We start from the raw sequence: 56299 nt of genomic DNA, 5'->3' as shown, positions 1-56299 counted from the left end.
CGCGGCGGAGGACAACGGCATCACGCCGATCGAATACCTCCTCGTCGGCCTGGCGAGCTGCCTGACGGCGGGCGTGGCGTCCGTCGCGCAGAACCGCGGCATCCAGCTGCGCTCGGTCGAGGCGACCGTCGAGGGCGCGCACGACATCCGCGGCATCCTCGGTGTCGACGGCGACGTCCGCAACGGGTTCAATGACATCAAGGTGACGTTCACCATCGACGCGGACGCGTCGCAGCAGGACATCGAGGCGCTGGTGGCCCAGTCCCAGAAGCGCTCCGCCGTGTTCGACGCCCTGACGAACCCGACCGACGTCACCGTCGAAGTCGCCTGAGGGGCCGAGCCATCGAACGCGTCACGACGGTCGTCATCGGCGCGGGGCACGCGGGCCTCGCCGCGAGCCACTTCCTCGGCGACCGGTCGATCGACCACGTCGTCCTGGAACGCGGCGAGGTCGCGAACTCCTGGCGGCGCGAACGCTGGGACTCGCTGCGCCTGCTCACCCCCAACTGGCAGAGCCGCCTGCCGGGCCACCGTTACGATGGCCCGGACCCCGACGGCTACATGACCATGGGGGAGGTCATCGAGTTCATCGAGCGCTTCGCCAAGGTCTCCGACGCTCCCGTCCGTACCGGCGTCGACGTCACGTCGGTGCGGCGTGCCGGCGACGGATACCACGTGACGACGAGCGGCGGCGAGATCCGCTGCCGGACGGTGGTCATCGCGAGCGGCGCGTGCAACCGGCCGACGGTGCCGCCGTTCAGCGACGCGGTGCCGGCGTCCGTCGAGCAGCTGACGCCGTTCGACTACCGCGGCCCTGACGGGCTGCCCGACGGCGGCGTGCTGGTCGTGGGAGCGTCGGCGACCGGCGTGCAGCTGGCGGCCGAGCTGAGGCGGTCGGGCCGGCCGGTGATCCTCTCCGCGGGGGAGCAGGTGCGGTTGCCGCGCACGTACCGCGGACGCGACGTGCTGTGGTGGATGGACGCCTCGGGGCTGTGGGACCAGCGGTACGACGAGGTGGACGACCTCACGCGGGCCCGGCGGCTGCCCTCGCCGCAGCTCGTCGGCACCCCCGAGCGGACGACGCTCGACCTCAACGCGCTCATGTCGATGGGCGTCGAGCCGGTGGGCCGCTGGGCGGCCGTACGCGACGGGCGCGCGCTGTTCTCCGGCGGCCTGCGCAACGTGTTCTCGCTCGCGGACCTGAAGATGAACCGCCTGCTGGACACCTTCGACGAGTGGGCGCGGACGCACGGCCGTGACGCCGAGGTCGCCCCGCCCGAACGCTTCGCGCCGACGCGCGTGCCCGAGTCGACGCGGCTGCGGCTCGACCTGCGCGGTGGAGAGATCGCCGCGATCGTGTGGGCAACCGGGTTCCGGCCCGACTACGGCTGGCTCGACGTGCCCGTGGTCGACGAGAAGGGCCGGCTGCGCCACGAGGGCGGCGTGGTCGACAGCCCGGGCCTGTACGCGCTCGGGCTGCCGGTGCTGCGGCGCCGCAAGTCCACCTTCATCTACGGCATCGAGGACGACGCGCGCGAGGTCGTCGACCACCTCGCGCGCCACCTGGCCGTACGCCCGTGAGGCATCCGTGCCTGAGCTGAGCCCCACGCGGCACGCGGACACCTTCACCCGGGACCGGATCCTCGCGGTCGAGCCCTGGCCGGATCTCCGCCTGCCGGGCCCGTGGGGCGGCGACTTCAACGCGGCCACACTGTTCGTCGACGGGCCTGCGGCGGCGCATCCGGACCGGACCGCGCTGATCACGGACGCGGGCGAATGGACGTACGCGGAGTTCGCCGCCCGGGTGAACCGTTCCGCCCGGATCCTCGCCGAGGACCTCGCGCTACGGCCCGGACAGCGCGTGCTGCTCCGTGGCCGCAACGGTCCGTGGTTCGCGGTCTGGCTCCACGGCGTCCTGAAGGCCGGCGGGGTGGTCGTGCCGGTGTCCGCGCGGCTGCGCTCCGCCGAGATCGCACAGATCGTGGACATCTGCGAGGCGTCGTTCATCCTGTGCGACGCGGCGGACGCGGACATCACCGCCGCCGTTCCGATCCTCACCTACCCGGATGATCTGCACCGCCGGGCCTCCCGGCGACCGGACGCCTTCAACACCGTCGCGACGGCCGCCGACGACGTGGCCCTCCTCGCCTTCTCCTCGGGGACCACCGGCGTCCCCAAGGCGACCATGCACTTCCACCGCGACCTCGCGTACCTGACCCACCCGGCGCGGCGGGACCTGATGGGCGTGCGTCCCGGAACGCTCATCGCCTCGAACCGGCCGATGACGTTCCCCTACGCTCTCGTGGGCCTGTGCATGATGCCGCTGAGGTACGGCGCGACCGCCCTCGCCCGTCACTTCGACGACGTCGCCGAGTTCTTCGCCGCGGTGGAGGACCGCGACGCCCGGATCGTGCTGTCCGACCCCGGTTCCTACCGCGCCGCCGAAGCGCCTCCCGGCGGGGAGCGTGCCTATTACAGCTGCGCCGAGGCGCTCTCGCCGACCGTCGCCCGGCGCTGGCGCGAGCGTACGGGCAGTGTGCTGCGCAACGCGCTCGGCGTGACCGAGCATCTGTGGCTCGTCACCGGGGCCGCGCCGCTGGGCGACCGGCCGGGCTCGGTCGGGGTGCCGCTGCCGCGATACGACGCGGCGGTGTTCGACATCGCCGGCGACCCGTGCGGGCCCGGCACCCCCGGCCGGCTGGGCGTGCGCGGGCCGACCGGCGTCCGCCTGATCGACCCCGAGCAGCAGCGGGCGGCCGTGCACCGTGGGTACACGCTCACCGGCGACTGGGCGCACCTGGACGCCGACGGGTACGTCTGGCTGTACGGCCGCACCGACGACATGGTGAAGGTGAAGGGCATCCTCGTCGCCCCGGCGGAGATCGAGAACGTGCTCCTCGCACATCCCGCCATCGGCGCGGCCGCGGCGCTCGGCCTGCGGGACGCCGAGCGCGGCGATCGGATGCACGCGTACGTCACCCTCAGGCCGGGCGCGGACGCCGACTCGGTGATCCGGGAGGTCCGTTCGGCACTGGACGCGCGGCTCGCCGACTACCGGCGGCCCGAGCGGCTCGAGGTGCTCCCGGAGATGCCGTACGGGCCGACCGGCAAGATCGACCGCAGGGCCCTCCGAGAGCGGTCAGGTCGTCCGCTCGTAGGCGAGGAGCACGACACCTAGGTCGAAGGCCTTCGTCTCGCGCAGGCGCCAGTGCTTGAGCTCACCGTCGTCGGGGAACAGCCGTTTGCCGCTCCCCGCCACGACCGGATTGATCAACAGCCTCAGCTCGTCCAGCAGTTCATGCTCGATCAGACTGTTGACGAGCTCACCGCTGCCGTAGATCAGGATGTCCTTGCCCGGCTGCTCTTTCAGCTTGGCGACCTCGGCGACGTCGCTGATCACCTCGGCGTTCCAGGCCGGCTCGGTCAGCGTGGTGGAGACGACGTACTTGGGATAGGCGTTCATCCGTTCGGCGAATCCGCGCTCATCGGTGATGTTCGGCCATGCCTGCGCGAAGCCCTCGTACGTCTCGCGGCCCAGCAGCAGGGCGTCGCAGGCCTTCAGCTGCGCGAGCGCGTACTCCTCGACGCTGTCGTCGGGGGTGGGCAGGGACCACTTGTACGGGGCCTCCACCACGCCGTCGAGGGAGATGATGATCGATGCGATGGTCTTTCTCATGGCCGTAACGCTAGGCGGGCGGGCCGGTCGGGCCCCAGGTCCTCATCCGCCACGAAGCGGTCCTCAGACGACAGCGCTCCAGCGGCGCATCGCCTTGCGCAGCGCGCGCGCATCGGCGTAAGCCAGCCGCGCGGCGACCGACTGCATGGTGTGCCGCTTGTCCCGCAGGAGAAGTTCGGCCAGCTCACGCCGGACCGCGTCCACCTCTTCCCGCCAGCCCGTCCCCTCCTCCTCCAGCCGGCGCTGGAGCGTGCGCGGGCTCACCATGAGCCTGCGGCCGACCACGTGCTGGGAGAGCTCCCCCTCGGCCATGGCGTCGGCGATCGCGGACCGGACCTGGTCCAGCCATCCCGGAGCCGGGCGGGCGGCGGCCGCCATGAGCTCGGCGTTGCGGCGCAGGATCCCTCCCAGGCGCAGGTCCGCACCGGGCAGCGGCCGCTCGGCGTCTTCGACGCGGAAGCTGATCTCGTTGTCCCGCGCACCGAAGTCCACCCGGTCCGTGCCGAACAGCTCGACGAGATCGCGGTGGCGGCGCGGCGCGGGGTTGGCGAACTCCACACGTACCGGTGTGACGGCGCGGCCGGTGGCGGTGCGGACGTACCAGAGGTGGCGGGACAGGACGAACTCGTGGTTGGCCGCCGCGGCCGCGGTCTGGTTGATCGCACCCTGCCAGCGGAGCGTCAGCGTCCGGCCGTCCTCGATCACCTCGGCCCGCGTGCCCGGGTCGGAGATCACCTTGCGGTGTTCGACGCCGTTGCGGAACGCCTCCGCGACGGTCCGGCTGTTCACGATCACGTAGTCCCAGACGCCGAGGGCGCCCAGCGGGGCCGCCTGCGCGAGCCGCGCGCCGGTCCCGGGCCTGGTGTCGGCTTCGAGCAGGCGTTCCCAGAGCCGGGCCAATGTGTCGGTCGGCAGCCGCAGCAGATCGTCGCCCGGCAGGTCACCGGGGAGCCCGTGGACCAGCGCGAGTTCGGGCCGGGACAGGCCACAGCTCAGCGCCGCGTCCAGGACTAGACGCACCAGATGGGCGCCTACCGTTGCCTCCGCCATAGTGCCCGTAGCATAGACAGCCGCTCGCGCGTGCCGCGACGCCGCGAGTCCATGTCATCCACGTCAGGGGCGTTCGCGAATGTTGCGGGTCCAGCCGGCGAGCGTGGCCCGCCAGACCTCCGGCTCCTCCGGGCGTCCGGGCACGCCCGGCCGTCGTTGCCAGGGCAGCGGGCCGTCGTCCGGGCGGTACTCCACCCCCAGCGCCGCCAGGCGGGGCAGGTGCGCGTCCAGCCTCCGCCGGAAGTCGGCCGGGTCCCGTTCCGGCGTGCTCCACACCGTCTCGGCGAACGCGGCGAGCCGCGGGAACGCCATGTAGTCCAGGTGCCGCGGCGAGTCGATCAGCTCGGTCCACAGGCAGCACTGTGAGCCGACGACGTGCTCGGCCGCCTCGTCGCCGACGAGCGCGGCCGGGACGGGATCGAAGGAGTAGACGTCGTCGAGGGTGAGCACCGTGCCGAACGGCACCGGCTCGTCCTCGCCTGGCGCCTGCCGGTAGTCCAGGTAGACCGCGGTGTTCGGGCAGGTGACCACGGTGTGTCCGGCCTTGGCGGCGACCACGGCACCCTGGTCCACGCGCCAGGACGCGATCACGGCGCCGTCGGGCGCTCCGCCCTCCAGGATCTCGTCCCAGCCGACCAGCCGCCGGCCGCGCGTCGCGAGGTGGTCGGCGAACCGGCGGACGATCCAGCTCTGCAGCTCCTCCTCGTCGCGCAGTCCGAGCTCGGCGATCCGGCGCTGGGCGGCCGGGCTCGCCCGCCACTGGTCCTTGCGGCACTCGTCGCCGCCGACGCAGACGTACGGGCCGGGGAACAGCTCGACGACCTCGTCCAGCACGTTCTGGAAGAACGTGATCGTGTGCTCCTCGGCGTTCAGCACGTTCTGGCCGATGCCCCACGTCGTGCCGACCTCCAGAGGGGTGTCGAGGTTGCCGAGCTCGGGATGGGCGGCGATCGCCGCCTGCATGTGTCCCGGCAGGTCGATCTCCGGCACCACCGTGATGTGCCGCCGCGCGGCGTAGGCGACGATCTCGCGGATGTCGTCCTGGGTGTAGTAGCCACCGTGAGGGCGGCCGTCCATGGCGCCGTTCCAGCCGAGCTGGCTCTCCCGGCGCCACGCGCCGACCTCGGTCAGCCGCGGGTAGCGTCTGATCTCCAGCCGCCAGCCCTGGTCGTCGGTCAGGTGCAGGTGCAGGACGTTGAGCTTGTGCACGGCCATCAGATCGATGAACCGCAGCAGGTCCGCCTTGGTGAGGAAGTGCCGGGCGACGTCGAGGAGGCAGCCGCGCCAGGCGAAGCGCGGCCGGTCCTCGACGAGTACGGCGGGCAGCGGCAGAGCCGGTCCGGCGGCGGCCTTGCGGAACGCCTCCGGAGGGAGCAGTTGGCGGAGGGTCTGCGCGCCGTGGAAGGCGCCGGCCGCGTCGGCCGCCTCGACGCGTACTCCGCCGGGCCCGGCGGACAGCCGGTAGGCCTCCGGTGGCATGCTCCCCGCGGCGAAGGTGATCCCCGGGCCCGGTCCCGGCAGCAGTTCGCCGCCGGTGACCGGGCTCAGCTCACCCCTCAGCCAGGCGGCCACCGCGCCGAACTCCGGATCGGCGGTGAGGGTGGTGTGCCGGTCCAGGACGAACCGGCCCGGACGGATGTCGAACCGGACGGGCTTCGGGACGATCATTGATCTCCTCGTCGGTCGTGGTCAGGCCGGGTTGAGGTGCGGCCGGCCGGGCTCGATGACGAACGAGCCGGAGGTGTACGCGGCGGCGTCCGGCCGGCTGACGTAGGGCAGCGAGCGGAAGTCGACCCTCATCTCCTTCTTCGACAGCACGGTGCGGACGTAGCCGCGGCGGCCGTTGAAGAACGTCACGTGCGGGTTCTCGTCGAGCAGCACCTGGGTGTTGGGGTACTCGTCCATGCCGTCGCCCGCGGAGGTCACCGACGTCGTGACCAGCTCCACGGCGACCGACTTGGAATCGGGTGCCTGGAAGTCGCGCTTGATCTCGCCCGCCCAGTGGGAGTGCACGTCGCCGGTGAGCACGACCGCGTTGCGCCCGTGGTCGTCGATCGCCGCGGTCACTCGGTCACGGCTGGCGACGTACCCGTCCCAGCCCTCGTTGGAGTACCCGCGGGCCGGGCCGTTCGTCCAGTCCATCTCCATGAAGAAGACCCCCTGGGCGAGCACGTCCCAGGTCGCCCGCGAGTGACGGAGGCGATTCGTCAGCCAGGCCTCCTGCTCGTCGCCCAGGATCGTCCGGTTCGGCGCCAGCCGGTCCGTGCAGTCGTCACCGACGATGCCCGAGCGGCCCCCGTTGCAGGCGTAGAGGTCGCGGTACTGACGGGTGTCGAGCAGGTGGATGCCGGCCACCGAGCCCCAGCGGACGCTGCGGTAGAGATGGAGCGCGGATCCGACCGGCCGCTGCGCGCGGCGGAGCGGCATGTTCTCGTAGAAGGCCTGGAACGCCGCCGCCCGGCGCGGCGGGAACGGCGGGTCGGGCTGCTCGGGCACGTCGCCCGCCCAGGCGTTCTCGACGTCGTGGTCGTCGAAGATGACGACCCATGGCGCGGCGGCGTGCGCGGCCTGCAGGTCCGGGTCGGCCTTGTGCTGGGTGTGCCGCAGCCGGTACCCGGCCAGGTCGAAGCACTCGCCGCCGGCCTGTTCGCGCACCGGCGAGCCGTAGCGCCCGTACTCGTAGATGTAGTCGCCCAGGAAGGCGATCAGGTCCGGGTGGTCCTCGGCCATCCGCCGGTACGCCGTGAACCAGCCGAGCTGGTAGTCGGCGCACGAGGTGAAGGACAGGTTGAGGTCGCGGCTGCCGGTGCCGGGCGCCGGAGCGGTCAGGGTCCGCCCGGCCGGGGAGATCTGGCCGGCCGCCCGGAAACGGTAGAAGTACTCGGCGCCGGGTCGCAGACCGTCGAGTTCGACGTGCACGCTGTGCGCGGCCTCGGGGCGGGCCACCTGGACGCCCCGCCGGACGACCTTGGTGAAACCCTCGTCGTGGGCCACCTGCCATTCGACCGGGATCGGCCGGTCCGGCATGCCGCCGCGCCCGTCCGGTGAGAGGGGATCGACGGCGAGGCGCGTCCACAGGACGACGCCCTGGGGCGCCGGCTCGCCGGAGGCGACGCCGAGCCGGAACACGTCGGTCAGCGGGGCACGGCGCGCCGCCGCGCGCACGGGTGAGACACCCAGTGCGGCGGAGACGCCCAGGCTCGTGCCCCCGGCGATGAGGGAACGCCGGGTGATCATGTGTCTCCTTGGCTACTTGACCAGCGCGTTGCCGTCGGCGACGGCCCGGTCGGCGGCCTGCTGAGGGGTCAGCTTGCCGAGGTACATGTCGTTGAACGTCTGGTTGAGGCGGCTCTCGAACGCGGTGAATCCGGTGGTGATGGGCAGGTTGAAGGTGGTGCCCCTGGACTCATCGAGGAAGGGCGAGACGTCCAGGCCCTTCTTCTTCCAGTAGTCGACGTAGCCCTGGGAGAGACCGTTCAGCGCCGGGAAGACGTAGCCGTCGTCGGACATGATCTTCTGCGCCTCGGGGCCGGACAGGAAGCGGACGAGCTTCATGGCCGCCGCCTTGTGCGGTGTCTTGGCGTAGACGGCCTCGGACAGCCCGTTGATGTTCACCGCGCGTCCGGCCGGGCCCGCCGGCATCGGCGCGATGCCGATGGGGAAGCCGGCGCCGGGAGCCACGAACGGCAGAAGCGCGTTGTTGGCCGGGAACATCGCCACCTGACCGCGCTTGAACATCTCGTTGATCTTGTCGCTGGGCGGGTTGGTCTGCGCGGCCGGCGGGGCCACGTGGTACTTGTTCACCAGGTCGACGCCGAACTGCAGGGCCGATACGGAGGCGGCGTCGTTGAAGGCGTACTTCCCGAACGGCCGGTCCACGATCCTGCCCCCGTTGGAGGCCACCCAGTTCATCCACTGCGTCTGGTAGTGGTTCCAGGACGCGAAGCCGTACTGCTTGACCGTGCCGGCGTCGAACCCGGCCTCATCCGGGTGCCGGCCCTTGTCGTCGACGGTCAGCTTCCGCGCGAGCTGCACGAGAGTGCCCGAGCCGTCGGGCGCCCAGGTGAGCTTGTCCGGCATGGTGACGCCGGCCTTCTTGAACAGGTCCTTGTTGTAGAGCAGCCCGACGATGCCGAAGTCCTTCGGCACGCCGTACAGCTTTCCCTTGTAGGTGTAGGACCGCACGACGTTCGGCTGGTACTGGGCGGTGTCGAGCTTGAGGGAGCTCAGGTCCGCCAGCACGCCCTTGGTCACGAACTCGGGGAACTCCGTGGTCTGCATCCAGAAGACGTCCGGTGCCGTGCCCGCGACCGCGTCCGCGGTCATCTTGGTCCAGTACTGGTCGTAGGGGAGCAGCTCGATCTTGACGTGGATGTTCGGGTCGGTCTTCTCGAAGGCCGCCATCACCTTCTGGTAGCCGACCTTCTGCTGGTCGTCCCAGAGCCGGTACGTGAGCGTGACGTCGCCTCCGGAGTCTCCCGAACCGCCTCCGCAGGCGGCCAGGGTCCAGAGCAGCGCGGCGCCGAGCAGAGCCGCGATCGAACGGAATCGGGGGGAGGACATGGGGCGCTGACCTCTCTACTTCAGTCTTACTTCAGACCGGTGAGGACCACCGAGCGGACGATGTATCTCTGGAAGGCGACGAAGATCGCCACCATGGGCAGCAGCGCGATCAGGCCGGCGGCCGTCATCAGGTTCGGGTCGACGCCGATGGCGCCCTTCAGCCCGGCGATCCCCACCGTGACGACCTTCGTGTCGTCGCCGCTGGTGATGATCAGCGGCCACATGAAGTTGTTCCACGTCGAGATGACCGTGATGATCGCGAGAGTGCCCATGGCGGGCCGGGACAGCGGCAGGACGATGCGCACCAGGATGGTGAGCGGTCCCGCGCCGTCGATGCGCGCCGCGTCCTCCAGCCCGGCGGGCAGGGCACGGAAGAACTGCCGCATGAGAAAGATCCCGTACGGCGTGCCCAGGAGGTACGGCGCGAGCAGTCCCCACCATGTGTTGATCAGGTGCAGCTCACGCATGATGAGAAAGAGCGGAATCATGGTGACCGCGCTGGGCACCATCATCGTGGCGACGTACAGCCAGAACAGCACGTCCCGCCCGCGGAACCGGAGCCGGGCGAACGCGTACGCCGCGAAGGTCGTGAAGACGAGCTGTCCCACGGTCAGCGCCGCGGTCATCAGCACCGAGTGGGCGAGGTAGCCGGCGAAGCCGGAGCGCAGCACGTGGCCGAGGTTGGCGAGCGTGGGCGGCAGTGCGGGCAACCACGGCTGGGTGGAGCTGAGCTGCCGCTGGGTCTTCAGCGCGGTCAGCACGACCAGCAGATACGGGAAGACGGAGACGAAGGCGCCGATGACCAGCGTGGCGTGGAGCGCGGTGCGCTTGACCATGGTCTCTCCTCAGCTCAGGTCGTAGGTGGTGCGCTTGGCGAAGAACCGGACCTGAGCGAGCGTCACCGCGAGGATGAGCAGGAACAGCAGCACGGCGAGCGTTGAGGCGTAGCCGAAGTCGAACTGCCGGAAGGCCGTGTCGTAGATCCGGAAGTTGAGCACCTCCGTGCTGTGGCTCGGCCCGCCGTCGGTCATCGCGAAGACCGTGTCGAACACCTGGAACGCCCCGACCAGATTCGTCACGGTGACGAAGAACGTCGTGGGGTTCAGCAGGGGCAGGGTGATCCGGAAGAACCGCTGGATCGGGTTCGCGCCGTCGGTGGCCGCCGCGTCGTACAGCTCCTGGGGGATGCCCTGCAGGCCGGCCAGGAAGAACAGCATGGTGTAGCCCGTGTACTGCCAGACGTTCACGAGCGCGACGGACGGCAGCGCCCACGACGGATCGGTCAGCCAGTTCGGACCGTTCACGCCGACGACGCCGAGCAGCCGGTTCAGCGCGCCGTCACGCGGGTCGAAGATCCAGGTCCACACCAGGCCCATCACGATCGGCGTCGCCATCCACGGCACCACGAACAGCGCGCGGTAGAACCGGACGCCGCGGACCCGCTCGTTCAGCAGCAGTCCGAGGAGCAGGCCCAGCACGGTCTGCAGCGGGATGCACAGCAGGACGAACAGGACCGTCAGCCACACCGAGTGCCACGTGCCGCCGTCGCCCGCGAGCCGCCGGTAGTTCGCGAGGCCGACGAAGGTCGGTTCGGAGAGCAGTTCCCAGTGGAACAGGCTCAGGCCGAACACGATCAGGAGGGGGAGCAGGAGGAAGGCGAACACGCCGAAGAGGCTCGGCGCGACGAACAGGTAGGCGTACCGGTCCCCACGCCGCCGGCGCCGGCCGGTCACGACCGGAGACTCGGCCGTCAGGTGGGGCGTGGATCCGGCCCGGCCGGGCAGCGGCCTCGCGCTGTGCGTCACGACGGGTCCGTCCTCGTCGGGACCATGAGCCGCCGGGTCGTCTCCAGGCCCCAGGCGTCCAGCGCGGCGATCGGGTCGCTGGACCCGCGCAGCCCGCCGCCGGACTCGATGTGCGCCGCCCACTCCTCGCGTGCCTCGACCTCGGGCCGGGCCATGATGCAGTCGGGGTCGTTGACCCACCATCGGGCGTGCAGGAACTCCCGCGCCGCTCCGGTCAACCGTGCCCCGAGCTGCGACGGCTGGCTCAGGTCACCCGTCTTCGGACGCACCCGCGGGGCGGTGTCCGGGCTGACGCGCATGATGTCGGCCAGGCCGATGCTCGGCAGCATCGGCGCGCCGCACGCGTGGATCGTGGCGTCCGGGCCCGCGGCCGTACGGATGATCTCCAGGCCCCGGCGATAGGCGGTGATCGGATCGACGTCCTCGTGCCGCCGGCCGGGGAGCGCGCCCGCGTACAGGTAGTCGAGCTTGAAGTGGCCGAACCCCAGCGCGGCGAGGTTGCGGAAGACCTCGGCCAGGTGAGCGGCGGCGTGCGGATGGGTGACGTCGAGCACCGCCAGGTCCTGGTCCCACATGGTCCCCGCGTGCGCGTCGCCGACGAGCCAGCCGGGATGGTCGCGGAAGGTACGGCTGTTCCGCCCGACGAGGAACGGCGCGACCCAGATGCCCGCCCGCCGGCCCGCCTCGCGGATGCCGCCCACGGCCCGCTCCAGCGACCCGAACTCCGGGCGGAGCTCCAGCCAGTCGCCGATCCCGGCCTCATAACCGTCGTCGATGAGGAACATGTCGGCGTCGACGCCGTGCCGCTCGGCGAGGGCGAGGTTCTCGAGGATGTCCGCGTCGGTGACCTTGTCCCAGTAGCCGTACCAGGAACACCACATGGGCGGCACGGCCGGGAACTCCGTCGGCGCGTGGCCCGACGCGATCGTCCGCGCCCATTCGCGGAGCGCCGTGCCGAGGTCGCCGTCGGCGTCCCGCCGCGTCACCGGGCCGTCCGCGGAGACCACCAGCCGGTCGCCGCGCTCACGGACCCGGATGGAGGGCACCTGGGTAGGGCCGGGACCGGAGAAGACCGAGACCGGGCCGCCGTCTCCGGGGTCCACCGCCAGCAGGCCCTCGCCCTGGAACGTTCCGGCCGGGACCGGGGTCTCCGGGCGGTAGCAGATGACCTGCACGTTGGCGTCGGCGGGCCTCGGCGGGGTCTCGCCGAGCCGGTAGGCGCCGGTCGGGCTCCACGACTGCCAGCCGAACTCGAACACCCGTGTTCGGGGGGTGAGACGTGTGATCTCACCGACCTCGGTGAACGGCATGCTTTCACCCCCAGGGGCGCGACTTATTAAGGAGAGCATCATTAGTAGCACCGCCAGCGAGAGGAGGCAATGCCTGACATGTGGGACTCTGTCGGCGTACGCTAGGCTTACCGGATGGATCGCCGCCTAGTGGATCTGCGGGTTAAGAAGGGGACCTTCTGATGTCGACCATGCCGCCGAGGGGTGGTGATCTGTCCAGACTGCGACAGCTCAACGCGCTGTCCGTGGTCCAGTCCCTGCGCGGTGCCGAGCCGCTGACCTTGTCGGCGCTGGCGCAACGCACCGGCCTGTCACGTCCCTCCACCAAGGAGGTCGTCGACGAGCTCACGCAACTGGGATGGGTGGAGGAGGTCCCCCCGGCGCCCGGCACGATGGGCCGGCCGGCGCGGCGTTACCGGTTCCGGGCGTACGTCGGTCACCTGGTGGGCGTCGACATAGGAGCGCACAACGTCCGCGCGGCGCTCGCGGACCTCGACGGCAACGTCCTGGCCGAGACGCGTCGTCCCGCACGGCCCGACGCGCCGCTCGATGAGCGGTTGACCGCGATCGAACGCGCGGTGGTGAGCTGCCTGGACCTGGGCGGCATGACCATGGCCGACCTGTGGACGGTGGCCGTCGGCACCACCGGGCTCGTCACCCCCGAGGGCCGCGTCATGCTCTCCGCGGGGATCACCGCGTGGAAGGATCTCGACCTGGCCGGCCTGCTGGGCGAGATGTTCCCCTGCGGGGTGCTGATCGAGAACGACAGCCGCCTGGCGGCGTTGGCCGAGACGAGGCGTGGCGTGGCGCGCGGGGCCAGGGACGTGGTGTTCCTGCACGTCGGACGACGTATGGGCACCGGATTGATCATCGATGGCAAGCTGCATCGGGGTTTCGGCGCGGCGGCCGGTGAGATCGTCATGTTGCCGGAGACCCGCTGGACCACCGCGCCGGAGGACCTGAACAACGCCGCGATCGTGCCGGAGGGCACCCCGGTGGAAGACGCCGCCGGCTACACGCTCGCGGCGGCCAGGAACGGCGACCCGGCCGCGCTGGAGGCGGTCGATCGGTACGTCGAGAAGCTGGCCGTCGGCACGGCCGCGGCCGTCCTCATGCTCGATCCGGAGATCGTGGTCCTGGGCGGTGGTTTCTCCCGCTCGGCCGACGTGCTGCTGCCGCCGCTGCGCGACCGCCTGGAGAAGGTCTGCCTGCGCATGCCCCGCCTGCGCGGATCCACGCTGGGGGACGAGTGCGTGGTGCTGGGCGCCATCGACTACGCCATCGACCACCTCGACCGGCTGTTCTTCCCGGCCGACGGAGCCGCGCTCCGCCCGCCGTCACGCCCGGAACCCCGGGCGACGACTCCGGCCGGACACTCGTCGCGATAGCCGGATCCCGGCGGCGAAATGCCGTGCTCAGAACGCATGGAGCCCTGGCCCGTCATGCGGCTTGGTTGGACAGTCGCCTCAAAGTCGGCCAAATTGGGACAGTAGCCTGTAAACCAGAGTTCCCCTTGGGGCGTCGGAACACTCCTGCGAGCCCTGAGATCCGTCAGGAGGACCACGTGCCGGGCTGGCCGAGTATCGACAGGGCCGAGGACGAGCGGCTCGCGCAGTCGCTGTGGGCGGGAGAGATGACCGCCCTGCCAGAGATCTACGACGCCTACGCGCCACGGCTCTTCGACTACTGTCACGTTCTCCTGCGTGACGAGGAGGCCGCCGGGCTCGCCTTGCACGACGCGCTGATCACCGTACAGGAGCGCATCGGGGACCTGCCGGACGTGCGGCTCTTCCGCGGCTGGCTGTACGCCGTGACCCGCCGCGAATGCCTGCGCCGGCGGGCGCAGGACGACCTGCCGGCCCACCGGCGGCCGGCGGCCGAGGCGGACGGCTTCGGCGGCGACGACGCGATCCGCCGACTGGTGCACACGGCGCTGCTCGTACTGGACGGATCCCAGCGCGAGGCGCTCGACCTCTCGCTCCGCCACGAACTCGACTCCCACGAGCTCGCCGAGATCCTGTCCGTACTGCCGCACGAGGCGTCCGTACGCGTCGCGCAGGCGCGTCAGGACCTGGACCACGCGTTCACCGCGGTGGTCGTGGCGGCGACCGGCCGGAAGGAGTGCCCGAGCGTCGCCGAGATGGCCGGCTCGATCGACGAACCGCTCGACGCCGAGGCGTACGGCAGTATCGCCCGGCACATCGCGAACTGCCGGACCTGCAGCGCGCACGGCAACCGCAAGGTCGCAACCGCGCGGCTGTTGGATGAGATGCCGACGGCCGCCCTCCCGGCCGCCTTGCGCGCCCACGTGCTGAACACCGCCGTCGCCCCGGAGTCCGCGAACCTCCGCCACACGATCGCGCTGCGCGCCGAGCCACCGGCCGACGGTGAACCCGGTCCCGAGCCGCAGCGACGCAGGCGCTCGACGCCAGGGCTCGTGCCCGCCATCGTCGCCTGCTGCCTCCTCATCGTCGGCGGGATCCTCCTGGTGCGACCGGGCTCCGGACAGAGTGATGTCGACGGCGAGCAGGCCATCGGCGCGTCGGAGAGCCCTGGAAGCGCCGCCCCCGGCGGGGCGTCGCCCTCCGACTCCGCGATTCCCAGCCCCAGCCGTACGAGCGGTGACGGCGGCGGTGGGAGCAAGGACAACAGCACGGCCGTCGCCAGGCCGAGCAGGACCCCGGCACCCACGCCGCCCCGGCGTTCGCCGACGCCGCCTCCGCCACCCCCGCAGCGGCCGGGCACGCTGTCGGTGTCGGGCTGCCGGATGAACGACGGCGACCGCTGCTCGGCCACGGTGACCGCGCACGGCGGCCCGGCCGAGTGGAGGGTGACGGGCACCAGCGCGAACGTCAGCGCCGGCGGCAGCGGCACACTCACGGCCGGACAGACCGCGTACGTCACGGTCACCCGCCGCGTCATCATCTGCCTCGGCGGCGGCAGCGGCTCGGTGTCCTTCAACTCAGGCGCACACGCACCGGTCACCTGGGACTGCTGAAGCCCAGGCGGCGCCCTTCGGAGCGTCCAACCGGACCTGGCCCGGTCGGCCTCTTGCAGCCACAGCTCAGCCGCGCCGACGGACGATCTCCCGCATCCCTACACAGGGGCGCGGCGGACGGGATGGACAGGTGCCGGATCGCAGGACGCCGATCGCACCGGTTCCGCCTGTGACGAGCACTCTCATTTCAAAATCGCAATCCGGCAACCGTCGTTCGGCGGCGAATCTCGAGAGTTCCGTTCATGGTGCAATCCGGATTACGGGCTGAAGCGTCCAACCTTCAGTGCGGCGGGGGAGGGTGAGCATGGCAGATCTACCGCCTCGGCCTAAGCCCAGCTCTGTGGACGACTTGGATTATCGTCGCCCGCCCAGATGGATATGGGGCGTGTTCGCGAGCTGGCTGGTGTTGGTGGGCGGTTGGATGCCGATCTCCGTGCTTGTCGTTGCGCACCGCAAGGGTCTGCCGGGCGCGAGTCTGCTTCTGTGGCTGGCGGGTATTTCGCTGCCACTTAGCAGCTTGGCCGCGACAGTGGCGTTCGGATTCGTCCTCGGCCGGTGGGTTCCTATGATCAGTTCACGGGTCAAGATCGGTTGTGCCGCCCCGGCCGGCTGCCTTTCGTGGGTGCTCTGGTTCGCGATCGCCTATGCCATACCCATTGCCGGTGTCAGTGCCAGTGATGACGTTTCCACGGATGACAGCGGAGCGTTCGGCGTGATTGTCCTCGGGCCGCCTGTGCTGCTTCTCATCATTGTTCTGCTCAGGCTGGGCGTCGAAAGAGGAGCCGCGCGGCGCGCGCATGCGACCGACCACGCCGAATGAACGAATCGCCGGCAGCTCTGGTCATGGCGCGGTGGGAGGGTCCGGCCGGCGGGTTCGGATGCGAACGGCACGGTCGGTGGCCACGTTCGCTTCGATCAGTGGCCAGGGCGGCGCGACCGCAGCCCGGTAGTGCGCGTGCAGCGCCCGGCCGACCGTCGTGCGGATTTCGTCATCGCCGTCGGCCAGGCCGCGGGCCCAGACCGAGCGGCCCTGCTGGCTCTGCAGCCGGGCGAGCTGGTCGGCTGAGGCGAAACAGTGCGGCATCGCGTGGTACTGGGCGTTTAAGCCATGCCTGAAAGGGTCTGTGGAGCGGCCGTACTTTGGCGCATGTTTGTCGAACACGCAGCGTCGGCCGCAGAGGGCCGGCCGAACAGGAGAGCGTGATCAGGACGGCGTGACGCGCTGTGGTCAGAGAAGAGATCAGGCACATGAGATCGAGTACCAGGAAAGCCGTAGTCGGCTTGGCGGCCGCGGCGGCACTCACCGCTTCCACCGTGGTGGCAACGTCCAGTCCAGCCGGCGCCGCGTCGTGGAATGGGTGCAAGGCAGGTTATTCGTGCTACTGGGGTAACACAGGCACCGGAGGCGTTCCGTGGCTCGCCCCATCGCCCGGGTGGCACACGCTCTATTTCCACGTCTACTACCTGTGGAACCGAGGAGGTTCACAGGTCTGGTTCTACAACTCAAAAAAGGCAGACCCAAATAAGTGGGACGGCCCTTACAAGATCGGTTACCAGGGCAGCGTCTCCGATTACCTGGCTGAGCAGGTTTACATCGGGAACCGCTGACCAAGCCCAACGAGGCGAGGCCCGTTCAGGGGAGAGATCCGGGGCGGCGAAGGCCGACCCCGGAACGGATCTTCCCCCAGATCGTTCAGTCGTGGAGTGCTCCACCTTCACCACCGTGGCCTGGCCGCTCCCCACGCGGGGTGGGACGACGACGGGATGACCGGGCCGGGCGATGCCGCGCGCGCCCAAGGGTGAACGATTGCGTGTCTGGTCCTGTTCGGTGGGGCGGTGGCTGACGGCCGCTGCGCTGGTAGATGCTGAGGTCATGGGCTGCACGGAACGGCCCGCATTACCTCCCCGGTAATCGCCGGTGGGCGGGGGGATGGATAGCGTGCGGGCACTATGGTTACCGCAACCGCCACCCGGCCCGTCGGGGATCTGCTGCGTGACTGGCGTCGCCGGCGCAGGCTCAGTCAGCTCGAACTGTCCAACGAGGCGGGGATCTCCACCCGTCACCTCAGTTTCCTCGAGACCGGGCGCGCCCGGCCGAGCCGGGACATGGTGCTGCGGCTCACCGAGCGACTCGACGTGCCCCTGCGCGATCGGAACGGGCTGCTCATGGCGGCCGGGTTCGCGCCCGTCTACCGGGAGCGGTCGATCGACTCGCCCGAGATGCGGCCGGCGCGGCAGGCGCTCAACCGGGTGCTCGACGGGCACGAGCCGTACCCCGCCCTCGTCGTCGACCGGCTCTGGAACCTCGTCATGGCGAACGAGGCGGCCATGCTCTTCCTGGAGGGCTTGCCCGAGGACCTGGTGCGCCCGCCGATCAACATCCACCGTCTCGCGCTGCATCCGCGGGGGCTCGCCGCGCGTGCGGTCAACCTGCCGGAGGTGCGGGCGCATCTCGTCGCGCGGATGGCCCGGCAGGTCGCGCTGACCGGTGACCCGCAGCTCACGGCCCTGCACGAGGAGACCCGGGCGTACGGCGGCGACGATGACGGCCCGCACGAGCCCTCGCACGACATCGCGCTGCCCACCCGGCTGCGGTACGACGACCAGGTGCTCGCCTTCTTCAGCACCGTCACGACCTTCGGCACCGCCGAGGACGTCACCCTCGCCGAGCTGGCCATCGAGGCGTTCTTCCCCGCCGACGACGAGACCGCCGCCTTCCTGCGACGACGTGCCGAGGCACGGCACGGCTGAGAATCGACCAGCGGATCCGCGCGGGTGATCCGGCGTTCGAGGTGCACCGCAGGGAACGGCACGGCGATGGATACCGGGAAGGCGTTCGGTTCATCCTGGGCGAGCGCGAGGCGCTTCTCTCCGTGGCATGAGCGGTCCTATCGGTCGATGCGGTCGTAGTGGATGTGGTCGGCGGGGACGCCGAGCTCGTCCAGGGCCGTGACCGTGCGCTGGATCATCTCCGGCGGTCCCGCGACGTAGGCGTCGTGACGCGACCAGTCGGGGAACCGGTCGAGGACGCCCGGCACCATGCCGTGCATGCCGTCGTACGACGGGTCCTCGGACACGACCGGGACGACCCGCAACCACGGCGTCCGTTCCTCCAGGGCCCGCAGGTCCGGCAGGTCGTACAGGTCGGTCTCGGTGCGCGCGCCGAGGAGCAGGTGGATGTCGCGGCGCAGGTCCTTCTCGACCGCCTCCTCGACCAGGGCCTTGAGCGGTGCGAGGCCGGTGCCGCCGGCGACGCAGAGGATGGGGCGGTCGGAGTCGGGGTCGAGGGTCATCGTGCCGGCCGCGTGGCCGAGCAGCAGCGTGTCGCCGATCCTGGTGTGCCGGACGAGCGCCCCGCCGACCCATCCCGCGGGCAGCGCGCGTACGTGGAAGCGCAGCAGGCCGTCCGGGCGCGGGGCGTTGGCGACGGAGTACGGCCGCCACGTCCACGGCCAGCGCGCGGTCTGCACGGTGACGTACTGGCCCGCGCGGTAGGGGAGCGGCGAGCCGGGGCGTACGGTCAGCGCCGCGATGTCGGGCCGGCGCAGCTCGTGCTCGACGACCTCGGCGGTCCACCACGGCGGCAGCGGCGACTCCTCGGCGGCCTCGGCCATCATGTGGGCCGCGGTGGCGTAGGCGTGCCGCCATGAGCACTCCATCTCGGCGGTCCACGCGTCACCGCCGAACTTACGCAGCGTGGCCAGCAGCGCCCGCCCCATCGCGTCGTAGTGCTCGCGCGTCACCCCGAACTTGTGGTGGTCGCGGCCCAGCCGGGACAGGAGCGTCGAGAGAGTGCCCGGGCTGTCGATGCTCCAGACGATCTCCCGGATGGCGTGGAAGAAACGATCGCGCTGCCGGTTCATGGCCGGTGGGAAGAGGGCGCGCAGGTGCGGATTGTCGGCGAATAGGCGGCCGTAGAAATAGCCCGAAATATCCTCCTCTCTCCCCTCGAATAGGGCAAAACTCTCCTTGATGATCCGGGGATTCACCGATTTCATCAATCCCCCCACTGTCGGTTCGATGACCTCGATCACTTTTCCCCCGCAGGAAGTTTCGCATCTCACCAGGGAGAACATCAACCACCTACGGCGGCAGAGTCCGGGCATATACGTACTGTAATCGGTAATCGACTATTTATGCTCGGAGAGTGATTGCCGGGCGGTGACAAATACCAACCGGTATAAGATCGTTTTACGGGCGGCGCTGATATCCTCCACTTCAAGAGTGTTATAAGAAATTCCAACGAGTTCGAAGGATCATTGACTCGGGGGCGGGGTTCCGTCATCCCGTGCCGAGGCGTCGCCGGGCGGTGGCGTCCGGTCCGGGGGCGGTCCGCAGGTGCCCCGGCGACCGCGCCCGGAAGGCGGCTTATCGGGGGCTTGGTGGGGATGGGCCCGAAAAGCGCGACTATGCGCAATGATGATCACAAGCGATCGAGGCGCCCGTAGGCGCGGCGTCAAGGAGGGGGCTCTGGCATGGCAGGGGCGACGTACGGTGCGGGTCCCCCGCTCATCGGAATCACGGCCGGCATCGAGGCCGCCCGCTGGGCCGACTGGGTACGGGAGGCGGTGCTGGTCCCGGTGGCGTACCAGCGGGCGGTGGAGCGAGCGCGTGCGGTCCCCGTCCTCGTGCCGCCCTCGGTGCGCGCCACGATCCCGGTCCTCATCGAGCGGCTCGACGGCCTCATCTTCTCCGGCGGCGGCGACCTCGAGCCCTCCCGGTACGGCGAGGAGCCGCACGAGCAGACCGGCCCGCCGCAGCCGCACCGCGACCGCTTCGAGCTCGCGCTCCTGCGCGCGGCGATCGACGCCGACCTGCCCTTCCTCGCCATCGGCCGGGGCATGCAGGCGCTCAACGTCGTACGCGAGGGCAGCCTGATCCAGCACTTGCCCGACGTCGTCGGCGGGCACGCGCACGAGCCCTCGCCGGGCCGGTTCGGCCGGCACCCGGTCCAGATCAGCGCGACCAGCATGCTCGGCAAGACCCTCGGTGACCACGCCGAGGTGATGAGCGGCCACCACCAGGCGGTGCGGCGGCTGGGCAAGGGCCTGTCGACGGTCGCGTGGGCCGACGACCAGATCATCGAGGCGATCGAGCTCCAGGGGCACCGCTTCGGCATCGGCGTGCAGTGGCACCCGGAGGAGGCCGACGACCCACGCCTCATCGAGGCGCTCGTCGCCGAGACCCGAGGCTGAGACGCACGGCCCCGGGCGTACGCAACGCCTGGGATATGGTCGGCGCGAGCCGAGTCTGGAGGTCGAGCGCATGCCGCTGCATCCGCAGTCAGTCGCGTTCCTGGAGGTCATGCGGACCGGCGCGGCACCGGCGGAGCCCGACCTCGCCGCGATGCGCGCCGCCACCCGGATGAGCCCGCACCGGGGCGCCGGGCCGGAGCTGAAGGCGGTCGAGGACGCGGCCGTCGGCGCGATCCCGATCCGCACCTACCGCCCCGCGGACGGCGTGCTGCCCGCGCTCGTCTACTTCCACGGCGGCGGCTGGTCGATCGGCGACCTGAACTCCGCCGACCCGATGTGCCGCCGGCTCGCCGCCGAGGCGGGCTGCGTCGTCGTCAGCGTCGACTACCGCCTGGCGCCCGAGCACCCGTTCCCGGCCGCGGTCGAGGACGCCTTCGCGGTGACGACCGACGTCGTACGGCGCGCCGGGCACTACGGGGTCGCGCCGGACCTGGTGGCCGTGGGCGGCGACAGCGCCGGCGGCAACCTCGCGGCCGTCGCCGCGCGCCTCGCCCGCGACGAGGGCATCGCGCTCGCCCACCAGCTGCTGATGTGCCCCAACACCGACTCCGGGCTCGACTCGCCCAGCTTCACCGAGTTCGGTGAGGGCTACGGCCTGAGCGCGGCCTCGATGGCCTGGTTCTTCGGGCACTACCTCGGCAGCGCCGACCGCTGCGACCCGCGGATCGCGCCGCTGCGCGCCCCCGACCTGTCCGGGCTGCCGCCGGCGACGATCCTCACGGCCGAGTACGACATCCTCCGCGACGAGGGAGAGGCGTACGCGCACGCCCTCGCCGCCGCCGGCGTGCCGGTCGAGCTGCGCCGTTTCGACGGCATGATCCACAACTTCAGCACGATGCCGGAGGTGTTCGACGACGCCCACACCGCCCGTGTGTGGGCGGCCGGCCGTCTCCGGCGGTCTTTCGGTCAGGAGGAGCGATGAGTTACGCGTCGTACGAGCGGCTGAAGATCGACTGGGCCGCCGACGGTGTCCTGCGAGTGACGCTGAGCGCGCCCGGACGGCTCAACGCCGTCGACGCGACCGGCCACCGCGAACTCGCCGAGATCTGGCGCGACGCGGACGCCGACGACGACGTGCGCGCCATCGTCGTCCGGGGTGAGGGCACGGCGTTCTCGGCCGGCGGCGACCTCGACATGATCGAGGAGATGATGGCCGACTACGACGTGCGCTCCCGCGTCCTGCGCGAGGCGCGCGACATCGTCTACAACGTCATCAACTGCGCCAAGCCGGTCGTGAGCGCGATCCAGGGTCCGGCGGTCGGCGCGGGACTCGCCGTCGCCCTGCTCGCCGACATCTCGGTCGCCGGCCGCACCGCGAAGATCATCGACGGCCACACCCGCCTCGGCGTCGCCGCCGGTGACCACGCCGCGATCGTCTGGCCGCTGCTGTGCGGGCTGGCCAAGGCCAAGTACCACCTGCTGCTGTGCGAGCCGCTGACGGGCGAGGAGGCCGAACGGATCGGCCTGGTCAGCGTGTGCGTCGACGACGACGAGGTGCACGAGAGGGCGCTGGAGATCGCCGGCCGCCTCGCCGGGGGAGCGGCACAGGCCATCGGGTTCACCAAGCTGGCGCTCAACAACTGGCTCCGCACGGCCGGCCCCGCCTTCGACGCGTCGCTCGCGATGGAGTTCTTCGGCTTCGGCGGCCCGGACCTGCGCGAGGGCGTCCGCGCCCTCCGCGAGAAGCGGCCGCCGCGGTTCTGAGCGGCGGTCAGGTGAACCGCTCCTGGAGGGCGGCCAGGCCGGTCGCGAAGATGCCGCGGGCGAAGGTCTTGGTCAGCCACGCCTCGTCCTGGGCGTCGGCGTCGTAGCGGGCGAACCACTCGGCGAACGCGAGCCCGGTGTCCGTGACCGGCGCCACCCGCAGCGTCGCGCGGTAGGACCGTACCGGGAACGGGCCCTCGAACAGGTCGTACGTCGAGGAGCGCTCGCCGTCGTCCAGCGCGACCAGGCGCTCGCGGAACACCTCGCCGCCCGGTCCCGTCAGCCGGCGCACCGAGCCGACCTGGTCGCCGGCGCCGTGCTCCAGCTCGGCGGTCACGATGCCCGGATGCCACTCGGCGATGTTGCCGAAGTCGCGCAGGTACTCCCACACCCGATCGGCGGAGACCGGCAGGACCGTGCTGGCGTACGGCTTGGGCATCGCAATCGCTCCTGGTGTTGTGTTCTCCTGGATGAGGTTCCCCTCGATGCGGGGGAGCACGCGCGGACCAGGAGGGCGGATGCTGCTCGGAGACCTCGCTCACCGCGGCGGCGCGCTGTGGCCGTCGCGCACCGCCTTCGCCTGGACGGGAGGCCGCCGCACGTACGGTGAGCTGGCCCGGCGCGTCGAACGGCTGGCCGGGGTGTTCGCCGCCGCGGGCGTGCGGGCGGGAGGCCGCGTCGCGCTGCTGACCGTCAACGCGCCGGAGGCCCTGGAGACCGCATTCGCCGCGTCGCTGCTCGGCGCGTGCGTGGTGCCGCTCAATACCCGCCTGGCGCCGGCCGAGATCCGCTTCCAGGTCGAGGACGCCGGCGCCGTGCATGCGGTGGTGCATCCCGCGCTCGAACCGCTCGCCCGCGCGTCCGGGCTGCTCGGCCTGGCCCACTGGGTGATCGGCGAGGAGCTGGAGACCCGGCTCGACACCGCCACCGGCCCTCACACGGCGCGGCCGGACGACGACAGCCCGGTGATCAGCCTCTACACCTCCGGGACGACCGGACGGCCGAAGGGCTGCCTGCTCACGAACCGCGGCTGGGTGGCGGCGACGGCCAACGCCGTCCAGGGGCTGGGCGTCACCGCCGGCGACCGGCTGCTCGCGACGCTGCCGCTGTTCCACGTCGCCGGGTACGGCGCGGCGCTCGCGCACCTGGCGATGGGCGGCACCGTGGTGTTCCCGTCCGGCGCCGGCCTGGACGAGACGTGGTCGCTGGTCGGCGAGCACGGCGTCACCGTGGCGATCTTCCCGGCCGGCACGCGCCGGGCGTTCCGGCACCCCGCCGCCCGGCCCGTCCGCCTGGTGTACGGCATGGCGGGCACCGAGCGGGCCGCGACGCTGCGGATGCTCGCCGAGGCCGGCGTGGACTACCGGGGCGTGTACGGTTCGACCGAGGCGGGCAACTTCGTGTCCGTCTCCACGCTCGCCGAGGAGCTGGCCCGGCCGGGCACCGTCGGCCGCCCGCTGCCCGCCTTCGACGTGGCGGTCGACGCGCCGCCCGGCGAGGCAGGGGAACTGCTGGTCCGTGGCCCGTCGATGATGGCCGGGTACGCCAACCTGCCCGAGGCGACCGCCGACACGCTGCGCGATGGATTCCTGCACACGGGCGACGTGATGCGCCGCGACGACGACGGATACCTCTTCTTCGTCGACCGCGCCAAGGACATGATCAAGTCGGGCGGGGAGAACGTCTACTCCGCCGAGGTCGAACGCGTGCTGCTCGCCCACCCGGCCGTCGGCGACGCCGCGGTCATCGGCGTGCCGGACCGCCGCTGGGGCGAGGCGGTCAAGGCCCTGGTGGTGGTCCGCGAGCCGGTCGGCGCCGAAGAGCTGGACGCGCACTGCCGCGAACGCCTCGGCGCCTTCAAACGCCCACGCTGGTACGAGTTCGCCGAGGCGATCCCGCGCAACCACTCCGGCAAGATCCTCAAACGCGACCTCCGCGCGGCACACGACCCGGCCGTGGCCGTACGCCTCCCGGAGCGTTCCTAGGATCCGGGGCCGCTCCCCGTCAGCAGCCGGTTCAGTTCGTCTCCCGCGTCCTCGTACCCGGCATCGCGGACGCGCCGCAGCTCGCGCAGGTCGCCGGCCCCGGCCGCGCGCCGGGTCAGCAGGAACCCGGCCCGTATGGAACCCTCGTCCAGCAGTTCGCGGGTCGCTGAGGCGAGCCGGCGGGCGCTACGGAGCCGGCGGTCCGCCCCGGCTGGACGCGGCCTCCGAGATCCCCGTCCTCATCCAGGGCATGGTCAACGCGGCGTCCCCGGCGTGGCGGCGGCTCGACACGCTCATCCGCGACGCGATGCTAGGAGAGACTCGAGGCGACGGCTCTGAGTTCGTCGAGTGACTCGCGGATGAGCCGCGGCAGGTCCTTCCGCTCGCCCTCGGCGATCCAGCGGGCGAACGCGACCTTGAAGACGGCGATGCCCGCCTCGGCGGCCAGGCTCGCGGTCAGGTCCGTGACGCCGCGCCCGCGCAACGCGGCGGTGAGCGCCGAGGCGAGGGACGCCAGCTTGATCAGCTCGCGCTCGCGCAGCTCGGCGTTCGCGTCGATGACGGCCTGACGCTGCCGGGCGGACTCGCGGTCCAGGAGCACGGTGTCGGCGGCCGCCAGGGCGGCGGCCACCGCGTCGATCGGCCCGGCGGAGTCCGGCGCGTCGGCGACGGCCCGTACGAACAGGTCCTCCAGCACGGACCCGCCGGCGAACAGGACCTCACGCTTGTCGGCGTAGTGCCGGAAGAACGTGCGCTCCGTCAGCCCCGCCCGCTTGGCGATCTCCGCGACCGTGGTCTGTTCGAACCCGTGCTCGCTGTAGAGCTCCATCGCCGCCTGCGCGAGGCGCCCGCGCGCGTTCGGCTGCCATCGACCCATGCGCAGATCCTAGTTGATGTCAGCGACTGACATGCCTATGATGACGATGACAGCGACTGACATCGGTCTCTGGTCCTCGCGCACGCTCCGCGTCGAGGGCACCCACTCATCTGGAGGTTTCGTCATGCGCGTTTTCGTCACGGGCGCGTCCGGCTGGATCGGCTCCGCCGTCGTTCCCGAACTCATCGGCGCGGGCCACCAGGTCACCGGGCTGGCTCGCTCGGACGCCTCGGCCGCCGCCCTCACCGCGGCCGGGGCGCAGGTACGGCGCGGCACCCTCGACGATCTCGACGTCCTGCGAGACGCTGCGGCCGCGTCGGACGGGGTGATCCACCTCGCGTTCAAGCACGACATCGCCTTCTCAGGCGACTTCCAGGGCGCCGCCGACGCGGATCGCCGCGCCGTCGAGATGTTCGGCGAGGTGCTCGCCGGTTCCGACCGGCCGTTCGTCCTCGCCTCCGGGCTGCTCGGGCTCGCGCCGGGGCGGGTGGCGACCGAGCGGGACGGACGCGAGCCGGCTCCGGGGGAGCCGGGCGAGGGTCCGAGCGTCCGGCAGGCGACCGCCCGGTTGACACTCTCGTTCGCCTCCCGCGGCGTCCGCTCGTCCGTGCTGCGGCTGCCCCCGACGGTGTACGGCGACGGAGACCGCGGCTTCCTGGCGGCCGCGGTCGCCATCGCACGGGACAAGGGCGTCTCCGGTCACATCGGCGACGGCTCCAACCGCTGGCCCGCCGTACACCGGCTGGACGCCGCGCACCTGTTCCGCCTGGCACTGGAGAAGGCTCCGGCGGGATCGGCGCTGCACCCGGTCGCCGACGAGGGCGTGCCCCTCCGCGCCGTCGCCGAGGTGATCGGGCGCCATCTCGGCGTTCCGGTGGCCGCGATCTCGCCCGAGGACGCGGGCGCGCACTTCGGCTGGCTCGCCGGGCCTCTCTCGGCCGACAGCCCGGCGTCGAGCGCGCTGACCCGCGAGCAGCTGGAATGGCAGCCCACCCAGCCAGGGCTCCTCGACGACCTCGACAAGGGCCACTACTTCCACACCGGATCCGCCTGAGTCCGCCTGAACGCCCGCGGACGGTCCGCTCCGGGAGCGCGCCCCGGAACGGCCGGTCAGTACGACTTAGGCAGGCCGAGTTCGTGCTGGGCGATGTGCGCCAGGACGAGCTCCTCGGCGACCGGGATGTTCTTGCCGATCCGGGCGTCGCGGAACAGCCGGGCCACCGGATACTCCAGGGAGTAGGCCATGCCGCCGTGCGCCTGGAACATCCGGTCGGCCGCCTGCCAGGCCGCCTCCGCAGCGGTGAGCTTGGCGATGTTGGCCTCCGAACCGCAGGGCCGCTGCCGGTCCCACAGCCACGCCGCCTTGTAGGTCATCAGGCGCGCCAGCTCCACCTGCGCCTTGACCCGCGCGAGCGGGAACGCGACCGCCTGGTTGGCGCCGATGGGCCGCCCGAACGGGGCGCGGTCCTTCGCGTAGTCGCAGGCCACCTTCAGGCACAGCTCACCGCTGCCGGCGGCGCCGGCCGCGGCGATGATCCGTTCGGGGTTGAGGATGTCCCACAACACGGCGAAGCCTTCGTCTACCCGGCCGACGACGTTCGTGGCGGGGACGCGTACGTCGTCGAGGAAGACCATGTTCGAGGCGACCGTGTTGGTGCCGAGCTTGGGGATCGGCCGGTAGGTCAGGGTGCCGGCGGCGACCGCCTCCTCGATGTCCACCAGCAGGATCGTGAACCCGCTGACCCGCGGCTTCGCCTCCGCCGCCGGGATCGTACGGGCGACCAGGACCATGTGCCGGGCGCGTTCGACCCCGGAGATCCAGATCTTCTGGCCGGTGACCAGGAAGTCGTCGCCGTCGCGGCGGGCCTGGGTGGCGATGTTGATCGCGTTGCTCCCGGCGTCGGGCTCGGTGATGGCGAAGCAGGTCTCCGACTCGCCCGCGGCCAGGTCGGGCAGCAGCGCGCGCTTCTGCTCCTCGGTGCCGTGCCGGGCGATGGTCAGGGCGCCGAAGGCGGGGGTGAGCAGATAGAGGAAGGAGGCCGCCGCGCCCGCGCCGCAGGCGGCGAGGGTCTCGGCGGCGACCGCGAGCTCGAGCAGGCCCTGCCCGCCGCCGCCGTACTCCTCGGGCACGGCGAGGCCGAGCCACCCGCCGTCCGCCAGCGCGTGCCAGACCTCCTCGGGCCAGCGCTTGTCCGCGTCGCAGCGGTCCCAGTAGTCCAGCCCGTGGCGCGCGCCGATCGCGGCGACCCCGTCCCGTACGGCGACGGCGCTTTCCGGCAGGTCGAAATCCACCCGAACCTCCTTCGGTTTTCGCTGCGGACCACAGTAGCGAGCGCAGATGATCACTCTTCGCCGCGACTTGTCCACAGATCGTCATCGTCGATACAGTGAGCTGGTCGAATGCGAACCTCCGATCAACTGGTCACGAGGACAAGTCGTGAACGCACGGGCCTCGCGTTCGTCGGGGCCGGCCGAGACGCGAGGGCGATCGCCTGGTCGCCCGAAGGCGGCGCGCTCTCGGCGAACCGATGGTGACCCGGAAGAACGGGCCGCCCTGCAGCATGTCGCGACTCTGGTGGCGCGCGGCGCCTCGCCACCGGTGATCTTCGACGCGGCCGCGAAGGCCCTCGGCTCCCTCATCGAGGCGGACTACACCACGATCAATCGGCGTGAGGCCGACCAGACGATGTCGATCGTGACGCTGTACCGCGCTCCCGACGTTCCCGAGATCGACCTTCCCTTCGGAGGGCGCTGGCCGCTCAAGGAGGACACGGCTTCGGCCGCGGCCCTGCGCACGCACCGGCCGGCCCGGCGAGCGGCCGAGGCCATCCGCAGCGAGGTCGGCGACTGGCATCGGGCGACCCACGTCGGGCATGTCGTGGCCTGCCCCGTCATCGTCGAGGACCGTCTCTGGGGCACGATGGCCTGCCTGTACATCGGGTCGGAGCCGCCGCCGGACGACACCGAAGAACGCATGGCCAAGTTCGTGGAGCTCCTGAACTCCACGATCGCGCAGGCCGAGACCCGGGCGGAGCTCATCGCCTCCCGTGCCCGCCTCGTCGCCAACGCCGACGCCACACGACGGCGCATCGAGCGTGACCTGCACGATGGCGTGCAGCAGCATCTGATCTCGCTGGCACTCCAGCTTCGCGCGGCCGAGGCGAACGTGCCGCCCGAACACGGCGAACTCAGGCGGCAGCTGTCCGACACCGCCCAGGGCCTGTCGGACGTGCTCACTGAGCTCCAGGAGATCTCCCGGGGGCTGCAGCCGCCGATGCTGGCGCGGCGTGGCCTGCCGGCCGCCCTCAAGGCGCTCGTGTCCCGCTCTCCGGTGCCCGTCGAACTCCGCATCGGCGCCTACCGCCGCCTCCCCGAGAAGCTCGAGGTGACCATCTACTACCTCGTCTCCGAAGCGCTGACGAACGTCCTCAAATACGCGCACGCGTCCGTGGTGCGCATCGAGCTCGGCGGTGAGGAGTCGGAGATCCACCTGACGGTCCGCGACGACGGGATCGGGGGAGCCGACCCCGCCCGGGGCTCCGGGCTGACCGGTCTCAAGGACCGCGTCCGAGTGCTGGGGGGCACTATTCAGGTCACGAGTCCGGCCGGATGCGGCACGTCGCTGGCGGTCACGATCCCGTTCCGCTCCTGAGGCAGGGCATCTCCCGGAAGTCGGCGGCTGGACACCTCGTAATGCTATGCCTAGGATTACGAGGTATGCGACGAGAGCAACTCAAGGGGCATCTCGACCTGCTCCTGCTGTCCGTGCTCGCCCGCGGGGCGGCGCACGGCTACGCGATCATCAGTGAGCTCCGGGACCGGAGCGAGGGCGCCTTCGACCTGCCGGAGGGCACCATCTACCCGGCGCTGCACCGGCTGGAGAAGGGCGGCCTGCTGCGCAGCTACTGGGCCGACGAGTCCGGACGCCGGCGCCGGCTGTACGAGCTGACCGCGGCGGGCGCCACCGCCCTCACCGGGATGCGCGAAGAGTGGCGGACGTTCTCCCGCGGGGTGGGGGCGGTGCTGGCATGAACGAGATCGAGCGTTACCTCGACCGGCTCTCGGCCCGCCTGCGCGGCTCCGGCGCGGACGTCTCCCGGGTGCTCGCCGAGACGGAGGAACACCTGCGCGACGCCGTGCGCGACGGCGTCGCGGACGGGCTGACGGAGGAGGACGCCGCACGCCGGGCCGTCACGCGCTTCGGCTCGCCGTGGGCGGTCGCGCGCCGGTTCGGCGGACGGCCCGCGTGGGTGCGGATCGCTCCCGAACTCGCCCGGCTGGTGCCCTCCGCTGCGGCCGGGCTCGTCGCCATCGGGGTCAGCGGGGTGCTCGCACAGGTGCTCGGCTGGCTCTTCGGGCCGGCCTTCGTCGCCGGTGACCTGCCGTGGGTGCGCTACACGCCGCAGCGATGCGCCGAACTGGGGCATCCGGCGCCCGGCTGTCTCGACGCCGTGGTCCGCGACCACTTCGGTGAGGTCGTCGGCGGGCGCGTCGCGGCGGGCGTGCTCGGCCTGCTGGTCCTCGGCGGATACGCGCTGGTGCGCCGGCGCCTGGGCGCCGCGCGGGTGACGCCGATGCCGGGGGTGCTCCCGGTGGCCGGGACGGCGCTGTACGGGGTGGCGACGGCCGTCCTGCTGATCGACGGGATGAACCTGGCGACGGCCGGCGGGGCGCACGCGGGCAGCGGCCAGTGCTGGAGCGCGGGCGTCGTCGCCCTCGTCATGTTCCTCGCGTACGCCCGGACGCTCTACCGGGAACACTTCTCGCGATCTACAGCGTAAAGGCCCGCGTCCGGATCGACCCACCCGAGGCCCGCGGCAGGGGCCGGACCTCTCGCGGGAGTCAGCGCGCCGTGTCACCGAGGTAGCGGGCGACGAGCCGCGCCAGGCGTGTCGCGACGGTCTCGGGCGGTTCCATCGGCAGGACGACGTGGCTCATCGTCAGCCGGACGACCATGTCCACGAGCTCGACGACCGCGTCCTCGTCGGCCTGGGGCCACTGCCGCAGCGTGTGGGCGATGATGCGCTTCTTGGCCGCGAACAACACGGGCTCGGCGCGGGTGGTCATCAGCGGCAGCAGGTCCTCGCTGCCGGCGCCGGTGAGGATCGCCTTCTTCAGCGGGTCGTCGGCCGCCGTGGTGAGCGTGTACGACACGGCGTCGGCGACCGCGGAGTACAGATCGTCGTGACGGGTCATGGCCTCGTCGACCGCGTCGAGGTAGCGCTCGTTCTCCCGCAGGTTCAGCGCCTCGGCCAGCCGCCACTTGTCCCCGAACTCGTTGTAGACGGTCTGCCGGCTGACCCCGACCGCGTCGGCGACGTCCTGCATCCGCACCCGCCGGAAACCGCGCTCGATGATCAGCACGGCGGCGGCGTCGAGCAGGTCGTCGCGGAGAGTTCGGCGCTGCTGCATGGGTCCAGAGTTTCAGACATCCGCCTCGTCGAACATTCCTGTCATCCCGAACGGCGGCCCGCGCGTCCTCTCATTGGGAAGCGAGAAAGGGGGCGCCATGAAGGTATGGCCACCGGGCCGGCACCGTGGCACGGGTGCCGGCGGCCCGGCACGCCGTCCGCACACCCCTTCGCCCCTGGCGGACTGGGTGCTGCACGACGAGAAGCTGCTGGTGGAAACGAGGTTCGGGGGAGACCGCGAGCGGTACGGCGCCTGGCGTGACCGGCTGTGGGCCGAGATGCACGACGCGATGCATCGCCCCGGGGGCTGGCGGGAGTCCACCGCGGATGAGGAGTACGTGGTCGAGACGGCATTCGACGGCAACTGGGCGCAGTACCGCGTCTGCCGCGACCGGCTCCGCGAAGAGCTCTGGCAGATCATGAAGGTCACGAGAGAGCGCTGATCTTTCTCTGGACGCCGCGCGGCCGGGTCATTCCCCCCGATCCCGGTCGCGCGGCCTTTTTTTATTGTCCGGGCGGCGGCGACGTTCGCCGCGAAAAATGGTTTACCGCGCGAGACGAAAAAATTGTCGCGAACATTTCCGTCATTTCGACGCTCCAACGGATAAGAGGTGCTGCGCACGCACCCGAAAGGAACCGGGGAGATGACGAGGAAATCGATGTGGACGCCGGCCGCCCTTTTGGCGGGCATCGCGATCGCCACCACGGGGGTGGCCGGTACGGCCGACGGCGCGACGCGTCCGCGGTCTGCGGCGGCGAGCGCGCCGGCGTGCCTGAAGAACCAGCTCGAAGCCCGGCTGTACGACGCCGGACTGGTCGGAGCGGGCAACGCGGGCACCATGGTCACGATCACCAACACCTCCACGACGACCTGTGAGATCTCGGGGTACGTCGTGCCGGAGATGCAGAACCCGGACTATCCCGATCTGCCGACCTACCCGCAGAACGGGTCCACCTATTTCAATGACGACCCCGGCGTACATCCGGTGCGGCTTTCCCCCGGCGAGCGCGCGAGTTGTGTCATGGCGTGGGGGAACGGGGATTCCTCCGACGGTGTGCTGCCGAAGACCCTGTGGCTCTGGCTGCCCAGCGACACGGACCAATATCTGACCGTGCCTTTCGCGCCCGGATATGTGCGGGCGGGGCGAATCACCGTCTCCGCCCTCGCCGCGCACACACCGCTGCACTAGCCGGGTCAGGTGAGCGGGCGGGGTCCCGCACCGGACCGGTGCGGGACCCCAGGCGCGGCACGCACGTACCGCTACCAGCTCCTGATACCGGCGCCGTAGGGGTAGAGGGGGTTTCCGTACGTGGTGGGCGGTGACTGGCCGGCGTCGATCTTCGCTCGGATGTCGGAGCGTTCGGCGGCGGTCGCGCCCAGATCGTACGGAAGGCTCCAGTCCTCGACGGCGTCGGCGGGAGTGTCGGTGCCGCCGGGCTTGAGGATCTGGTCGACGCTCCGCGGGAGCTGCCAGGGCAGGGTCCCGTGGGGCGTGTAGTCGCCGAAGAGGAGGGACGCGGTGGCGGGGCCGACCTCCTCGCCACCGCGATAGGTCATCACGATGGCGTCGGCGATGCCGTTCCAGTCGGAGATGACGGTCGGCCGGGGCAGGTCCATGACCACGACCACCGGGATGCCCTGGTTGTGGAAGTTCTGGATGATGGCGAGCTGGTCGGCGGGCAGGTAGGGCTGTTCCTTCACCCATGCGGTGGCGTGGGTGTAGCTCGGCTCACCGACCGCGACGACGGCCAGCTTGGGTGAGGGGCCGCTGTCGGAGTAGACGTTCACGCCCGCCGTCGCCGCACGGGCCTTGATCGCGTCCAGGACGTCCAGTGAGCCGTAGTCGGGATGGAAGTAGCTGGTCCACACGCAGCACGAGGCGCCGTCCGTGGCACGCGGCCCGGCGACCACGATGTTGTCGCCCGCCTTGAGCTTCAGCGGAAGCACCCCGTTGTTCTTGAGCAGCGTGATGGACTCGCGTGCGGCCTGGTTCGCCAGCTTGACGTAGGACGGCTGGTGGAAGCGGTACGGGCCGTTCACCGGGTCGCCGTACGGCCGGTCGAAGACGCCGAGCTCGAACTTCAGCCGCAGGATCCGGGTGACGGCGTCGTTGATCCGCGAGATCGGCACGCTGGACAGGAAGTCGGCGATCGAGAACCCGGACGCGCCGGGGTCGGCGCCGCCCATGACGTCCGAGCCGGCGTTCGCCGCGCTGATCCACGCGCCGGAGGGCAGCCAGTCGGTCGTGATGAGCCCGGTGTAGCCCAGGTTGTTCCGCAGGTAGTCGAGGATGGGCTTGCTGTTGCCCGCCCCGGGCCCGCCCGGGTCGAGGTAGGAGCTGCCCGCGTAGCCGGGCATGATGTTGACGGCTCCCGCGTCCAGCGCGGCCCGCCACGGGATCATGTGGTACTTGATCGTCACTCCGTCGTAGACGATGCCCGCCTCGCCGCCGGCCCCTTCGCCGGGCCAGTGCTTGACGGTCGCCAGAACCGAGCCGGGGTTGAGCTCCGGCCCGCCCTGCAGGCCGGCCACCAGAGCCCGTACCTGCGCCGCCGCGACGTCGGCGTTCTCCCCGTTGCCCTCCTGGATGCGCGGGTAGAGCACCTTGGTGCCGACCTCGGCGAGCGGCCCCAGCACGCCGCGCGCGCCCACCTCCAGCTCCTCGCGGCGCTGCATGTCGCCGAGCTTGTAGTCGAGCGGATAGTCCTTGCCCGCGGCCAGCGCGCTCTGCAGCGGGTACGTGGTCTGGTACCCGGAGATCGTGTCGCCCGCGGAGACCGGAGGGATGCCGAGGCGGGTCCCCGCGGCGGCGACGAGCACGTTGTTCAGGTCGTTCGGCTGCGCGGGGCCGAAGTGCCAGCCCGACTGCGGATAGGTCTGGGCGTTGTAGAACATCTGGTACGCCTTCTCCTCGGGGGTCATCCGGGAGAGAAGGTCGGCCACCCGCGTCTCGACCGGCTGCCGCCAGTCCTCGTACGGCTCGATCGTGCCGTCCTTGTTGAGGTCACGCGCGCCGTTCACGATCTTGACGCCGTCGCTCGCCGCCGTGATGTCGGGGTGGTAGAGGCTGAACGTCCTGATGTTCGACGTGGTCTTCGTACCCGAACCGGTCACTGCGACGACGTACCACCGGTACGTCCAGCGGTCGGAGATGTCCCAGGTCGGCGTGTAGCTGGTGCCGGTCGGCTCGGCGACCTTGGTGTAGAGGTCGAGGAGCCGGCCGGACGCGGTGAAGTCGTAGTCGGTGCGGCTGACGTTGATCCACACCTCGTAGTGCGCGGCGCCGGGCACGGAGTTCCAGGCGAGCATCGGGCGGCGAGTGTCGGTGACCATCGCCTTGTCGGCGGGCGTCGTCAGCCCGAACTGGCCGGTGGTCGCGGGCGCCTTCGTGGGCGCCGAGAGCAGCGGCGGCTCGTTGCTCGCGGTGTCGACCGTGCCGAAGACCTGGAACTCCCAGAGCGAGTAGCCGTAACCCGTGGCCCGTTTCGTGCCGTAGAAGCGGATGTAGCGGCCCTTGCCGGAGAGGTCGAGGTTCTCGGTGCCGCCCTTGCCCGTCGTGGTGGTGTAGATGGTCGACCAGGATGTGCCGTTGTCGGACACGTCGATGTGGTAGCCGGTGGCGTAGGCGTTCTCCCAGATGAGCGTGGCGCCGGAGATCGTCGCCGCCCCGCCCAGGTCGACCTGGAGCCACTCGTTGTCGGTGTAGAGGCTGGACCAGCGCGTCGTCGTACGGCCGTCCAGCGCCGCCGCGGGCGCGTTGCCGCCCTCGGTCGAGGAGGCGGTGACCTGCTTGAAGGCGGAGATCGGCGTCGTACTCGGAGGCGGCGCCGAACCGCTCGTGCCGTACACCTGGAACTCCCACAGCGAGTAGCCGTACTGCGTCGCGCGCGCCGTCCCGTACATCCGGACGTAGCGCCCGCTGCCGGTGACGTTCAGCGTCTGCGTGCCGCCGGTGCCGGTGGTGGTGCTGTAGACGGTCGTCCAGGTGTTCGCGTCGCCGGAGACCTGGATCTGGAAGGCGGTCGCGTACGCCGTCTCCCAGTTGAGGACGACCTGGCTGACGGTGGCCGAGGCGCCGAGGTCGACCTGGAGCCACTGTGGGTCGCTCGCGACGCTGGACCACCGGGTCGAGGTGTCCCCGTCCACGGCCGCGGCGGCGGTCGTGACCGCGTTCTCCACCGAGGAGGCGACGGCCGGCCTGCCCTGCGACAACAGGGCCGGCGCCGCGCTCGCCGGTCGGGGCAGGGCGGTGCTCACGCAGGCCATGAGCAGGGTCAGGGCGGCGATCACCACCGTCGTCACGGCGGGATGCACCGCCGTACGGGCACGGGGTCTCATGGGGCGTCTCCTCTTCACGGGCACGGCGGAGCGGCGGAGGGATGCCACCGTCGTGCGACGGGATGGGACGCCGGACCCCGGCGGATGACTGGCGGGTCGGGGCTGCCGAGAGCCGGCGTAGGAGCGCTCTTCCCGAGAGACTGATCGCGGTCAGGCATGGTGTCAACAGCCCGGCGCGATATTTTTCAAGGCTTATATTAAGCACCTGCATATGCCGGTGCGTCCGGCGTGCCGCCCGCCGCGCGAGGGCGGCGGACGGCACGCGGAGTCAGGAGAACCAGCGGCGCGGGTGCCGGGTGAGACGGTAACCGCCGACGCCCGCGAGGGCGGCGAGCAGGCCGCCGCCGATGGTCCACCACCATCGGGTGGACGGCCAGGAGATCCGGTTCCAGAAGTGGCCGGTCCGCTCGGCCTCGGCGGAGGGGGCCGCCGAGGAGTCCGCCTGCGGCGCCGTCGTGCTCCCGGCGTCGGTCTCCGGCGAGAGCGGGGCCTTCAGGCGCGCGTTGTCCGGCTGGGCGTCGCCCTTCTTCGCGGTGATCGACAGATCCGTCTGGACCGGCAGGCCGAGATCCTGGTCCGGCAGCCCGGTCGCCGAGAGCCGTACGTAGTAGGTGCCCGGGAGGGGTTCGTCGGACCAGGGGTCGGCCCAGGTGCGGACCTGGCGCAGGAGGCAGTGGAGCGCGAGCGTCGCGGCGCCGGCCGCGGCGGTGGCCGTCTGCGAACCCGCCGTGCACGGCTGACGCCGGCGGAGACCGTCGAAGACGTCGACGGTCCAGGTCGCCGGCCCGTGCCGGCTCGCGCCGGTCGGCAGAGTGATCGTGATGGCGAGCCGGTCGGTCTCTCCGGCCGCCGCGTCGAACGACCAGTACAGGTAGTCGCCGGTGGACGCGGAGACCCGTACCTGCTGACCGGGGTCCACGGCGGTGGCGGTGAGGAAGGACGTTCCGGCCGTGCCGACCGTGGCGCTCGGGCTGGGCGAGGGCGTGTCGTCCGCGACGGCCGGACCGGCCATGGGCAGGCAGGCGAGGAAGGCCAGGCCGGCCAGGCCGGTCAGACCGGCGAGCGGGTGGCGCGTGATGCCGCGCATGTCAGTTCTCCTTCCACACGGCGACGCGCCAGCGGGCCAGCCATCCGATGACCAGGCCGCCGACCAGTCCCGTTCCGGTCAGCACGAGCAGCAGCAGCCAGCCACGGCCCAGGGAGGGGCCGCCCGGCGCCGGGGAGGAGGAGACCACGTCGACGGTGAGCTCCAGCGGCATGCCGGGGTTCGTCTGGACGCCGGCGGGGGCGGAGAAGGAGTTGCTCACCACCAGGCAGACCATGCCGTCACCGGCCGCGTCCGAAGACGCCGAGGACACCGAGGGCTCGGGCGAGGCCTCCTGCCGGTCCTCCGCCTGCTGGTCCGACCAGCGCAGCCCGGTGGACAGCACGTCCGTGCGCCCGCCGTCCGCGCCGGTGCCGCGCACGATCTCCTGCCCGGTCGTGGAGACGGCGCGCAGCAGGACGCCGTAGTCGGGGTTCAGCCTCCGATCGAGCGCGATGCTCACGGAGGCGCGCAGCTCCTGGCCCGGCGACACCGCCACCCGGTACCAGCGGTGCTCGGCGAAGCGCTCGCGGTCGGCGTACACGCCGGGCTTCAGGACCGGCGCCGCGGAGCACCGGGCGGCCCCGCCGACCTGGCGCGGGGTCTGGCGGTACGTGTCGTGCGCCCGGCGGACGAGCTGGTTCAGGCGGCTGGTGAGCTGGGTCTGGTGCTGGACGGCGGTGTACGTCCCGCCGGTCGCGTCCGCGATGCAGGTCAGCTGCTGCCGTACTCGCGCGTCCAGCGTGAGGCCGAGCGTGTCGATGACCAGGTGGGTGCCTGCCGCGGCGAGCTGCCGGGCCACGTCGCAGGGATCGGGCAGGCCGCAGGTGTCCTCGCCGTCGGTGATGAGGACGATCCGCCGGGTCGTCTCGCCGGTGCCCAGGTCGTGGGAGGCGGCCCGCAATGCCAGCCCGATCGGCGTCCACCCGGTGGGGCGCATCGTCGCGATCGAGGCCTTGGCCTGCGGCTTGTTGACCGGGCCGACGGGACTGATCTGCTGGGTGTCCCGGCAGCCGAGGGCCTGGCTGGCCGAGTTCGGCACGCGCGAGCCGAGCGCGCGGATGCCGAGCTGCGTTTCGGGGGGAAGGGCGTCCACCACCTCGTCGAAGGACTGCTGGGCGACCGACATACGGCTGCGGCCGTCGATGTCGGCGGCACGCATCGAACCGCTGGAGTCCAGGACCAGCTCGACCTTCGGGGCCTCGCCGTCCGTCGGCTCACCGGCCGTCGCGGGCACCGCGCCCAGCGCCGTCACGCCGGCGAGCATGACGAGGAACAGCCCCGCGGCGGGGCCACGTCTGATGATCACGCCGGTGGATCTTAATGATCTTGGGTGAGGCCGCCTAATCGGTCGTACGGCCGCGAATCAACGGGCGTTCGCGCCTTCCGGCGACGGCATCGACGCCGTGATGTCGCGCGCGAGAGCCGTTCGGTGCGTACGGCCGTCGGCGCGGCGTCGGTCGGCGTCCGGAGCCACCCCGAAACCCGGTTTCGTATGCGCGCGACACGGCGAGGTTGCCGGGTGGTAGCGGAGTCGTTGGGGTGTTGGTACCTTCTATCCGCTTCCGTCCGATCTTGGCCGAAGAGGCGCCGTCATCGCGCCTCGTCCGCGGAACGTGCCGTAAGCGTTCCCTCTCAGGCGATCGAGATCCGGGGTTCCCTCATGACGAAGCGCTGGATGATCCTGTCAGGCGTGCTCCTGGCGGCGGTGGTGGCCGTGGTGGCCGGACTGACCGCCTTCGGGGGCGGTACGCACCCCGTGGCCGGACGGACGACCGTGTCCCCGGCTCCGGTGGCGACGCCGAGCCTCCCGCCCACGCCGACCCCCACACCGCGCCGCACCGCGAAACGGCACCACACGGTCACGACGAGAGCCTCGGCGGCGTCACACCGGCGAGCGACGCACGCGACGACGCACGACTCCGGAGCGGGCCAGGCCGACCCGTGCGCGCACAACCACCACTGCAGCGTGCCGCCCCTCCCGCCGTTGAAGCCGAACCCGGACCGGCCGGCCCCCCTGCCGACCCTGACCGTGACCGGCGCCCCCGCCACCTGACCCGCCGGAACCCGGCCCGGCAGCGCGTAGCCGGCCCAGTCGATCACGTACCGGGCACGGATCCACCCGTGCGGGGAGGCGCGGCATCAGGTGGAGGCGACCTCAGGAGGGCACGGCGGCCGCGATGGCGGCACCGGCTCGGTCGTCCGTACGGACGGATCGAGATCGGAGGGGGCTGCGCTCGACGCGTCTGGTACTACCGGGGTCCCGCAGAGTGCGATGGACCAAAGGCTCCCAGGCGCCCACTGGAGCACCCATTCGATGCGCTCTTCCGTTTCCTGCGAGAACTCCACGGTCGGGCGGGAGCGGGACTCAAGGCTCGCCCATGCCTCCCGTTCGATGCCGGCGGCTCGTGCGGCCGCGCTCATCGAAAGGCCGAGTTGCCGCCGACGGTCCCGGACACCTCGGGCGACACGTTCGGTGCGGGCCTGGTACATCTGTTCCAATAAGCGTTGCGATCTGTCGTGATCGAAGCGCTGCACCATGCACTGCCCTTTCTGGACTCATCTTGCCCACCCCCAGGGAGGGCCGAAGACCGGTACCTGCGGGGGTGGGGGCGTCGCCTCGGTGGGGATGGCCGACGTGCCTCGCGCGGTCGGGGTCAGAGGCGGTTCCAGGCGTACGTGGGCAGGTTCTGGCTGTTCGCGATGGGCTTCCACAGGTTGACCACCTGGCGCTTGGCCGGGCCGGCCTTGTCGTTGGCGGCGATGGCGGCTCGGTAGTGCGCGGTCAGCGGAGCGATCCGCTCGCCGCAGCCGCGGGACTGGACCTCCCGCGCCCAGGCGAGGTAGGCCTGGTCGGCGGCGAGGGAGCTCTGGTACGCGTTGATCATCGAACGCCGGAGCCGTGGGCCGTTCGCCAGCCGGTCGACCTTCAGGCCCTTGGACCGGGTCAGCTCCTGCTGGCGGTCCTGTACGACCTGCTGGAAGCCGGAGACGCCCGCCGCGACATCGTCGCAGGTCCGCAGGGGAGCAGGGAGATGCCCGCGCGCGGTCTTGCCGGTCTTGAGGATCTGGTCGACGGCGGCGGCCTGCTGCGCGGCGGTTCCCGCGCCCGTCGTCGCGCCGGACGCCCGCGTGCCGTTGTCCTTCGACCCGGAGAGGCCCTGCGTCAGGACGTACACCAGGCCGCCGCCGAGCACGACCACCGCCGCGACGCCGCAGGCCAGCAGCAGCGTCTTCCGGCTCTTCCCGGCGCGTTCGTCTCCAGGCTCCCCGGCGATCGGCGGATATCCGTACGGCGGCGGGTCCGCCATCGGGCCACCGGGGACGGGGCCGCCCGTCATGGGGCCGCCCAGGTTCTGCGTGGCCGCCTCAGGCGCAGGCGGCGTCGGGCCCGCCCCCGGACCGGCGCCCATCCCCGGCCCGGGACCGGCGCCCATCCCCGGCCCGGGACCGGCGCCCATCCCCGGCCCGGGAGGTCCGAACGGGTCCGGTGCTCCGTACGGGCCGAGGTCTCCGTACGGCTCCGGGGACGCCGCGGGGCCGAAGGTCCTGGGCGGATCCGGCGGCGCCACAGGATAGGAGGTCCTGGGCGGCTCCGGTTCCCTGAACGGCTCCGGTTCCCTGAACGACTCCGGCGCCCGCGGCGGCTCCGCCGGTGCGGCCGCCTCCCAGTCGGTGACCGGTAGCGGCTCGGTCCCCGGGTTCGACTGTCCCGCCTGCGGCTCCGGCTCGCTCAGCGGCCGGAACAGCGAGCCCGGCTCCGGCCCGGGACGCTCGCCCGCCGCCGGAAGCGGCGCGCCGCACCGGGTGCAGGCGGACCGGCCCGAGGGGACGTCGTTCTCACATGCCGGACACTTCATGCAGGGTGCCTTTCTCGCCGACCATTGCCTGTCAGACGGAACATTGTGCCCTGCGCGGGTAACGGCCGGGCCGGTACCACCGCCGAGGGCGGGCCGGAGCCGGTGGCGCGACCGGTCTCCGGCGCCGCCGCACCGGCCGAACGGCGGACCCCGTCCCACGGGCGCCGGCCCGGTCGTCAGAACGCCGGAGATCGATCCGAAAACAGCATTTCACCTGCGCAAACGCGGATCGGGTACGCTGGGGAAGGCAACCAACCCCATCCCCATGATCGCGGCACGCCCTTCCTTCGCCCGCGCGACGTCTCCCTCTTCCTCAGGAGCCGCGAGCGCCGTCGTGGCCGCGGTCCAAGGAAGTCCCCCCAATGGAGATTCATACCGATGCCCTCGTCGTGGGCGGGGGTCTGGGCGGCGTCGCCGCCGCTCTGGCACTGCTCCGGGCAGGCTCCGACGTGGTCCTCACCGAGGAGTACGACTGGCTCGGCGGGCAGCTGACCAGCCAGGCCGTTCCCCCGGACGAGCACCCCTGGGTCGAGCGGCTCGGCGTCACGGCCTCCTACCGCGCCCTGCGCGACGGCATCCGCGACTACTACCGGCGCCACTACCCGCTGACCGAGCGCGCCCGCGCCCGGCCGGAGCTCAACCCCGGCGCCGGCCGCGTGAGCCGGCTCTGTCACGAGCCACGCGTCGCCGTCGCGGTGATCGAGTCCATGCTGGCGCCGTACCGCGGCTCCGGCCGCCTGCGCGTGCTGCAGCCGTACCGGCCGGTGCGCGCGGACGTCGACGCCGACCGGGTGAGCGCGGTCACCCTGGCGCACCGCGACACGGGCGCGCGGGCGACCGTACGGGCCCGGGTCGTCCTGGACGCCACCGAGACCGGCGAGCTGCTGCCGCTGACCGGCACGGAGTACGTCACCGGCTTCGAGTCGCGGGCCGAGACCGGTGAGCCGAGCGCCCCCGCCGAGGCGCAGCCGCAGAACATGCAGGCCATCTCGGTCTGCTTCGCCGTCGACCACGTGGACGGCGACCACACGATCGAGCGCCCGGCGACCTACGACCACTGGCGGGAGTACCGGCCGCCCTTCTGGGGCGACCGCCTGCTGTCGTGGCGCGCGCCGACCCCCCGCACGCTGGAGCCGGTCGAGCGTTCGTTCACCCCGAACCCCGACGAGGACCCGACCGAGGTGCTGGGCGACCTGCAACGTCCCGGCGGCGACATGGAACTGTGGAGGTTCCGGCGGATCGCCGCCCGGCGCAACTTCGAGGACGGCGCCTACGCCAGCGACATCACGCTGGTGAACTGGCCGATGATCGACTACTTCGACGGCTCGATCATCGACGTTCCGGACGCCGGCCGGCACGTCGAGGCGGCGCGTGAGCTCTCCCGGTCGATGCTGTACTGGATGCAGACCGAGGCGCCGCGTCCGGACGGCGGCACCGGCTACCCCGGGCTGCGGCTGCGCGGCGACGTCGTCGGCGGCGCCGACGGCCTCGCCCAGGCGCCGTACGTCCGCGAGTCACGCCGGATCCGCGCCCTCCGCACCGTCCGCGAGCAGGACATCGCCCTCGCCGTACGCGGTGACAGGGGCGCGGTCCGCTACGACGACTCGGTGGGCATCGGGATGTACCGGATCGACCTGCATCCCTCCACCGGCGGCGACAACTACATCGACGTGGGCTGCTCGCCGTTCGAGATCCCGCTGGGCGCCCTGATCCCGCAGCGCGTGGACAACCTCCTGGCGGCGGCCAAGAACATCGGCACCACCCACATCACGAACGGCGCCTACCGGCTGCACCCCGTCGAGTGGAACATCGGCGAGGCGGCGGGCGCGCTCGCGGCGTTCTGCCTCGACCGCGACCTGCCCCCGCACGCCGTCCATGAGAAGGACGAGCTGCTCTCGGACTATCAGAGCCTGCTCGTCCGCTCCGGCGTGGAACTCCACTGGCCCCCGGTGTCCGGCTACTGACGAGCGGCGAACCTCACCGACGAGGCCTCCGCCGCCGGCGTGGCGGTGCCCGACCTGTCGCGGGTTCACCCCGAGGACGGCTCGCCCTGAGGCAGGCGGATGCGGAAGCGGGTGTTCCCGGGTTCGCTGCTCAGGTCGACCATCCCGCCGTGGGCCTGGACGACGGCGGACACGATCGCCAGCCCGAGGCCGGTGCCGCCCGCCTTCCGCGACCGCGAGCCGTCCCCGCGCGCGAACCGTTCGAAGACGTCCTCGCGCAGCCCGGCCGGGACTCCGGGACCGTCGTCGATCACGTCGAGGGTGACCGTGCCGGCCGGGTCGGCGGGGCGGAGGCGCACCGTGACCTCCGTCCCGGCCGGCGTGTGGGCGTGGGCGTTCCCGAGGAGGTTCGCGACGACCTGCTGGAGCCGGAACTCGTCCCCGTACACCGTGACCGGCTCCTCCGGCAGGTCCAGCGACCAGCGGTGGCCGGGGGCCGCGGCGTGGGCGTCGCTGGTCGTGTCGATGGCCATCCGGGTCAGGTCGACCGGCTCGTGCGCGAGCGGGCGCCCGGCGTCGAGCCGGGCGAGCAGCAGCAGCTCGTCGACGAGATTCCCCATCCGCGCGGACTCCGACTCGATGCGGCACAGCGCGCGCTCGACCCGTGAGGGGTCGCGGCGGGCGAGCTCGGCGTGGCCGCGGATCGTGGCGAGCGGGGTGCGCAGCTCGTGGCTGGCGTCGGCGATGAACCGGCGCAGCCGGTCCTCGCTGGCGTGCCGCTGCGCCAGCGCCGACTCGACGTGCTCCAGCATGTGGTTGAAGGCCGTGCTGACCTGCCCCACCTCGGTCGCGGGGTCGGTGCCGGGCACCCGTGCGGGCAGCGTCACCTCGCCGCTGGCCAGCGGCAGCTCGGCGACCTGCCCGGCGGTGGCGGCGACACGACGCAGCGGCCGCAGCGCGAACCGTACGAGCGTGGACACGGCGAAGGCCGACGCCACGAGCACCGCGCCGAACACCAGGACCTCGATGAGCTCCAGCCGGCCGAGCACGTCGTCGACGCGGCGCAGCGGCAGACCGGTGACCAGGATGTCGCCGTCCCGGCCCGGCGTGGCGATCACGCGGTACGCGCCGAGAGACTCGAGCCGCAGCGTACGGGGCCGGGCGTCGGCGGGCAGCCCGGCGAGGCGGGTGGTGTCCGCCGCGGGCAGCGCGACCTGACCGCTCTGGTCGCTCACCACACCGCACTCGGTGACCCGGCCGCCGGCGATCCGCGCGCCGAGCGTGCCGACGGACTGGCCCTCGACCTCCCCGAGACCCCGCTGCCGGTGGTGCTCCAGGCTGACGGCGTACCGGTTGCCGGCGGCGGTGAGCTGCTGGTCCAGGCGGCTGATCAGGAATCCGCGCAGGGACAACGCCGTGACGACCCCGACGACGCCGCAGGCGAGGGTGAACAGCAGCAGCGAGCCCACGATGAGCCGGCCCCGCAGCGTACGGACGCGGAGACGGGAGGTCATGGGGTGGGCGGCCGGAGGACGTAGCCCACGCCGCGGACCGTGTGGATGAGGGGTTCCCGGCCGGCGTCGATCTTCTTGCGCAGGTAGCTGACGTACAGCTCGACGACGTGGGCCTGCCCGCCGAAGTCGTAGTTCCACACCGCGTCGAGGATCTGGGCCTTGGGCAGCACCCGGCGCGGGTTGCGCATGAAGTAGCGCAGCAGGGCGAACTCGGTGGCGGTCAGCTCGACCGGCTCGCCGCCCCGGCTGACCTCCCGCGCCTCCTCGTCCAGCGTCAGGTCGGCGACGGTGAGGATCTCACCGCCCCGCGTCCGGGCGCGCCCGGACCGCCGGAGCAGGCCGCGCAGGCGGACCAGCACCTCTTCCAGGCTGAACGGCTTGGTGACGTAGTCGTCTCCGCCCGCCGTGATGCCGGCGACGCGGTCCTCGACGGAGTCGCGTGCGGTCAGGAAGAGCACGGCGACCTCCGGGTCGGTCTCGCGCAGCCGGCGCAGCACCTCCAGGCCGTCGGAGTCGGGGAGCATCACGTCGAGCAGGACGGCGTCCGGACGGAACTCCCGTCCCGCCCGTACCGCCTCGGCCCCGTCGCCGGCGGACATCACCTCCCAGCCCTCGTAGCGCAGCACGCCGGACAGGACCTCGGCGAGGCTGAGCTCGTCGTCGACGACCAGCACCCGTACGGGCGACCCGTCGGGACGGGTCATGAGCGGCTGCCGGGCCGCCGGGGCACCGGGGGAATGGGGGGTCGTCATCGCCACCTACGTTGCACGCTGCGAATCCACCGAAGATGTGAATTGTCTCAGAAGATCCTATAAGGCGGACATGTATCCGCAGGTCAGAGCACTCTCAGCGGAGATGCATACACCTTTCAGAAAAATTCTTCAGGTACGGACCCGAGAGTTGAAGCCCGGACGACCGACCGACGGGGGAGACCGTGACCACTCTGGACGAACGCAGCGCCGTACGAGGCCCGCGCGCCCACCGGCCGCCGGCCCGCGCCCGGCCCGAGCACGTCCTCGTGCCCATCGCGCTCGGAGCGGCCGCCGTGATCGCCCTGTGGTGGCACGACACGCCCGCGATCACCGGGTTCGGCGACTGGCTCACCAACGCGGGACGCGTCACCGGCCTGCTCGCCGGGTTCGCGGCCGTCGTCCTGGTCGCGCTGATGGCGCGGATCCCGGCGCTCGAACGCGGCGTCGGCACCGACCGTCTCGCGCGCTGGCACGCGATGGGCGGGCGCTACATGGTCGGCCTGGTCGTCGCGCACGCCCTGCTCATCATCTGGGGTTACGCGGTCACCGCGCACACCGACGTCGTCCACCAGACGAAGACGCTCCTGGTGAGCTACCCGGACGTGCTGATGGCGACCGTCGCGGGCCTGCTCCTCGTCGGTGTCGGCATCGTGTCCGCCCGTGCCGCGCGCCGCCGGATGCGTTACGAGACCTGGTACTACCTGCACCTGTACACCTACCTGGCGATCGCGCTGGCGTTCAGCCACCAGTTCGCGACCGGTGCCGACTTCATGACGAGCCGGCCGGCCCGCGTCCTGTGGTCCGCGCTGTACGTCGCCGTCGGCGGCCTCCTGCTGTGGTACCGGTTCGTGACGCCGCTGCGCCGGGCCCTCCGGCACCGGATGCGCGTCCACGGGGTGTACGCCGAGGGGCCCGGGGCGGTCTCGGTGTGGATCCGGGGGCGGCACCTGGACGAGCTGCGCGCCGAGCCGGGCCAGTTCTTCCGGTGGCGGTTCCTCACCCGCGACCTGTGGTGGGCCGCCAACCCGTACTCCCTGTCCGCGCCCCCGGCCCCGGACATGCTCCGCATCACCGTCAAGACGTTCGGTGAGCACAGCGGCGCCCTCGGCCGGCTGCGGCCCGGCACCCGCGTCTTCGCCGAGGGACCGTACGGGGCGTTCACGGCCGGACGACGCCGGCGGCGCAAGGTCCTGCTGCTGGCCGGCGGCGTCGGCATCACCCCGATACGCACGCTGTTCGAGACGCTCCCGGCCACCCCCGGCGACCTCACCCTGATCTACCGGGCGACCGACTGGGCCGACGTGGTGTTCCAGGAGGAACTGCCGCGCATCGCCGAGTCCCGCCACGCGGCCCTGCACTACCTGGTCGGGTCACGGCGCGACCTGGGCCGCGATCCGCTGTCGCCGGCGGTGCTGACCCGGATCCTGCCCGACCTCGCGGCCCACGACGTGTACGTGTGCGGGCCCGACGGCATGACGACGGCGGCCATCGCGTCGCTGCGCCGGGCGGGCGTGCCGCGCCGCCACATCCACCACGAGTCATTCGAGTTCTGAGAGGCCGACCATGAAACGAGCCGTCCTCGCCATCATCGGCACCGTCTGCGGGCTGGTCCTGCTGCTCAGCTTCAAGACCCACCCGGCGGCCGGGACAGGCGCCGTCGCGACCACCGGCGCGGGCGCCGCCGCCTCGCCCGCGCCGAGCGATGGCGCCGCCTCCACGCCGGGCACCGGCTCCGGCGGGAGCGGCGGCAAGACCCGTACGGTCACCGGAGACACCGTCGACACCCGCTGGGGCCCGGTACAGGTCCAGGTCACCCTGAACGACGGCAAGATCACCAAGGTGCAGGCGGTCCAGCTGCCGAGCGACAACCCGCGCGACCTGGAGATCAACAACTTCGCCGTGCCGCAGCTCGAACAGGAGGCCCTGTCCGCCCAGAACAGCCAGATCGACATGGTCTCCGGCGCCACCTACACCAGCCAGGGCTACATCCAGTCCCTGCAGAGCGCCCTCGACAAGGCCGGCAAGTGACCGAGCGAAGCGAGGGAACCAGAAAGCACAGCACCTTTGGTCGCGGGGCCGACGGAGGAGGTCCCGGGACCGAGCGAAGCGAGGGAACCAGAAAGCACAGCACCTTTGGTCGCGGGGCCGACGGAGGAGGTCCCGGGACCGAGCGAAGCGAGGGAACCAGAAAGCGCAGCACCTTTGGTCGCGGGGCCGACGGAGGAGGTCCCGGGACCGAGCGAAGCGAGGGAACCGGGAGACACGCGCCCGTGGGCACTCCATCCGACGAAGGAGGACACATGACCCCGCAGCGGCACGCCGAGCCGTGCATGGGCACGGTCTTCTCCTTCGACCTGCGGGCGCCGCACCCTCCGGAGGGGACGCTGGAGCGGGTCGTCGGGTGGCTGCACCAGGTCGACGCGACCTTCTCGACCTATCGGCCGGACAGCGACATCGGCCGGCTCGGCCGCGGCGAGGCACGGATCGGCGACTGCGCGCCGGAGGTCGCGGAGATCCTCGCCCTGTGCGAGGAACTGGCCGAGGCCACCGGCGGCTGCTTCAGCGCGTACGCGGCCGGAACCCTCGACCCGTCGGGCGTGGTGAAGGGATGGGCGATCGAGCGGGCCGGGGCGATGCTGCGCGAGTCCGGCTGCCCCCGGTACAGCGTGGGCGGCGGTGGTGACATCCGGCTGGGCCGCGCGCCGGAGCCGGACCGCCCCTGGCGCGTCGGCATCGCCGATCCCCGGCGGCCCGGAGAACTCGCCGCCGTCCTGACCGGCCAGGACATGGCCGTCGCGACCTCGGGGACGGCCGAGCGCGGGGCGCACATCCTCGACCCGCGCACCGGTCGGCCGGCGGACGCCGGCATCGCCTCGATGACCGTGGTCGGGCCGAGCATCACGCTCGCCGACGCCTACGCGACCGCGGCGTTCGTCATGGGCGAGTCGGCCCGCGCATGGGTGGAGGCCCTGCCCGGGTACGAGGCGTTCGCCGTCGGCGTGGACGGGCGTACCTGGGCGACGTCCGGCCTGGGGGCCGGCGACCCGGTGGGGACACCGGGCGCGCGCGGATAGGTCGCCGCGCCCGTTCAGTCGTCCGCGGCCATCCGGTCCGCCTCGTACAGGTGCTCGACGGTCTCATCCGTCGCCACGAACGTCCGCGTCTCGTGAGCCGAGTCGTACACCCAGAGAATCGTCATCGGCGTCTCGCCCGTGTTGCGAAACGCGTGCTCCACGCCCGCCACAATGTAGGTGGTGTCGTGCGCCACCAGCGGCGTGACCTTACCCGCGATTTCGACTTCGCCGACGCCTTCCAGAAGCGTTACGTGCTCCGCGCAATCATGCAGATGAAGGGGAGCCCCGGTCCCTTTCGGATAGACGCTGATTCCCGTCGTTATCGTGTTGTCCTCCGCTGCGCTGCGCCGGGTGATCAGGGGAATCGTGACGACCCCGCCGCCGCGGCCGAGCCGCTCGGCGCGTACTGCCGTTTCGAGTCCTCGCTGGACCCGCGGCCGCGCGGGCTGAGCCTCCTCATCGCCGCACGTCACTGGGACGCGCAGTACTCCTGGAACGCGCACGTCGACAAGGCGGTCGCGCTGGGGGTGTCGCGGGAGAGCCTGACCGCGCTCGTGGAGAACCGCGAGCCGGACCTCGCCCGAAGCGACGAGGACGCCGCCTACCGGTTCTCCGTCGAGATCCTGCGGGACCACTTCGTGTCCGCCGCCACCTTCGCCCGCACGCTGGACGAACTCGGCGAGCGCGGGCTGGTCGACCTCCGGCGCCGTCAACGGGTGGCTCGTCGTCCACCTGAAGGTCAACACCATCGTCGTCGCCCTCGGCATTGGCCCCGGCCGTACGCGCCCGGGCTGGGCCTGCCGTACCCGTGACCCCGCGGCCGTCTTCGCGTCCGGTGAACCACCGGCACGTCGAAGCACGGTGTTCGTTTCAGCGGGAGATCATTAGCATTCGGGCATGCTGACCGCCGCGCTCGCGTTCGCGGGTGTCGCCCTGATCATCAACGTGACCCCGGGGCTGGACACGCTGCTCGTCCTGCGGACTTCGATCGTCCAGGGGCGGGGTGGCGGGTTCGTCGCCGCTCTCGGCGTTCTCACCGGCTGCGGGGTCTGGGCCCTGGCCGCCGCTGTCGGCCTGACCGCGCTGCTCACCGCCTCCCACCTGGCCTACGACACCGTACGGATCTGCGGTGCCGTCTATCTCGCGTGGATGGGCGCGTCGATCCTGTGGCACGCCCGGCGACGTGAACCGGAAGGGGACAGCGGCGACGCTTCGGCCGCCGAATGGCCGGGCGGGTCCACTCCGCGCGGATGGTTCGCGGCCTTCCGCGCCGGAATGGGGACCAACCTCCTCAACCCCAAGGCCGGCGTCTTCTACATGAGCCTGGTGCCGCAGTTCATGCCCCGCTACGCGCCGGTGTTCGGCACCACGATGCTCTTCTCGGCGATCGACGTCGCCGAACTCGCGATCTGGTACTGGGTGGTATCCGGGGCGGCCGCCGCGTTGGGCGAGCGGATCCGGCGGCCGTCGTTCCGGCGACGGATGGAGCAGGTCAGCGGGATCGCCTTTCTCGGCTTCGCGGTCGACCTTCTGGCCGAGGACCGCTGACGTCCCGACGTCAGGCGAGGGGCGGCGACACGTCGTCGTCCGGCGCCGGACCGGCGGCGGGCAGGTCGGCGAGGGTGCTGAGGACGGGCGCCGCGGTGATCACGAGCCGGGCGTCGTCCTTGGGGAGCGTCGACATCAGCTCGGCGAGGACCTCGGCCTCGCTGTGCGCGAACGACCGCAGGATGTCCAGGCCAGCCGCGGTGGCGGCCACACGGGTCGCGCGGCCGTCGGTGGGGTCGGCCTCGCGGTCGACGAACCCGGCCGACAGCAGGCCCGCCACCGCGGTGGTGGCGGTCGGCTGGGAGCAGGGCACGCGCCGGGCGAGTTCGCCGATGCGCAGCGGGCCGTACTGGTTGAGCAGGGCGAGGACGATGAGCTGCGTCGGGTGCACCGTGCCGTTGTGACCAGTACGGCGAAGGCGCCGCATGAGGCGATGCATCGCGATCACGACGTCCAGCGCCTCGTCGGCGCTCACCGTCCTCGCAGTCATGCTCAGGATAGTTTCAGCGTCGGTTTGTACATGTCCAGCCACAGGGCCAGGTCAAGCGTGCGTTCGAGACCGTGCCGAGACGCCTGCGTGATCTGTGGCGTGTCGATCTCGACCGTGTGGGCGAGCCAGTCGCGGCTGACGAGTTCGAACACCGGGTGGCCCGGTGTCGAGAGGTACTCCCGCGCGTTGTCCTGCAGCTTCACCGCGTACTTGGGGTCCTGGGTGGACGGGTAGGGCGACTTGACCCGCTCCGCCACCGACTGCGGCAGCACGTCGCGGGAGGCGCCGCGCAGCAGCGACTTCTCCCGGCCGTCGTAGGTCTTGAGGGACCACGGCGTGTTGTACACGTACTCCACCAGGCGGTGGTCGCAGAACGGCACGCGGACCTCGAGGCCGACCGCCATCGAGGCGCGGTCCTTGCGGTCGAGCAGGATTCGCACGAAGTGCGTCAGGTGCAGATAGCAGACCTTGCGCATCCGCCATTCGAAGTCGCTCTCGCCGTCGAGGCGCTCGATCTTGGCGATGGACGTGTCGTAGGCGTTCTGGATGTAACGCGGCAGGTCCATGGCCTTGGACAGGTCAGGCGAGAGAATGCCGCCGTCGTCGCCGAAGTGACTGGCGAACCGCACCAGCCAGGGGAACGTGGTGGCGCGCTGGGCCTCCGGGTCGAAGAACTGCTGGTAGCCGCCGAACACCTCGTCGGCCGACTCACCGGACAGCGCCACCGTCGAGTGCTCGCGGATGGCCTTGAACAGCAGGTACAGCGAGGCGTCCATGTCGCCCAGGCCGGCCGGGATGTCGCGGGCCCGGATGACCTTGGAGCGCACCTCCGGGTCGGCGAGCTGGTCGGAGTTCAGGACGATGTCCTGGTGATCGGTGCGGGACAGCGCCGCGACGTCGTGCACGTACGGCGTGTCCGGCGTGGCGCGCAGGTCGTCGGGGACGAAGTTCTCGGTCTGGCCGACGAAGTCCACGGCGAAGCTGCGGACGGTCTCACCGACCTCGGCGAGCTGCCGGGCGGCGATCGCCGTCATCGCGGACGAGTCGAGTCCGCCGGACAGGAGGGTGCACCGCGGCACGTCGGAGACGAGCTGACGGCGCACGATGTCCTCGAGCAGCTCCCGTACGTGCGCGACCGAGGCGGCCTGGTCGTCGGTGTGCTCGCGGGTGCGCAGCGTCCAGTAGCGGGTGGTGCGCAGGCCGTTCGAGTCGACGGTGACGATGGTGCCCGGCTCGACCTCGCGCATGCCCTCCCAGATCGCGTGGCCGGGCGTCTTGACGAACGCGAACAGCTCGTGGAGGCCGTCGAGCGTCAGGGTGCGCTCGGCGAGCGGGTTGGCCAGGATCGCCTTGGGCTCGGAGCCGAACAGCACGCCGTCGGCGGTCTCGTAGTAGTAGAACGGCTTGATGCCCATGCGGTCGCGGACCATGACGAGGCGGTTCTCGCGGGAGTCCCAGATCGCGAAGGCGTACATGCCGTTGAGCCGCTCGGCGAACGCGTCACCCCATTCGAGGTACGAGCGGAGCACGACCTCGGTGTCGGAGTCGGTGCGGAACCGGTGCCCGCGGCCGATGAGCTCGTCACGGAGCTCGGTGAAGTTGTAGGCCTCGCCGGAGTACACCATCACGACCGGGCCGTTCGGGGTGTCGACGCTCATCGGCTGCCGGCCGCCCGGCAGGTCGATGATGGCCAGTCGACGGTGCCCGAGAGCGGCGTGATCCGTGATCCAGGTTCCGCGGTCGTCCGGGCCACGGCAGGCCATGGTCTCGGTCATCGCGTCGACGGTGGCCGGTTCGGCGCGTAGGTCGCGCTCGAACGACACCCACCCGGTGATTCCACACATACAACCCTCCAACCGGCAGTTGTTCTCATACGGCGCGTAGCTCGCTGATCACCTTCCGCCACTTGTATTAACGAACTATATAAATTTCATGTTACATGATCCTCACAAGCAGAGTCACGTCGAGTGAGGTCGCTGGTGAAGGCGTGGCTCGTTGAGCGGAGATCGACCAGAAAACGCATCGAGGATTTCGGGGGGGATGGGGCGGATGTTGCGGATCGCGACGCCGGGGACTGTGCGCCGGGCCGCGATCGGCGGCGCGGACCGGCGTGCCGGGCCTCGTGTGGCCTTCGGTCGGGCCGGGCCGGTTCACCCTTGCTCATCCATGAGTGGCCGGGGACGTCGATCCGCCGGGCGGGGTCGTAGAGGTGCTGCATGGAGGCGTTGGTGTCGACCTCGCTCGTGGGTGGCGGCGACGTGTTGCGCCCGCCTGGGGACCGTTCGTCCGAGGGGCCCTTGACGCCGGTGCGCCGCGGAGGGGAGGCCACCCGGTACGGCGCCGGTCCGTCGTCGGCGCCGACCGCGCGGACCGGGCGCCGGTCGCATCGCCGCGGCGGCTTCGGCTCCTGGCGGGTCGCCGGCCTTCTCCTGGATGTGATTGACCGACTCGTGCGCGACGCGGTGCGCCTGCCGTCCCTCGCCGTACGGTGGGGCCGCGGAGTCGGGGGCCTCGGCGAACGTGCGCTGAGTCTTCGTGCCGGGCGGCTCGCTCCGCCCGACGGTGCCCTTCTCGGTCGTCTTGGGCACGTCCCCACCCCCGCCCGTCCTGGGTTCTCTCCGCAGGGCGTACCCAGACAATCGCGCTGTCACCGGCATATTCAGGACATACGACGCGATGAGCCTCAGGATCGTCGTCCCATGTGTCACTTCGGCATTCGCCGTTTCGGCCCGGCGGGGAGGGTACGTCTTCCGGGCCGATGACCGCCTCGACCGTGGGGAGTGCTCGTGAAGGTATCGCTCGTGTTGTGCCTGCCCAGAGACGCCGAAACCGTCCGTGTCACCCGGGAGGTCCTCGACGCCTCCCTGGCCGCGTTGAAGGTGTCGAGCGACATTCGTGACGACATCACGCTGGCCCTGGGGGAGGCGTGTGCCAACGTCATCCAGCACGCGGACGAGGGCGACGAGTACGAGGTCCGGGTCCAGGTGATGAGCTCGCGTTGCGTGGTGGAGGTCGTCGACACCGGCCGCGGGTTCGACTCGGCGCTGTTGAACCAGGTCCATGCCGACCAGGTGGCCACCGCCGAACACGGGCGGGGGCTGCAGATCATCGCCGCCCTGGCGGAGAACCTGCAGATCGAGAGCCGTCCCCTCCAGGGCGCGATGATCCGGTTCGAGAAGCATCTCCAGGCGGAGTCACTCGCGGGGGCGTCGCGCTCCGGCGGAGCGGACTCCCGGGCGGCGCGCTGAGCCGCCGGCGGGGCCACCGCGACGCCGTGCGTCCGTCTCGCCCGGATGGCCCATCGTCAGCGTGAGGGAACGGGCGACGAGCGCGCCGCCCATGATCGCGGTCAGCGCGGTGGCCGCCGTTGCGCGTCCGGGGTCTCCGGCTCGTGAGCGCAGCGGTCCGCCAGGCGGACCGCGAGGAGAAGTGGGCCGGCGCGCGGCCGAGCGGTCCGGCGACGACGGCCACCCCCGCGCTCGAGGGCGAACGGGTCGCGTCCGGACGGCGGCGCGGCGATCAGCGCGACGCCGCACGCGCCCACGTGAGGACGCCGACCGGGTCCGGCCGGCGACGTCACGCGAACCCGACGAGCGCACCGGCGACGGAAACGGGCATCGTGATCGCCAGGGCGTGGACGTCACGGGGGAGTCGGGGCGGCGGAGCAGGTGGACATGCAGCGGCACCGCGTAGGCATCGTGATCGCCAGGGCGTGGACGTCACTGGGGAGCCGGGGCGGCGGAGCAGGTAGACCGGCAGCGGCACCGCGCCGTTGATCGCCAGGCTCGTCGCGTACCGTCGGCCGCGCCTCACCCCTCGGGCCTCTTCAGTGTGGGTATCGGGGTACCGCACTTCGCCTCCTCCCCGCGTCCGTCGCCGGCCGGATGGCCTCCCCCTCCGATACCGAGATGTCGCGGCCTCATGGCGGAGGCGCGATCCGGAGCCGACGGCCGGACCGCACGAGGACTTCAACCGCGTCGAACCGGGGACCGGCCGACGCGTGCTCGCCCGGAGACCCTGGTGCCGCGGGGCGCCATCGTTCCCGTGGCCTGCCTCACGACGAACTCGTGAGGGAGATCGGCGACGCTTTCGCTCGGCCGTCTGATGATCGGCTGGCAGGCCAGGTCAGGCCGAGTCACCCAGAGCCGGGCGGTGTTCGGCGTACACTCACCTGCGGTAGCCGAACGACTACTTTGTGGACTGCAAATGGGAATTCGCATTACGGCACAACCGGTGGGCGAGATTCGGCCGGGTGATCATGCTGCGTTCCCTTTCGCGACGCCGGCGGAGCAGGCGCAGGTCATCGGGCCCTTCCTCAAGGACGGCCTGGCCGCCCGCCAGAAGGTCATCTACGTCGGGGAGGCGGGTCACCGCCGGCTTCCCGGGCTCGGCGGCCGTCCCGACGCCGACCGCTTCGTCCGTACGGGACAGTTACGGGTCATCCCTAGCGGCGCGGTCTGTCTGCCCCAGGGACATCTCGACCCGGACCGGATGCTCGCGGTGATCGGCCGGGAGATCACCGAGGCCGCCGAGCAGGGCTATCCCGCCGTCCGGCTCACCGCCGACATGAGCTGGGCGCTCCGCCAGTCCGGCGCGTACCCGCTGATGCTCGCCTGCGAGGCCCGGTTCGCCGAGGCGGTCGCGGCCGAGCCCGCCGTGATGGCGATCTGCCAGCTCGACCGCAGCCGTTGTTCCGCCGACCAGCTCAGGGCGCTGACCGGCACGCACCGGCTGCGGGTGACCGCGAACCCCGAGTTCGACGACGGCGTCCTCCGCATCACCCGCAGCCACGCCCCCGACGGCCTGCGGCTCGCCGGCGAACTCGACACCGCGCGCCAGGCGCCGTTGCTGACCGCGCTCACCTCGGTCGGCCGCGCCACCACCGACACGCACCTGGACTTCGCGGAGGTGCGCTTCCTCGACCTGGGCATCCTCAGCCTCCTGGTCACCTATGCCCTGCGCATCTCACCCGGCCGGCGGTTGATCCTGGACGACCTTCCGCCCGACGTGGCGGGCCTGATCCAGACTCTCGGCTGGCGCCACCTCCCCGGTCTCGCCCGCGGACGCTCCCGGCCGTCCTGACCGCCCGCCTCGGCGGGGAGCGGTCCGGGGCCGCTCTCGCTTAGGGCCTGTCCCCAAGCCCCGCTGTCCTGCTGTGCGGCGCCCGGGCGACGCCTCGCCGCGTCGTCGCCCCCACCCCACGAACTCGCGACGCGCCGCCTGGACACCGCTCGCCACGGGCGGGGACTTCGAGACAGGCCCAGCGGCGGCAGGGCGTTGACCAGGTACGTTGGTCGCGTGGTCTCTCGTCTCCCGGCGGGTGGGTGGGTGTCCGCTCTGAGCGCTCCGGCCGCCGATCTCCGGCCGCCGGGGGCCGGTCGGCGTGGCCGGGACCGGGAGTGGCGGGTGCTGACCCGTGCGCTGTGCGCGGCCGAGGGCGGCCGCGGCGGCGTGGTGCTGGTCGACGGCCAGTCGGGCATGGGCAAGACCCGCCTGCTCGCCGAGGCGGCCGAGGCCGCGGCGGACCGGGGCTTCACCATCGCCCGGGGCGGGGTGGAGGAGCCGGGGCGGCTGGAGCCGCTCGCGCCGCTGACCGCGGCTCTGGGGGAGTCCACCCAGACGCTGCTGGCCTCGGTGGCGAACGTCCGCGGGGACGCGGCGGACCTGCGGCTGTGGCTGGTGCAGGAGCTGCAGGCGCGGCTGGAGCGGCGCGCCGCCCACGGCCCGCTCCTGGTGACGCTCGACGACCTGCACTGGGCCGACCCGACGACCCTGCTGGCGCTGCGCACGCTGATCCCGGAACTGGCCTCCTACCCGCTGGTGTGGATCCTGTCCCGGACGACCGGCAGCGGCGACGCGGGCGTGGACCGGCTCTATGAGGTCCTCGAGCGCGAGGGCGCCACGCGGATGAGGCTGGCGGCCCTCGACGACCGGGCGGTGGCCGCGGTCGTCGCCGACGTGCTCGGCGCGACGCCCGACGCCGAAGTGCTGGAGCTGGCCGCCGGCGCGGGCGGCAACCCGTTCATCCTCGTCGAGCTGCTCGGCGGCCTCCTCGACGAGAGCGCGGTGGAGATCGGCGACGGTCGCGCACGCCTGGTCTCCCGGCGGCTGCCGCTCCGGGTGCAGGAGACGGCGCGACGCCGGCTGGGCCGGCTGTCCGCGCACTGCCGCCGTGTCCTGCAGGTGGCGGCGGTGCTCGGCCGCTCGTTCGACGTGAACGACCTCGCCGACATGCTCGGCGAACTGCCCAGCCGGCTGCTGCCCGCGGTGGAGGAGGCGGAGGCGACGGGAGTCGTGGTGCCGGACGGGGACCTGCTGGCCTTCCGGCACGATCTGCTGTGGCGGGCGATGATCGAGAGCATGCCGGAGTCCGCGCGGCGGGCCCTGCACAGGCAGGCCGCCGGCATGCTGCTCGAGCGGGGCGGATCATCCATCCGCGCCGCCGCGCACCTGCTGTGGTCCGCCCGGCCGGGCGATCCCGAGGCCGTGGCCGGACTCGACCGGGCGGTACGCGAGGTCCTGCCGTCGTCCCCGCAGACCGCGGCCGACCTCGCCGTACGCGCCCTCGAACTCACCGGGCCCTCCGACGCCGGCCGGTTCGACCGTACGGTGACGGCCGTCTACGCGCTGAGCAACGCGGGGCGGCTGGCCGACGCGATCGGCCTCGCACGTGCCGCGCTGGACCGGGCCACGCGGCCGCGGCAGGCCGCCCAGTTGCGGTACGAACTGGCGTACACGCTCCTGCTCGCCGGGCGGGCCGCCGAGGCGGTGACGGAGGCGGAGCGGGTGCTGGAGCAGCGGGGGTTGCCGGACGAGCTGCGCGGCGTCGCCGAACAGGTGCTGTTCCGCGGCATGTTCGCCAACCACGACCGGCGGGGACACGAGCGGGCGGAGGCGGTGGTGGCCGCCGGCGAACGCCACGGCCCGACCGCCCTGGTCGGCGCGCACATGCTCCTCAGCAGCGACACATGGGCCGAAGGGCGGTGCGCCGAGGCGATCGGGCACGTCCGCGAGGCCACTCGCATCGCGGCCGACGGGCCGATCAAGGCTCGGCACGCCCACCCGCGCCTGCACCTGATCAG

General features: G+C 71.6%; 50 protein-coding genes (2 of these 50 running past the window's edge). 27 read left to right on the top strand and 23 right to left on the bottom strand.

The features are described 5' to 3' along the window. The 3 genes in view from ACQEV1_RS28470 to ACQEV1_RS28460 are tightly spaced (at most 7 nt apart) and all read left to right on the top strand, a layout consistent with a single transcriptional unit that may run on beyond the window. Positions 1 to 331: the 3' portion of an OsmC family protein gene (locus tag ACQEV1_RS28470; protein ID WP_433397378.1), read on the top strand. It extends 218 nt beyond the left edge of the window; the window shows 331 of its 549 coding nt (coding positions 219-549); its start codon lies off the left edge, out of view; it ends in the stop codon at positions 329 to 331. After that, positions 328 to 1581 (top strand): NAD(P)-binding domain-containing protein, encoded by a 1254-nt coding sequence (locus tag ACQEV1_RS28465; RefSeq protein WP_433405988.1) that lies wholly within the window; start codon positions 328 to 330, stop codon positions 1579 to 1581. Before ACQEV1_RS28470 ends, ACQEV1_RS28465 begins: the two co-directional genes overlap by 4 nt. A 7-nt stretch (positions 1582 to 1588) precedes the next feature. Then, positions 1589 to 3178, top strand: coding sequence for an AMP-binding protein (locus ACQEV1_RS28460; RefSeq protein WP_433397376.1), 1590 nt, complete (start codon positions 1589 to 1591; stop codon positions 3176 to 3178). On the opposite strand, the gene ACQEV1_RS28455 is transcribed toward ACQEV1_RS28460, so the two are convergent. The 8 genes from ACQEV1_RS28455 to ACQEV1_RS28420 form a co-directional block, all read right to left on the bottom strand. Continuing rightward, the gene (locus ACQEV1_RS28455; RefSeq protein ID WP_433397374.1) at positions 3140 to 3676 is read right to left on the bottom strand and encodes a dihydrofolate reductase family protein; all 537 of its coding nucleotides are present in this window, start codon (positions 3674 to 3676) and stop codon (positions 3140 to 3142) included. The genes ACQEV1_RS28460 and ACQEV1_RS28455 overlap by 39 nt on opposite strands. Positions 3677 to 3739: 63 nt before the next feature. Then, positions 3740 to 4696, bottom strand: a complete 957-nt coding sequence (locus tag ACQEV1_RS28450; protein ID WP_433397372.1) for an AraC family transcriptional regulator ligand-binding domain-containing protein — start codon at positions 4694 to 4696, stop codon at positions 3740 to 3742. 93 nt (positions 4697 to 4789) lie between these two features. Continuing rightward, positions 4790 to 6394: a beta-N-acetylhexosaminidase gene (locus tag ACQEV1_RS28445; protein ID WP_433397370.1), complete on the bottom strand. Its 1605-nt coding sequence runs from the start codon at positions 6392 to 6394 to the stop codon at positions 4790 to 4792. A 21-nt stretch (positions 6395 to 6415) separates the two neighbouring features. Then, positions 6416 to 7963: an alkaline phosphatase D family protein gene (locus ACQEV1_RS28440; RefSeq protein ID WP_433397368.1), complete on the bottom strand. Its 1548-nt coding sequence runs from the start codon at positions 7961 to 7963 to the stop codon at positions 6416 to 6418. Between the two features lie 12 nt (positions 7964 to 7975). Continuing rightward, a complete protein-coding gene (locus ACQEV1_RS28435; protein ID WP_433397366.1) occupies positions 7976 to 9289 on the bottom strand; it encodes an ABC transporter substrate-binding protein in 1314 nt (437 codons plus the stop codon). Positions 9290 to 9315: 26 nt separating this feature from the next. Further along, complete coding sequence (locus ACQEV1_RS28430) at positions 9316 to 10125, bottom strand: carbohydrate ABC transporter permease (protein ID WP_378204223.1); 810 nt, start codon at positions 10123 to 10125, stop codon at positions 9316 to 9318. Positions 10126 to 10134: 9 nt separating this feature from the next. Next, on the bottom strand, positions 10135 to 11094 hold the full coding sequence (locus ACQEV1_RS28425; RefSeq protein ID WP_433397363.1) for a carbohydrate ABC transporter permease: 960 nt from the start codon (positions 11092 to 11094) through the stop codon (positions 10135 to 10137). Next, positions 11091 to 12404, bottom strand: coding sequence for a glycoside hydrolase family 36 protein (locus ACQEV1_RS28420; protein ID WP_433397361.1), 1314 nt, complete (start codon positions 12402 to 12404; stop codon positions 11091 to 11093). Before ACQEV1_RS28420 ends, ACQEV1_RS28425 begins: the two co-directional genes overlap by 4 nt. 170 nt (positions 12405 to 12574) lie before the next feature. Between ACQEV1_RS28420 and ACQEV1_RS28415 the strand changes: the two genes are divergently transcribed. The 3 genes from ACQEV1_RS28415 to ACQEV1_RS28405 all read left to right on the top strand — a co-directional run bounded on the left by ACQEV1_RS28415 (position 12575) and on the right by ACQEV1_RS28405 (position 16201). Continuing rightward, positions 12575 to 13771, top strand: coding sequence for an ROK family protein (locus tag ACQEV1_RS28415; RefSeq protein WP_433397359.1), 1197 nt, complete (start codon positions 12575 to 12577; stop codon positions 13769 to 13771). Positions 13772 to 13947: 176 nt separating this feature from the next. Continuing rightward, a complete protein-coding gene (locus ACQEV1_RS28410) occupies positions 13948 to 15381 on the top strand; it encodes an RNA polymerase sigma factor (RefSeq protein WP_433397357.1) in 1434 nt (477 codons plus the stop codon). A 385-nt stretch (positions 15382 to 15766) separates the two neighbouring features. After that, on the top strand, positions 15767 to 16201 hold the full coding sequence (locus tag ACQEV1_RS28405) for a hypothetical protein (protein ID WP_433397355.1): 435 nt from the start codon (positions 15767 to 15769) through the stop codon (positions 16199 to 16201). Between the two features lie 21 nt (positions 16202 to 16222). Here ACQEV1_RS28405 and ACQEV1_RS28400 read toward each other — a convergent pair whose 3' ends face one another. Further along, a complete protein-coding gene (locus ACQEV1_RS28400; RefSeq protein ID WP_433397353.1) occupies positions 16223 to 16465 on the bottom strand; it encodes a hypothetical protein in 243 nt (80 codons plus the stop codon). Positions 16466 to 17331: 866 nt separating this feature from the next. Between ACQEV1_RS28400 and ACQEV1_RS28395 the strand changes: the two genes are divergently transcribed. Beyond that, complete coding sequence (locus ACQEV1_RS28395) at positions 17332 to 18132, top strand: helix-turn-helix transcriptional regulator (RefSeq protein WP_285634262.1); 801 nt, start codon at positions 17332 to 17334, stop codon at positions 18130 to 18132. A gap of 137 nt (positions 18133 to 18269) precedes the next feature. Here the strand turns inward: ACQEV1_RS28395 and ACQEV1_RS28390 are convergent, their stop codons facing one another. Next, a complete protein-coding gene (locus tag ACQEV1_RS28390) occupies positions 18270 to 19379 on the bottom strand; it encodes a globin domain-containing protein (RefSeq protein WP_433397351.1) in 1110 nt (369 codons plus the stop codon). 477 nt (positions 19380 to 19856) lie between these two features. Here ACQEV1_RS28390 and ACQEV1_RS28385 point away from each other — a divergent pair, with 477 nt between their 5' ends. The 3 genes from ACQEV1_RS28385 (at position 19857) to ACQEV1_RS28375 (ending at position 22340) form a co-directional block, all read left to right on the top strand. Further along, positions 19857 to 20576 carry a gamma-glutamyl-gamma-aminobutyrate hydrolase family protein gene (locus tag ACQEV1_RS28385; RefSeq protein ID WP_433397349.1) on the top strand — a complete coding sequence of 240 codons (720 nt, stop codon included), beginning with the start codon at positions 19857 to 19859 and terminating at the stop codon, positions 20574 to 20576. A gap of 70 nt (positions 20577 to 20646) precedes the next feature. Continuing rightward, positions 20647 to 21558, top strand: a complete 912-nt coding sequence (locus ACQEV1_RS28380; protein WP_285634253.1) for an alpha/beta hydrolase — start codon at positions 20647 to 20649, stop codon at positions 21556 to 21558. Continuing rightward, positions 21555 to 22340 (top strand): enoyl-CoA hydratase/isomerase family protein, encoded by a 786-nt coding sequence (locus ACQEV1_RS28375; protein ID WP_285634250.1) that lies wholly within the window; start codon positions 21555 to 21557, stop codon positions 22338 to 22340. Before ACQEV1_RS28380 ends, ACQEV1_RS28375 begins: the two co-directional genes overlap by 4 nt. A gap of 7 nt (positions 22341 to 22347) precedes the next feature. Here ACQEV1_RS28375 and ACQEV1_RS28370 read toward each other — a convergent pair whose 3' ends face one another. After that, on the bottom strand, positions 22348 to 22779 hold the full coding sequence (locus ACQEV1_RS28370) for an SRPBCC family protein (RefSeq protein ID WP_285584236.1): 432 nt from the start codon (positions 22777 to 22779) through the stop codon (positions 22348 to 22350). 79 nt (positions 22780 to 22858) lie between these two features. Here ACQEV1_RS28370 and ACQEV1_RS28365 point away from each other — a divergent pair, with 79 nt between their 5' ends. Beyond that, a complete protein-coding gene (locus tag ACQEV1_RS28365; RefSeq protein WP_433397345.1) occupies positions 22859 to 24325 on the top strand; it encodes a class I adenylate-forming enzyme family protein in 1467 nt (488 codons plus the stop codon). Between the two features lie 310 nt (positions 24326 to 24635). On the opposite strand, the gene ACQEV1_RS28360 is transcribed toward ACQEV1_RS28365, so the two are convergent. Further along, positions 24636 to 25202: a helix-turn-helix domain-containing protein gene (locus tag ACQEV1_RS28360; protein WP_285634240.1), complete on the bottom strand. Its 567-nt coding sequence runs from the start codon at positions 25200 to 25202 to the stop codon at positions 24636 to 24638. 124 nt (positions 25203 to 25326) lie between these two features. Between ACQEV1_RS28360 and ACQEV1_RS28355 the strand changes: the two genes are divergently transcribed. After that, a complete protein-coding gene (locus ACQEV1_RS28355) occupies positions 25327 to 26256 on the top strand; it encodes an SDR family oxidoreductase (protein WP_285634237.1) in 930 nt (309 codons plus the stop codon). A 56-nt stretch (positions 26257 to 26312) separates the two neighbouring features. Here ACQEV1_RS28355 and ACQEV1_RS28350 read toward each other — a convergent pair whose 3' ends face one another. After that, the gene (locus ACQEV1_RS28350; RefSeq protein ID WP_433397342.1) at positions 26313 to 27494 is read right to left on the bottom strand and encodes an acyl-CoA dehydrogenase family protein; all 1182 of its coding nucleotides are present in this window, start codon (positions 27492 to 27494) and stop codon (positions 26313 to 26315) included. 307 nt (positions 27495 to 27801) lie between these two features. On the opposite strand from ACQEV1_RS28350, the gene ACQEV1_RS28345 reads away from it, so the two are divergent. The 3 genes from ACQEV1_RS28345 to ACQEV1_RS28335 all read left to right on the top strand — a co-directional run bounded on the left by ACQEV1_RS28345 (position 27802) and on the right by ACQEV1_RS28335 (position 29983). Then, positions 27802 to 28854 carry a GAF domain-containing sensor histidine kinase gene (locus ACQEV1_RS28345; RefSeq protein ID WP_433397340.1) on the top strand — a complete coding sequence of 351 codons (1053 nt, stop codon included), beginning with the start codon at positions 27802 to 27804 and terminating at the stop codon, positions 28852 to 28854. Between the two features lie 65 nt (positions 28855 to 28919). Next, positions 28920 to 29234, top strand: a complete 315-nt coding sequence (locus ACQEV1_RS28340; protein WP_433397338.1) for a PadR family transcriptional regulator — start codon at positions 28920 to 28922, stop codon at positions 29232 to 29234. Continuing rightward, positions 29231 to 29983, top strand: a complete 753-nt coding sequence (locus ACQEV1_RS28335; RefSeq protein ID WP_433397336.1) for a permease prefix domain 1-containing protein — start codon at positions 29231 to 29233, stop codon at positions 29981 to 29983. Before ACQEV1_RS28340 ends, ACQEV1_RS28335 begins: the two co-directional genes overlap by 4 nt. A gap of 61 nt (positions 29984 to 30044) precedes the next feature. On the opposite strand, the gene ACQEV1_RS28330 is transcribed toward ACQEV1_RS28335, so the two are convergent. Next, complete coding sequence (locus ACQEV1_RS28330; protein ID WP_285634226.1) at positions 30045 to 30614, bottom strand: TetR/AcrR family transcriptional regulator; 570 nt, start codon at positions 30612 to 30614, stop codon at positions 30045 to 30047. Positions 30615 to 30711: 97 nt separating this feature from the next. On the opposite strand from ACQEV1_RS28330, the gene ACQEV1_RS28325 reads away from it, so the two are divergent. Continuing rightward, positions 30712 to 31056: a hypothetical protein gene (locus ACQEV1_RS28325; RefSeq protein ID WP_433397334.1), complete on the top strand. Its 345-nt coding sequence runs from the start codon at positions 30712 to 30714 to the stop codon at positions 31054 to 31056. Between the two features lie 201 nt (positions 31057 to 31257). Continuing rightward, positions 31258 to 31803 carry a DUF4232 domain-containing protein gene (locus ACQEV1_RS28320; RefSeq protein ID WP_433397332.1) on the top strand — a complete coding sequence of 182 codons (546 nt, stop codon included), beginning with the start codon at positions 31258 to 31260 and terminating at the stop codon, positions 31801 to 31803. Between the two features lie 71 nt (positions 31804 to 31874). Here ACQEV1_RS28320 and ACQEV1_RS28315 read toward each other — a convergent pair whose 3' ends face one another. The 3 genes from ACQEV1_RS28315 to ACQEV1_RS28305 form a co-directional block, all read right to left on the bottom strand. Next, a complete protein-coding gene (locus tag ACQEV1_RS28315; RefSeq protein WP_433397330.1) occupies positions 31875 to 34952 on the bottom strand; it encodes a discoidin domain-containing protein in 3078 nt (1025 codons plus the stop codon). 268 nt (positions 34953 to 35220) lie between these two features. Beyond that, positions 35221 to 36039, bottom strand: a complete 819-nt coding sequence (locus tag ACQEV1_RS28310) for a hypothetical protein (protein WP_433397328.1) — start codon at positions 36037 to 36039, stop codon at positions 35221 to 35223. A 1-nt stretch (position 36040) separates the two neighbouring features. Further along, positions 36041 to 37345 carry a VWA domain-containing protein gene (locus ACQEV1_RS28305; protein WP_433397326.1) on the bottom strand — a complete coding sequence of 435 codons (1305 nt, stop codon included), beginning with the start codon at positions 37343 to 37345 and terminating at the stop codon, positions 36041 to 36043. Between the two features lie 354 nt (positions 37346 to 37699). Between ACQEV1_RS28305 and ACQEV1_RS28300 the strand changes: the two genes are divergently transcribed. Further along, on the top strand, positions 37700 to 38092 hold the full coding sequence (locus ACQEV1_RS28300) for a hypothetical protein (protein WP_433397325.1): 393 nt from the start codon (positions 37700 to 37702) through the stop codon (positions 38090 to 38092). Between the two features lie 601 nt (positions 38093 to 38693). On the opposite strand, the gene ACQEV1_RS28295 is transcribed toward ACQEV1_RS28300, so the two are convergent. Beyond that, the gene (locus tag ACQEV1_RS28295) at positions 38694 to 39896 is read right to left on the bottom strand and encodes a hypothetical protein (protein ID WP_433397323.1); all 1203 of its coding nucleotides are present in this window, start codon (positions 39894 to 39896) and stop codon (positions 38694 to 38696) included. Between the two features lie 362 nt (positions 39897 to 40258). Here ACQEV1_RS28295 and ACQEV1_RS28290 point away from each other — a divergent pair, with 362 nt between their 5' ends. After that, positions 40259 to 41860, top strand: a complete 1602-nt coding sequence (locus tag ACQEV1_RS28290) for an FAD-dependent oxidoreductase (protein WP_433397321.1) — start codon at positions 40259 to 40261, stop codon at positions 41858 to 41860. 65 nt (positions 41861 to 41925) lie between these two features. On the opposite strand, the gene ACQEV1_RS28285 is transcribed toward ACQEV1_RS28290, so the two are convergent. Then, entirely contained in the window at positions 41926 to 43353 is a 1428-nt protein-coding gene (locus ACQEV1_RS28285) for a sensor histidine kinase (RefSeq protein ID WP_433397319.1), read from the bottom strand. Continuing rightward, positions 43350 to 44105, bottom strand: a complete 756-nt coding sequence (locus ACQEV1_RS28280) for a response regulator transcription factor (RefSeq protein ID WP_349498046.1) — start codon at positions 44103 to 44105, stop codon at positions 43350 to 43352. The genes ACQEV1_RS28285 and ACQEV1_RS28280 overlap by 4 nt, the downstream gene beginning before the upstream one ends. Before the next feature lie 182 nt (positions 44106 to 44287). On the opposite strand from ACQEV1_RS28280, the gene ACQEV1_RS28275 reads away from it, so the two are divergent. The 3 genes from ACQEV1_RS28275 to ACQEV1_RS28265 all read left to right on the top strand — a co-directional run bounded on the left by ACQEV1_RS28275 (position 44288) and on the right by ACQEV1_RS28265 (position 47179). Next, a complete protein-coding gene (locus tag ACQEV1_RS28275; RefSeq protein WP_433397316.1) occupies positions 44288 to 45658 on the top strand; it encodes a ferredoxin reductase family protein in 1371 nt (456 codons plus the stop codon). A gap of 10 nt (positions 45659 to 45668) precedes the next feature. Continuing rightward, positions 45669 to 46133 (top strand): FMN-binding protein, encoded by a 465-nt coding sequence (locus ACQEV1_RS28270; RefSeq protein ID WP_433397314.1) that lies wholly within the window; start codon positions 45669 to 45671, stop codon positions 46131 to 46133. Between the two features lie 272 nt (positions 46134 to 46405). Then, positions 46406 to 47179 carry an FAD:protein FMN transferase gene (locus ACQEV1_RS28265; RefSeq protein ID WP_433397313.1) on the top strand — a complete coding sequence of 258 codons (774 nt, stop codon included), beginning with the start codon at positions 46406 to 46408 and terminating at the stop codon, positions 47177 to 47179. 14 nt (positions 47180 to 47193) lie between these two features. Here ACQEV1_RS28265 and ACQEV1_RS28260 read toward each other — a convergent pair whose 3' ends face one another. Further along, a complete protein-coding gene (locus ACQEV1_RS28260) occupies positions 47194 to 47451 on the bottom strand; it encodes a cupin domain-containing protein (protein WP_433405986.1) in 258 nt (85 codons plus the stop codon). On the opposite strand from ACQEV1_RS28260, the gene ACQEV1_RS28255 reads away from it, so the two are divergent. After that, positions 47365 to 47991 (top strand): hypothetical protein, encoded by a 627-nt coding sequence (locus ACQEV1_RS28255; RefSeq protein ID WP_433406193.1) that lies wholly within the window; start codon positions 47365 to 47367, stop codon positions 47989 to 47991. The genes ACQEV1_RS28260 and ACQEV1_RS28255 overlap by 87 nt on opposite strands. Before the next feature lie 85 nt (positions 47992 to 48076). After that, positions 48077 to 48727, top strand: coding sequence for a LysE family translocator (locus ACQEV1_RS28250; RefSeq protein WP_433397311.1), 651 nt, complete (start codon positions 48077 to 48079; stop codon positions 48725 to 48727). A gap of 10 nt (positions 48728 to 48737) precedes the next feature. On the opposite strand, the gene ACQEV1_RS28245 is transcribed toward ACQEV1_RS28250, so the two are convergent. Then, positions 48738 to 49217 (bottom strand): MarR family winged helix-turn-helix transcriptional regulator, encoded by a 480-nt coding sequence (locus ACQEV1_RS28245; RefSeq protein WP_433397309.1) that lies wholly within the window; start codon positions 49215 to 49217, stop codon positions 48738 to 48740. 2 nt (positions 49218 to 49219) lie between these two features. Further along, entirely contained in the window at positions 49220 to 51061 is a 1842-nt protein-coding gene (asnB, locus tag ACQEV1_RS28240; RefSeq protein ID WP_433397307.1) for an asparagine synthase (glutamine-hydrolyzing), read from the bottom strand. A gap of 942 nt (positions 51062 to 52003) precedes the next feature. Between asnB and ACQEV1_RS28235 the strand changes: the two genes are divergently transcribed. The 3 genes from ACQEV1_RS28235 to ACQEV1_RS28225 form a co-directional block, all read left to right on the top strand. Next, the gene (locus ACQEV1_RS28235; protein ID WP_433397305.1) at positions 52004 to 52465 is read left to right on the top strand and encodes an ATP-binding protein; all 462 of its coding nucleotides are present in this window, start codon (positions 52004 to 52006) and stop codon (positions 52463 to 52465) included. A 985-nt stretch (positions 52466 to 53450) separates the two neighbouring features. Beyond that, positions 53451 to 54299 (top strand): MEDS domain-containing protein, encoded by an 849-nt coding sequence (locus ACQEV1_RS28230; protein ID WP_285634173.1) that lies wholly within the window; start codon positions 53451 to 53453, stop codon positions 54297 to 54299. Between the two features lie 246 nt (positions 54300 to 54545). Beyond that, on the top strand, positions 54546 to 56299 hold the 5' portion of the coding sequence (locus ACQEV1_RS28225; RefSeq protein ID WP_433397302.1) for a helix-turn-helix transcriptional regulator. Its footprint extends 1087 nt past the window's final position; the window shows 1754 of its 2841 coding nt (coding positions 1-1754); it begins with the start codon at positions 54546 to 54548; its stop codon lies beyond the right edge, outside the window.

The organism is Actinoallomurus sp. CA-142502 (genome assembly GCF_050936355.1).
Lineage (GTDB): Bacteria > Actinomycetota > Actinomycetes > Streptosporangiales > Streptosporangiaceae > Actinoallomurus > Actinoallomurus iriomotensis.
The sequence above is the reverse complement of the archived record's forward strand: the minus strand, read 5'-3'. Positions and strand labels throughout refer to the sequence as shown.

Excerpts from the sequence above, each read along its gene's own strand:
- ACQEV1_RS28455 (WP_433397374.1), bottom strand. The coding sequence starts at position 3,676 with ATGAGAAAGACCATCGCATCGATCATCATCTCCCTCGACGGCGTGGTG.
- ACQEV1_RS28440 (WP_433397368.1), bottom strand. The coding sequence starts at position 7,963 with ATGATCACCCGGCGTTCCCTCATCGCCGGGGGCACGAGCCTGGGCGTC.
- ACQEV1_RS28335 (WP_433397336.1), top strand. The coding sequence starts at position 29,231 with ATGAACGAGATCGAGCGTTACCTCGACCGGCTCTCGGCCCGCCTGCGC.
- ACQEV1_RS28295 (WP_433397323.1), bottom strand. The coding sequence starts at position 39,896 with ATGAAGTGTCCGGCATGTGAGAACGACGTCCCCTCGGGCCGGTCCGCC.
- ACQEV1_RS28445 (WP_433397370.1), bottom strand. The coding sequence starts at position 6,394 with ATGATCGTCCCGAAGCCCGTCCGGTTCGACATCCGTCCGGGCCGGTTC.
- ACQEV1_RS28395 (WP_285634262.1), top strand. The coding sequence starts at position 17,332 with ATGGTTACCGCAACCGCCACCCGGCCCGTCGGGGATCTGCTGCGTGAC.
- ACQEV1_RS28380 (WP_285634253.1), top strand. The coding sequence starts at position 20,647 with ATGCCGCTGCATCCGCAGTCAGTCGCGTTCCTGGAGGTCATGCGGACC.
- ACQEV1_RS28330 (WP_285634226.1), bottom strand. The coding sequence starts at position 30,614 with ATGCAGCAGCGCCGAACTCTCCGCGACGACCTGCTCGACGCCGCCGCC.
- ACQEV1_RS28365 (WP_433397345.1), top strand. The coding sequence starts at position 22,859 with ATGCTGCTCGGAGACCTCGCTCACCGCGGCGGCGCGCTGTGGCCGTCG.
- ACQEV1_RS28370 (WP_285584236.1), bottom strand. The coding sequence starts at position 22,779 with ATGCCCAAGCCGTACGCCAGCACGGTCCTGCCGGTCTCCGCCGATCGG.
- ACQEV1_RS28270 (WP_433397314.1), top strand. The coding sequence starts at position 45,669 with ATGAAACGAGCCGTCCTCGCCATCATCGGCACCGTCTGCGGGCTGGTC.
- ACQEV1_RS28285 (WP_433397319.1), bottom strand. The coding sequence starts at position 43,353 with ATGACCTCCCGTCTCCGCGTCCGTACGCTGCGGGGCCGGCTCATCGTG.
- ACQEV1_RS28400 (WP_433397353.1), bottom strand. The coding sequence starts at position 16,465 with ATGCCGCACTGTTTCGCCTCAGCCGACCAGCTCGCCCGGCTGCAGAGC.
- ACQEV1_RS28430 (WP_378204223.1), bottom strand. The coding sequence starts at position 10,125 with ATGGTCAAGCGCACCGCGCTCCACGCCACGCTGGTCATCGGCGCCTTC.
- ACQEV1_RS28315 (WP_433397330.1), bottom strand. The coding sequence starts at position 34,952 with ATGAGACCCCGTGCCCGTACGGCGGTGCATCCCGCCGTGACGACGGTG.
- ACQEV1_RS28340 (WP_433397338.1), top strand. The coding sequence starts at position 28,920 with ATGCGACGAGAGCAACTCAAGGGGCATCTCGACCTGCTCCTGCTGTCC.
- ACQEV1_RS28375 (WP_285634250.1), top strand. The coding sequence starts at position 21,555 with ATGAGTTACGCGTCGTACGAGCGGCTGAAGATCGACTGGGCCGCCGAC.
- ACQEV1_RS28250 (WP_433397311.1), top strand. The coding sequence starts at position 48,077 with ATGCTGACCGCCGCGCTCGCGTTCGCGGGTGTCGCCCTGATCATCAAC.
- ACQEV1_RS28320 (WP_433397332.1), top strand. The coding sequence starts at position 31,258 with ATGACGAGGAAATCGATGTGGACGCCGGCCGCCCTTTTGGCGGGCATC.
- ACQEV1_RS28390 (WP_433397351.1), bottom strand. The coding sequence starts at position 19,379 with ATGAAATCGGTGAATCCCCGGATCATCAAGGAGAGTTTTGCCCTATTC.
- ACQEV1_RS28325 (WP_433397334.1), top strand. The coding sequence starts at position 30,712 with ATGAAGGTATGGCCACCGGGCCGGCACCGTGGCACGGGTGCCGGCGGC.
- ACQEV1_RS28265 (WP_433397313.1), top strand. The coding sequence starts at position 46,406 with ATGACCCCGCAGCGGCACGCCGAGCCGTGCATGGGCACGGTCTTCTCC.
- ACQEV1_RS28360 (WP_285634240.1), bottom strand. The coding sequence starts at position 25,202 with ATGGGTCGATGGCAGCCGAACGCGCGCGGGCGCCTCGCGCAGGCGGCG.
- ACQEV1_RS28435 (WP_433397366.1), bottom strand. The coding sequence starts at position 9,289 with ATGTCCTCCCCCCGATTCCGTTCGATCGCGGCTCTGCTCGGCGCCGCG.
- ACQEV1_RS28385 (WP_433397349.1), top strand. The coding sequence starts at position 19,857 with ATGGCAGGGGCGACGTACGGTGCGGGTCCCCCGCTCATCGGAATCACG.
- ACQEV1_RS28300 (WP_433397325.1), top strand. The coding sequence starts at position 37,700 with ATGACGAAGCGCTGGATGATCCTGTCAGGCGTGCTCCTGGCGGCGGTG.
- ACQEV1_RS28415 (WP_433397359.1), top strand. The coding sequence starts at position 12,575 with ATGCCGCCGAGGGGTGGTGATCTGTCCAGACTGCGACAGCTCAACGCG.
- ACQEV1_RS28245 (WP_433397309.1), bottom strand. The coding sequence starts at position 49,217 with ATGACTGCGAGGACGGTGAGCGCCGACGAGGCGCTGGACGTCGTGATC.
- ACQEV1_RS28280 (WP_349498046.1), bottom strand. The coding sequence starts at position 44,105 with ATGACGACCCCCCATTCCCCCGGTGCCCCGGCGGCCCGGCAGCCGCTC.
- asnB (WP_433397307.1), bottom strand. The coding sequence starts at position 51,061 with ATGTGTGGAATCACCGGGTGGGTGTCGTTCGAGCGCGACCTACGCGCC.
- ACQEV1_RS28310 (WP_433397328.1), bottom strand. The coding sequence starts at position 36,039 with ATGCGCGGCATCACGCGCCACCCGCTCGCCGGTCTGACCGGCCTGGCC.
- ACQEV1_RS28355 (WP_285634237.1), top strand. The coding sequence starts at position 25,327 with ATGCGCGTTTTCGTCACGGGCGCGTCCGGCTGGATCGGCTCCGCCGTC.
- ACQEV1_RS28290 (WP_433397321.1), top strand. The coding sequence starts at position 40,259 with ATGGAGATTCATACCGATGCCCTCGTCGTGGGCGGGGGTCTGGGCGGC.
- ACQEV1_RS28420 (WP_433397361.1), bottom strand. The coding sequence starts at position 12,404 with ATGCCGTTCACCGAGGTCGGTGAGATCACACGTCTCACCCCCCGAACA.